The sequence below is a fragment of the Nocardia tenerifensis NBRC 101015 genome (assembly GCF_000308715.1).
GTDB lineage: Bacteria > Actinomycetota > Actinomycetes > Mycobacteriales > Mycobacteriaceae > Nocardia > Nocardia tenerifensis.
Window position 1 is genome coordinate 1 of sequence record NZ_BAGH01000184.1, and the last position, 57671, is coordinate 57671.

The window sequence follows — 57671 nt, forward strand, 5'->3', positions numbered from 1 at the left end:
GCGCGCTCCGCCTGCGCGGTGATGGTGAGCGACGGGTTCACGCCGAGGTTGGCGGTGACCGCAGAGCCGTCCGCCACGTGCAGCCCCGGGTGGCCGAAGACCCGCTGATACGGGTCGACCACACCGGTCTCCGGAGTGTCGCCGATGACACACCCGCCGATGTAGTGCGCGGTCGCCGGAATGTTGAACACGTCCATCACCAGCCCGTGCGTATCGCCCCGCACCTTCTCGCCGAAGCGCCTGCCGATGTCGTGCGCCATCGGGATCCAGGTCGGATTCGGCTCCCCGGTGCCCTGCCTCGTCTTGAGCAGCCCGCGCCTGCGGAACGAGGTCAGCGAGTTGTCCAGCGACTGCATGACCAGCAGGATCACCGACCGCTCCGAGGCGTGCCTGGCATTGAGGCTGCGCAGGAACACCAGCGGGTGCAGCACGATCGCCAGCAGGAAGCGCAGGAACCGGAACGCGCCGCCGTCGACGATCGGCACCGACATCGGGAACAGCGCGTTCTGCCCCTTGCCGTAGTGGCACACCTCGATATGGGTGTCCTCGGCCGGGTGGATCGAGGAGGTGATCGCGATGCCCTCGGCGAAGTCGCGGCGCGAGCGGCTCACCACATTGAGGATCGCCTCGGAGTTGCTGCGGGTCAGCTCACCGAGGCGCGGCGAGAGGTTCGGCAGCACCGCGTCGTCGCGCATCTTGTGCAGCAGCTTCTGGGTGCCGAGCGCGGCGCCGGCGAACACGACCTGCTCGGCGGTGAAGGTCTTGCGCTCCTTGCGGATCCAGCGGTCCGAGCGCTCGGTCTCCACCGCGTAGCCGCCGTCGGGCAGCGGGCGCACCGCGGTGGCGGTGGTCAGCGGATGCACCTCGGCGCCCGCCTGTTCGGCGAGGTAGAGGTAGTTCGTGGTGGTGGTGTTCTTGGCGTTGTGCGGGCAGCCGGTGAAACATTGCGCGCAGTGCACGCAGCCGCGCCTGCGCGGCCCGGCGCCGCCGAAGTAGGGGTCCTCGACCTCGGCGCCGGGATCGCTCTCGTTGAAGAACACCCCGACGTCGGTCGGGTGGAAGGTGTCGCCGACGCCGAGGTCCTCGGCGATCTCGCGGATCACCTCGTCGGCCGGGGTCATCCGCGGATTCGGCGCGACGCCGAGCATGCGCTGGGCCTGGTCGTAGTACGGCGCGAGCTCGGCGCGCCAGTCGGTGATGTGCGCCCACTGCCGGTCGGTGTAGAAGTTCGCCAGCGGCTCGTAGAGCGTGTTGCCGTAGATGAGCGAGCCGCCGCCGACGCCCGCGCCGGAGAACACCGCGCACTTGCCGAGCAGGCTGATCCGCTGCGGCCCGGTCAGGCCCAGTCGCGGCGCCCAAATCGACTTGCGCACATTCCAATTGGTGCGCGGGAGGTTCTCGGCGTCCCACCGCCTGCCCGCCTCGAGCACGCCGACCCGATACCCCTTCTCGGTCAGCCGCAGCGCGCTGACGCTGCCGCCGAAACCGGAACCGATCACCACCACGTCGTAGTCGAATGCGGGCATGACTTCCTCTCGCTGACCGGCCATCGAGGCCGATCGCTCACCGTACCGGCCGATGAGATGATTTCATACTCATTCTTTCACCGCCGGGCTGTGGCGGAAACCATCGCGACGGCGGATATATCGAGGAAACCGGCGTGCCCGGATGGCGTCGAGCGGGGTCGGTGCGGTAAGCACGGGGCGTGACAACCGAATCGGGCACAACGGAACCGGAGGAGCGCGCCGACCCCGGCGGCGTCTTCGACGACCGCATCCTCACGGTCCCGAATGTGCTGAGCGTCGTGCGCCTGCTCGGCGTGCCGCTGTTCCTGTGGCTGATGCTGGTCGAGCACGCCGACGGGTGGGCGTTCGCCCTGTTGATCGCCAGCGGCGTCACCGATTTCCTGGACGGCAAGCTGGCCCGCCTGCTCGACCAGTCCTCGCGCCTGGGCGCGCTGCTCGACCCGTTCGTGGATCGGCTGTACCTGGTGACGACCCTGCTGGCGTTCGTCCTGCGCGGACTGATCCCGTGGTGGGTCGCGGTGATCCTGGTCGGCCGCGATCTGGTCCTCACCGGCACGCTGACGGTGTACAAACGCCGCGACCTGCCCCCGCCCGACGTCATCTATCTGGGCAAGGCCGCCACCTTCGCGCTGATGTCCGCGCTGCCGTGGTTGCTGGCGGGGGAGATGGATTGGGCGATCGACGGTTTCGGACGCGCCTTCGGTGGGGCATTACTGGTCTGGGGCACGGCGGTGTATGTATGGACCGGCTTGCTCTACACCGGTAAGGCGATCGCCGTCGCTCGCTCGATACCGGCTGTGCCACACCGTCCGACCTGACGGGTCGAACATTCGACGTCGAGTCGTACATCGCCTCGACCCTCGCATAGAGTTGCGCCCACACGATCACAACGGAAAGGACGGACGGCCTGTGACCCAGACCCCCGAAGATCTGCGCTACACCGAGGAGCACGAGTGGGTGCAGCGGATCGGACCGACCCGGGTTCGGGTGGGCATCACCGATTACGCCCAGTCTCAACTCGGTGACGTTGTGTTCGTGCAGCTGCCCGAGACGGACAAAGAGGTGGCCGTCGGGGAGAGCATCGCCGAGGTCGAGTCGACCAAGAGCGTGTCCGACATCTACGCGCCGATCGCGGCGAAAGTTGTTGCGGTGAACGAGGATTTGACGCCGCAGCCGGAGACGCTGAACACCGATCCGTACGGTGACGGATGGTTGTTCGAACTCGAGGTCGCGGACGCCGCCGGCCTCGACGCGACCCTTGATGAACTGTTGGATGCGGCAGGTTATCAAGGAGTTATCGGGGGCTGAATCAGCCTTCCCGGTTCTACCTGCACGGGCACGCCCTGGCAGGGTACGGTCAATGCCAACAGATGCGCCGACAGCCACTGTCGCGAATCTAGGGACTCGACGGCAGGTCGTGGTGCCACAGGTATCACCTGCTTGCATGAATAATCAGGTTCGAGGAGGAGAGAAACGGTGAGCGAGAACAAAGACCCGGGTTACGGGGAGACCGCGGCCGAGACGACGTCGGTCTTCCGCGCGGATTTCCTGAACGAGGTCGACGCGTCGCGCTCCGGAGAGCCGACCGGCGAGCAGCCGGTGCAAGGGGTCGAGGGTCTGCCCGTTGGCGCGGCCCTCCTGGTCGTCAAGCGCGGTCCGAACGCGGGCTCGCGGTTCCTGCTGGACCAGCCGACCACGTCGGCCGGCCGCCACCCCGACAGTGACATCTTTCTCGACGACGTCACGGTCAGCCGCAGGCATGCCGAGTTCCGTCAGGACGACGATTCGTTCCAGGTTGTCGATGTCGGCAGCCTGAACGGCACCTATGTGAATCGGGAGCCGGTGGACTCCTCGGAACTCCAGAACGGCGACGAGGTCCAGATCGGCAAGTTCCGCCTGGTGTTCCTCACCGGGCCGCGCGCCCAGGTCAACGAGCCGTCCGCGGGTGCAGGGAGCCTGTGAGCATCTCTGTTCGCCATGAAGGGCTAGGGGTCATGAGGGACCTGGCGCTGTGACGGGAGCGGCGCAGTGGGCGCGCGGAGGCATGTCGATCGGCTCCGTGCTCGACCTGCTGCGTCCGGACTTTCCGGACGTCACCATCTCGAAGATCCGCTTCCTCGAGGCGGAGGGCCTCATTCGGCCGGAGCGCACGCCCTCGGGCTACCGCAGATTCTCCGTCGCCGACTGTGAACGGCTCCGGTTCGTGCTGACCGCGCAACGCGATCAGTACCTGCCGCTGAAGGTGATCAAGGAACAACTCGAGGCGATCGACAGCGGTGCGGCGACGCTCGGCGTGCGGGAAGCGCGCGCCAGAGCGCACTCCGGCCGTGCGGGCGCGTCGGAGTCGGTCTCCCCGGTGACCGACTCCGAGCACCCGGCCACACCCGGCGGGAACAGGAACGGCGCCGCCGCGCCGAGGAGGCTCGGCGTGGTGCCCAGCGAGATTTCCCCCGACGATCTCCGCTTCGATCACGAAATACGGCTCACCCGCGCGGATCTGCTCGCGCAAGCCGCGATCGACGAGACCTTTCTCAACGACCTCATCCGGGCGAACCTGATCACCCCCGGCGCCGCGGGCTTCTTCGACGGCGACGCGGTGACACTGGCCAGGACCGCCCGGGCGATGGCCGAATTCGGTTTGGAGGCAAGGCATCTGCGCGCCTTCAAGCTCGCCGCCGATCGCGAGGCCGCGCTGGTCGCGCAGATCGCCGCTCCGATCGCGAAGAGCCGCGACGCCGGCGCGCGGGCGCGGGCCGAGGAAACGGTGCGCGAACTCGCCGCGCTGTCGCTGACGCTGCACACCTGTCTGGTGAAGTCGTCGGTGCGGACGTCGCTGGGCGGCTGAACATCCCGTCGACGCGCCGACACGAAATCCGTGTCGTGTTTCGGTCATCCAACACGCCGATTTCGGCTGTGCACACCGATCACTGCACCGCTTGCGTTCGCCTAGACTCGTGGTACGGCGAACTGGGCGGTGGTCGTGCCCAGGGCGGCCGCGAGTAATGGGAGGCAGTGCGATGAGTGAGCGAAGCGAACGAGTCATGTCACAGCGTGCGTCGCGCGTGCCGGGGCTGAGGGTCAGCGAGGTGGAGGCCATGAGCGAGCAGGGCGCTTCGCTCATGCTGAAGCCGAATGCGAGTGAGGTGCAGGCATGAGCGAGATGCGCGTGATCGGCATTCGGGTCGAGCAGCCACAGAATCAGCCCGTGCTGTTGCTCCGCGAGGTGTCGGGGGATCGGTACCTACCCATCTGGATCGGGCAGGCCGAGGCGACCGCGATCGTGCTGGAGCAGGAGGGGGTGACCCCGATCCGCCCGCTGACCCACGATCTGATCAAGATCCTGATCACCGAACTCGGGCGCACCCTCAAGGAGGTGCGCATCGTCGATCTGCAGGAGGGCACCTTCTACGCCGACCTCGTGTTCGACAACGAGGTGCGCATCTCGGCGCGGCCGTCGGACTCGGTAGCGATCGCCTTGCGGGTGGGTTGCCCGATCTACGCCGAGGAGCCGGTGCTCGAGGAGGCCGGGCTGGTCATGCCGGACGAGCGCGAGGACGAGGTGGAGAAGTTCAAGGAGTTCCTCGAATCGGTCTCGCCCGACGACTTCAAGGCCACCGACAGCTGAGTTCACGCATTCGCCGCCCAGGCGGCGCCACGCCGACGACGCGCGGGGCTGAACCAGAGGTCGAGACTTCAACCGCGCGTCGCGTTTGGTCCGACGATGGTGCTCCCTGGACAATCAGGGAGAGTAATCTCGATAGTTGGGCCACGTCCGTTTCGGCCAGGTCGTCAGTACAGCGGTGTGATCAGAACAGCGGTGTGATCGAACAGCGTGTCGTCAGCACGGCGGTGGCCGAAACGGAGCCGGGTCATCGATGAGGCTAGCCGTCGGCGAAGCAAGGGAGTGGTCAGTGGCAGAGCAATCGCAGGATGTGGTACAGCCAGGCCTGTTCCCGGACGACTCGGTTCCCGACGATCTGGTCGGCTATCGGGTGCCCAGCGCGTGTCAGGTGGCCGGGATCACCTACCGGCAACTCGATTATTGGGCGCGCACCGGATTGGTCGTGCCGTCCATTCGCAGCGCCGCGGGGTCGGGAAGCCAGCGCCTGTACTCGTTCAAGGACATCCTCGTCCTCAAGATCGTGAAGCGACTGCTCGACGCGGGCATCTCGCTACAGAACATCAGGATCGCGGTCGACCATCTACGCAGCAGGGGAGTGCAGGATCTCGCCGGGATCACCCTGTTCTCCGACGGCACCTCGGTGTACGAGTGCACCTCGGCCGAGGAGGTAGTCGATTTACTGCAGGGCGGGCAGGGCGTCTTCGGCATCGCGATCAGCGGCGCCATGCACGAACTCACCGGTGCCATCGCGAATTTCCCCGCGGAGCGCGCGTCCGCGGTGACCGAGCGGCCGGAGGACGAGCTGTCCTATCGGCGCAAGGCGCGGATGAACCGCAAGACCGGTTAGAAATAGCTCTCTGAAACAACACCCCGCCTCCCCGACAACGGAAGGGTAGCGGGGTGTTGTGCTGTCCGGCATCTGATTTTCTACAGGCACATCGACATGCTGTTAGGTAGATATGCGCATCTGGCTATGGAGTCGCCCAAGTCCCCGGCGTAGCGGCGTGACCAGCACGACACCGCCGAGGAAGGACCAGTGCCGCGTCGCGGCGTGTCGTCGGCTTAAACTGGTGGCGCGCCAACGCCGTGCGGGAGAGTCCCGGGTTCGCCAGAGTCCGGGCGCCGAAGGAGCAGCACCTCCCCGTCAATCTCTCAGGCACCAGGGACCGTGCGGGCTTGGGCGCCTCTGGAAAGCGGTGGCTTCGGGCCGCCCGCCCATGGGGAAAGGGGCTCGGCCTTCATTGCGGTCGCGCGTCCGAATCTCTCAGGCAACACGACAGAGGGGGAGGGCTGGTACCCGTCGACCAAGTCGACCCGCCCGAACCCATGGGAGCTGCCGTGACTCGCTCATTCGCCGATCGCCACATCGGACCCGATCGGGGCGAACTCGCCCGGATCCTGGACGTCGTCGGCGTCGACTCGCTCGACGAGCTGGCCACCAAGGCTGTGCCCGCCACCATCCTCGACGGCTGTGTCTACCCACCCCCGGTCGGCTCCGCCTCCCTTCCGTCCCCCGGTGGCCTGGCCGGATTGCCGCCCGCCGCAACCGAACACGAGGTGCTCGCCGAACTCGCCGGCCTCGCGCACGTCAACACCGTGGCGACCTCCATGATCGGCCTCGGCTACTACGACACGCTCACCCCGCCGGTGCTGGTGCGCAATCTGCTCGAGAACCCGGCCTGGTACACGGCGTACACGCCGTACCAGCCGGAGATCAGCCAGGGCAGGCTCGAGGCGCTGCTGAACTTCCAGACCATGGTGTCCGAGCTGACCGGCATGGACGTGGCCAACGCGTCCATGCTCGACGAGGCCACCGCGGCCGCCGAGGCGATGACGCTGCTGCACCGGGCGAGCCGGTCCAAGTCGGCGCGCCTGGTGATCGACACCGACCTGTTCCCGCAGACCAAGACCGTGCTGACCACGCGGGCCCAGCCGCTGGGCATCGAGCTGGTCGCCGCGGATCTGGCCGGCGGCGAGCTGCCCGAGGGCGAGTTCTTCGGCGTGCTGGCCCAGTCGCCCGGCGCGTCCGGCCGCGTAGTGGACTGGACGTCGATGATCAGCGCGGCGCACGAGCGCGGCGCGCTGGTCGCGGTCGGCGCGGACCTGCTCGCGATGACGCTGATCGCCGCGCCGGGCGACCAGGGCGCGGACGTCTGCTTCGGCACCACACAGCGTTTCGGCGTTCCGCTCGGCTTCGGCGGCCCGCACGCCGGGTATCTGGCGGTGCGCACCGCGTATGCCAGGCAGCTGCCGGGCAGGCTCGTCGGCGTCTCGGTGGACGCGGACGGCGACGTGGCCTACCGGCTGGCGCTGCAGACCCGCGAGCAGCACATCCGGCGCGAGAAGGCGACGTCCAACATCTGTACCGCGCAGGTGCTGCTGGCGATCGTCGCGGCCATGTACGCGAGTTACCACGGGGCCGAAGGCCTTCGGGAGATCGCGCGGCGAGTGCACCGGCACGCGGCGACCATCGCCGCGGGCCTGGACGGCGCCGTCGTGCACGACACGTTCTTCGACACCGTGCTGGCGCACGTGCCCGGCGGCGCGGAAGCCGTTGTGGCGAAGGCGAAGTCGCGCGGGATCAACCTGCGCCTGGTCGACGCCGATCACGTCGGCATCGCCTGCGACGAGGCGACGACCGAGGCACACGTCGCGGCGGTGCTCGAATCCTTCGGCACCACACTGTCGTCCGACCGGCCCGAGCCCGCCCCGGTGGCCGCGATCGAGAACCGCACGTCGGGTTTCCTCGACCACCCCGCGTTCACCAAGTACCACACCGAGACCGCCATGCTGCGGTACCTGCGGTCGCTGTCCGACAAGGACATCGCGTTGGACCGCAGCATGATTCCGCTCGGCTCCTGCACCATGAAGCTCAACGCGACCGCCGAGATGGAGGCCATCACCTGGCCCGGCTTCGCCCGGGTGCACCCGTACGCGCCCGTGGAGGACGCGCCCGGTCTGTTGCAGGTGATTCACGATCTGGAGCGGTGGCTGTGCGACATCACCGGGTACGACTCGGTGAGCCTGCAGCCCAACGCCGGCAGCCAGGGCGAGTACGCGGGTCTGCTCGCGATTCGGCGCTACCACCTGGATCGTGGTGACACGCACCGCGATACCTGCCTGATCCCGTCCAGCGCGCACGGCACCAACGCGGCCTCGGCGGCGATGGCGGGGCTGCGTGTCGAGGTGGTCAAGTGCCGCGAGAACGGCGACGTCGACCTGGACGACCTGCGAGCCAAGATCGCCGATCACGCCGAACGGCTGGCCTGCATCATGATCACCTACCCGTCCACGCACGGCGTGTACGAGCACGAGGTCGCCGAGCTGTGCGCGCTGGTGCACGACGCGGGCGGTCAGGTGTACGTCGACGGCGCGAACCTGAATGCCCTTGTCGGACTTGCCCGTCCGGGTCGGTTCGGCGGCGACGTCAGCCACCTGAACCTGCACAAGACCTTCTGCATCCCGCACGGCGGCGGCGGGCCGGGCGTCGGCCCGGTCGCGGTCCGGTCGCACCTCGCGCCTTACCTGCCCGGCGATCCGCTGGTGACCGACTCGCACGCGGTGTCGGCGGCCAACTACGGTTCCGCCTCGATCCTGCCGATCACCTGGGCCTACATCCGGATGATGGGCGCGGACGGGCTGCGCGACGCCACGCTGACGGCCATCGCCTCGGCCAACTACATCGCGCGCAGGCTCGACGAGTACTTCCCGGTGCTCTACACCGGCGAGCACGGCATGGTGGCGCACGAGTGCATCCTGGATCTGCGGGAGATCACCAAGCGCACCGGCGTGACCGTCGACGACGTCGCGAAGCGGCTGGCGGACTACGGTTTCCACGCGCCCACGATGAGCTTCCCGGTCGCGGGGACGCTCATGGTCGAGCCGACGGAGAGCGAGAACCTGGCCGAGCTCGACGATTTCATCGAGGCGATGATCGCGATCCGCAAGGAGATCGATCAGGTCGCCGCGGGCGTCTGGCCGGTCACCGACAACCCGCTGCGCGGCGCCCCGCACACCGCGGCCAGCCTGGTCGGCGAGTGGGAGCACCCGTACAGTCGCGAAACCGCCGTGTATCCGCGGGGTCTCGGCCACGCGCGGGCGAAGGTGTGGCCGCCGGTGCGCCGCATCGACGGCGCGTACGGCGACCGCAACCTGGTCTGCTCCTGCCCGCCGCTGGAGGCCTACGCCGACTGAGGTTCCCGCGCCGGTCGACGGCGTGTGGTGATCGAAAGTCCTTCCGCCCTTTGATTTCCCGCACAATGGAACCCGGTGCGGGAAATCGGGGCGTCAGGGGTTGGTCAGGGAGTGGACCACTGCCGAGGCGAAGGTCAGGTCGTCCGAGGTGGGGAGGCGGGTGTAGGTGCCGCCGGTCTGGTCGGAGATGCTCTTCAACGTCTGCGTGCCCTGGCCGCCGATCACGATGATGTCGACGCGCACGGGGTGGGTGTGGTCGATGGCGGCGGCCAGGTCGGCGGCGAGTTTCGCGCCGGTGACGGTGGAGTCGTCCTCGGGTCCGTCGGTGATGAGCAGCACCGAGTTCGTGCGGCCTGCCGCGTAGCCGCTGACGGCATTCTTGTAGGCGGCGATGAGGGTCGGGTAGGCCTGGTCGGCGCGCACGTCGCTGGTCTTCACGGCGCCGAGCGCGGTGGTGAGTTCGGTGCGCTGGTCGTCGCCGAGCGGCGCGGTGGGCACCTGGATCTTGTAAGGTGTTGTGCCGTCGAGGTTCTTGCCGTAGGTCCACAGGCCGAGGCCGAAGTCCGGCGGCATCACCGTCATCGTGGAGTTCAGTGCGGCAATGACATTCGCGAGTCTGGTCATCGAGCCGTCGGTGCTCGACATGGACGACGAGACGTCGACGAGCACCGTGGACTGCACGCCGAGCACCGGATTGGCCAGGGTGGCACGGACTTTGTCGAGCGCGGCCCGCGGCGGGGCGGGGGCGGCGGCGGGGGCGGTGGTGAAGCCCGCCGCGGTGAACGCCTGCGCCTGCTCGGGGGCGCGGAGGTAGTCGGCGAAGAGACCGCCGATGAGGTTCTGCGTCTTGTCCACCCACGGCCCCGACATCAGCGCGGCCGGGTGGTCGGCCACGGGCGCGGCCCCGGACGGACGGAAGACGGCAAGCCCCGCTTGGGTTTTCGCCTGCTGCTCGGTGGTGGCGACGGCGTGCACGGTGGCGGATTGCGGCGCGCCCGCGATGATGCCGAGCGCGGCGGCGGTGTCGGGGGCCTCGGGCGCCTCGGCGGCTAGGCCGGAGATGGCCGCGACGGCTTGGCCGGATTGCGCGGCCTGCTCGCTGAGCGGCTCCGCGCCGGATACGGCGGATCCCACGGCCACCGCGGCGGCGAGTGAGGCGTCACCGGGCGGCAAGGCCATGCGCAGGCCGCCCCAGCCGGACAGGCCTACCTCGTTGAGCGAACCCTGTTGCAGCCGTGGGAGATCCGCCCACGTGGCCTTGGCTTGTTCGAGCGCGCCGCGCAATTGGTCGGGCACGGCGAGCACGATCGGGCTGACGGCGATCGGGGCGGGGGCGCCCTCGATCAGTCCCGGCACGCGCATGGACTCGATCGAGCGCGTCGAGTCGGGGATCCACAGCACCGGCTGCGGACCGAGCTTCTGGTCCCACGGCTTGCCGTTGGTGAAGGCGGCGACGACGGCCGCGGACGGCTGCGCGGTGACCACGACCTGTGCGCAGTGATCGCGCACCTTCGGTTTTGTCGCGTTGTACCGGTCCGCAGCGGCCTGGACGTGCGGGGCGATGTCGGGCTCGGCGGTCACGTAGAGGGTCGAGGGGCCGGAGACGCACTCCGCCGCGGCCGCGCTGTCCTCGTCGGCCGCCCGGTCGCGCAGTTGGAACCACGCGAAGACGATCGCGACGATCGCCACGATGGCCACCACCCCGATAACCGGACCTTTGCTGACGCCCCTGGATCTGGTTCGGCTGCGATGAGTGCCCACGGTGCACAGTGTATGTTCACCTGCTGTTTGCGGGCTCGCCGCGTCGGCGAGCCGTGACGAAACGCCCGCCGCCGTGGCCGGCGGGACACGGCGGCGGTGCTCACGGGCGGATCAGCCGCCCTCGATCGAACTCGTGGCCGCCCCACACGCCGGACTGGCCGGTGCGGGCGGCGAATTCGCCGCAGGCGGCGCGGATGGGGCAGTCCCCGCAGACTCCGCGCGCGTAGTCGAAGTCCTGCGACGGGTACGGGAACCACGCCTCGTGATGCGGATCACCCCGGCAGGCCGCCCGGTGCCAGTCCCCGGAGTCCGAGAGCGGAAGCAGCTCGGCCAGGGTCGGCTCCACGACCGCGGTGGTCTCGGCGCGAACGGTCATCGCGATCCTCTCCTTTCTCGGAGGGTCAGGTTGCGGCGAGTTGCTTCCAGATCCGCCGCTGTTGCTTGATTCGGTCATTCGGTGCCTTGGGCTGCCACAACAACCGCATTCCGGCCTCCTCCGGGGTGCGGTCGGCCTTGGTCGTATTGCACGGACCGCAACAGGCAACGAGGTTGCTCCAGGTGTTCGGGCCGCCCCGGCTGCGCGGCCGGATGTGGTCGACGGTGCGGGCCCAGTCGGCGCAGTAACCGCAGCGGTGGCCGTCGCGGCGCAGCACGCCGGCGAGGGTGGCGCGGCTCTCGTCGTGCACCCGCGTGCTGTGCTCGAGGTAGACGTAGCGCAGCAGCCGGATGGTTTCGGGCAGCAGCAGCTCGGCGTGCTGGGACCGGATGGGGAAGTGCGGCGTGCGGTCGGCGATCGACTCGGCGGCCCCGGCCATCAGCAGCACGACGGCGCGGTCGGCGCCGATCTCGGTGAGCGCCTCGTAGGAGGCGTTGAGCACCAGGACTCCGGTGTGTATCCAGTTGTCGGCGGTGGGCGCCGCCGGGGCGGCATGGCGGAATGTCATGGGAATCACCATGTTTCGGAAGGAGTCGAGCGATCGGGCGCGAAAGGGGGGGCGGTCAGCTACCGGCCAGGAGGTGGCCGTCTGCACTATGCCGCCGCGGATCGAACACGGGTTTGCCGGTCGACAACCGATGTGCCGCATCGTCGTTCGCCTGGATCGGACTCTTCGAGACCATCGCCACCTCCTCCTTTCCACAAGCTCGTGGACCACCGTTGCGCGGTGATCATCGTCGAATTCCATGGTGACATAACGGACCTGCCCTTGTCGGGTCATTTATTTCGGCCCGCTTCGCCTCGAGGACGGACGTCGAAGGCCCCCGCGAACGGGGGCCTTCGGGATCGGATTCGCTAGTCGACGAAGGCGACCACGCGCGCGGGCGCGGCGCTGGTGCCGATCAGCTTGAGCGGGAAGAACCCGACCGTGAAGCCGGTCGGCGGCAGGGCGGCGAGATTATCGAGCTGCTGCACGATGAAGGCCTCTCTGTCGCGGATGGCGTAGTGGCCGTCCCAGATCTCCGCGCGGTCACCGGTTTTCCGGAACGCCTCCACCATCACCGGGATGGGCCGATCCCAGCCGATGGCGTCGGTGCCGAGGATCTTCGCACCCTGATCGGCCAGGAAACGCGTTCCCGCGCCGGACATTCCGGGGTAGGTGAAGTAGGCCGGATCGCTGATCGGGAACCGTTCCTGCCCGGTGCGGATCAGGACGGCGTCGCCGGGCTCGATGGCGCGTCCGGTCGCCGCGATCGCCGACTCGAGCGCGTGCACCGGGATGGCCTCGCCCGGGCGCGCCCATTCGCGCACGTCGAGCACCATGCCGGGGACGAACAGCTCCGACAGCTCGATATCGCTGATGGTGCGGGCCGGCCTGCCCTCGCTGGTGGTGCCGGAGTGCCAGGGTGCGTCGACGTGGGTGCCGCAGTGCGTGCCGAAGTCGTCGAGCACCTCACCGGCCATGCCCTCGCCGTCGGGCAGGTCGTCCTCGGTGCACCCGAAGAGCTCGAGCATCATGTCGCGTCCGGTGTCCTTGTGCGCGTACCACTTCACTGTCGGGCCGACGATCGCGGCCAGGGCGGGCAGCGGCACGGTCTCGCGGAACGCGGGGTCCATGGGGTAGGTGAGGTCGATCAAGCGCGTCATCGCGGGCCTTCCTGTGGTGAAATGCGTGTTCTGAGTTCGGTTTTGCGGACTTTGCCGTAGCCGTTGCGGGGGAGTGCGGAGACGAAGTGGTAGTCGCGCGGCCGTTTGTATCTGGCGAGCAGGTTCAGGCAGTGCGCGTCGAGTTCGTCGGGGGTCACCTCGGTCGTCGTGACGAGGAAAGCGACCGGGAGCTCGCCCCATTCGGCGTCGGGCCGTCCGACCACCGCCGCCTCGGCGACCGCCGGGTGCGACAGCAGCGACTCCTCGATCTCGCGCGGGTAGATGTTCGACCCGCCGGAGATGATGAGATCCTTCGCGCGGTCGACCAGCGTGAGGCGGCCCCGGCTGTCCAGTCGGCCGAGGTCGCCGGTGTGCAGTCGGCCTCGGCGCAGTGTGGCCTCGGTCGCCTCGGGGTCGCGCCAGTATCCGGCCATCACGGTGTCGCCGCGGACCACCACCTCACCCACCTCGCCGTGCGGCAGCGGCTCGCCGTCCGGGCCGACGACCTCCACCTGGACGCCGGTGCGGGCGTGGCCGACGGTCATCAGGTCGCCGTCGCCGGGCAGGTCGAGGTGTTCCTCGGGCGTGAGATGGGTGATGGTGCAGGGTGATTCGCCCTGACCGAAGGCCTGCCACAGGCGCTGCGCGCCGAAACGCGCGACCACGCGGCGCAAGTCGTCGACGTAGGTCGGTGCGCCGCCGTAGTAGATCCGTCGCACCCGCGCGATGAGCTCGTCCGGCAACAGCTTCGGGTCGAGCAGGCGGCGCAGGATGGTCGGTACCGCGAAGAAGGTGACCGGGCCGAAGGCGGTGAGCGCCTCGGCCAGGGTGGCCGCGTCGACCACCCCGTCGCGCGGCAGCACGTTGGTGCGCGCCCGCGCGACGCACACGATCCCGAACAGCCCGCCCGCGTGCGACATCGGGGTCAGATGCAGCAGCGAGGCGTCGGCGGCGTCGCCGAGATCGGCCAGGGCGCTGAGGGTCGCCGCCATGAGGTTGCGGTGGGTCAGTGTCGCGCCTTTGGATCTGCCGGTCGTCCCGCTGGTGTAGAACAGCCAGGCGGGGTCTTCGGGCGCGACGACGGCGGGCGGCGGAGTGTCCTCGGCTTCGCCTGCGGCGCCGCACAACTCCACCACGTCCAGGCAAGGCACGGTCTCCGGCGCGGAGAGGTCGGCCGTGGTCACGCAGAGCGCCGCGCCGCTGTCGGCGACGAGCTGCTCGAACTCGCGCCGGTGCAGGCGTGGGTTCATGGGCACCACGATCAGCCCCGTCCACCATGCGGCGAACAGCACGGCCAGGTAGTGCGGAGTGTTGTTCATTGCCAACGCGATTCGATCGCCCGGCCGCAGATCGTGTTCGCGCTCGAGGTAGCGCCCGACCGCGCTCGCCGTTCCCGCGAGTTCGGCATAGGTGTAGGCGATCTCATCGCCGTGACCGATGGCGGGAGCGTCCGGTCGGCGCATCGCGGACTGGTACAGCAGGGTTGCGATGTTCACGCTGCCTCCGATGTCGTGGGGTATGTGTTCACATCGCCTCCAGGATGGTGATCGCGGCGGCGGCCTCCTCGACCCCGAGAAAGCCGCCGCCGTTCTCGGCGAGGCCGATGCGGGGCCGGGCGACCTGTCGCGCGCCCGCCTCGCCGCGCAATTGGGTGACCAGTTCATGGATTTGGCCCAGGCCGGTGGCGCCGATCGGGTGGCCGTTGCACTCCAGCCCGCCGGAGGTGTTGACGGGTATCCGGCCGCCGAGGGCGGTGTCACCGCGCGCGGCGGCGTCGCCGTCGGCCAGGCCGAGAAAGCGGGTTTGGAGGATCTCCCCGACGGCGGTCGCGTCGTGCACCTCCGCGAGCGAGATCTCGTCGGGGCTGAGACCCGCCTGCTCGTAGGCCATTCGGGCCAGTCTGCCGCTGATGTGGCCGGCCTCGTCGTCGAGGTCGCGGTCGGTGGCCGAGGCCAGTGCGGTGGCCCGAACCCTGACCGCGCGTCCGGAGGCGAACCGAGATCGCGTGCCGCACAGCAGGATCGCGGCCGCGCCGTCGCCGATGGGCGCGCACATCGGTTTGGTGAGCGGCGGGGCGATGACCCGTGCGGCGCAGATCTCCTCGACGGTCAGGGGAGTGCGGTAGGTCGCGTATGGGTTGCGGGCGGCGTGCCCGCGGTTCTTCGCGGTGACCGCGGCGAGCTGTCGCTGGTCCAGGCCGTACCGCTCGGCCAACGCCGCGTAGATGCCCATGAACACCGTGCCGTCGCCGGGCCGGACGCCGAGGCGAGCCAGATCCTCGTCGCGCCGGACGATGTCGATGCCGCCGTCGAAAAGATTTGTGGCGGTGGTCCGGTCGGCCACGGACAGTTGTTCGGCGCCGAGCGCGAGCGCGACGTCGACCTGGCCGGAGCGGATGGCGGACACCGCCAGATGCAACGCGGAAGCCCCACTGGCGCAGGCATTCTCGACATTGACGATCGGCACTCCGGGCAATCCCGCGCCGCGCAGCGCGACCTGACCGCGAATGGTGTGCTGCCCCGTCGTCGCGCCCTGGCCCGCGTTGGCGAAGAACACGGCCTCGATGTCACCGATCTGCGCACCGGCGTCACCGACACAGGCATCCAGTGCGGCCCTGGCCAATTGGCCGACCGTGCGCTCGGGGAAGCGTCCGTACGCCGTGCGCGCGGCGCCGACGATGTAGACCTCGTTCATGCCGTGGCCTCGCCTCGGCCCCGGCCCGTCACAGCGCGACCCGGTTGCGCAGCGTGCCGATCCGGTCGATCTCGAGTTCGACGACGTCGCCGGGCTTCAGGTGCCGCCCGGCGTCGAAGCCCGTGCCGGAGGCGACGGTGCCCGAGACGATCACCTCACCGGCGTACACGCCGCCGACCCGGCTGAACTGGGCGATCGCCTCGGCGAAGGTGTGCGTCATGGACGCGGTGCTGCCGAGCGAGAGCTGCTCGCCGTTGACACGGGCGCGCATGGTCAGCGCATAGGGGTCGGGCACCTCGTCCGCGGTGACCAGGCAGGGGCCGAGCGTGGTCGAAAAGTCTTTGCTCACACCGGCTCCCACGCCGGTCTGCATGAGCTTCAGCTGGAGATCCCTGGCGCTCCAGTCGTTGCAGATCGTGTATCCGAAGATGTATCCGCCGGCGTCGCCGGGTGCGATGTCGCTCCCGTTTCGGCCCACCACCGCGGCGATCTCGAGTTCGTAGTCCAGCTCGGCGGCGTCCTCGGGCGGCGCGATGGTGTCGTCCGGTCCGCTGATGGCGAGTGGATCGACGGTGTAGTACAAGACCCGCTCGGCGAACAGCGGGTGCAGGGTGAATCGGCCGCCGGCCATCAGCTGGTCGAAGGCGGCGTCGGGATCGTCGGCCGCGGCGGCCTGCCTGCGGGCCATTTCGCGCAGGGCGGCGCTCAGATGCTCGGTGAACAGGGCGCAGTCGCGGACCCGTGGCGGGCGAGGCAGGGGCGCGCACCATCGGATCGCCTTCGCATCGATCAGCGCGGTGGACGGCCGGTCTGCCACCAGCTCGGCGGCTCGAGCCGAACCGGCTGGTCCGGACTCGATCAGGGCGAGCATCGAACGGAATTCGGGGCGATCGGGCGCGGCGGCGGTCAGGTCGAGAACGGTGGTGTCCTCGTCGAGCAGGGCGCCGACCCGGTGACGGCCGTCGGCAAGGAACGTGATGAGGCGCATGAGACTCTCCGATGAGTTGAATGGACCGCAAGCATAAGATTGGACGCTCGACATAGGCAAGGATGAACAGCATAGGATTTTCGGCATGAGAGAATTCCCGGCATGGTCGGTCGCCGTGAGGAGTCATCCGCAGAGAGCCGTCGTCGCCTGCTCGAGGCGGCGACCGAATTGGTCGCCGAAGTGGGTCCGCGCGGCACCTCGGTGCAGGCGGTGGCGGAGCGGGCCGGCATCAGCCGCGGCTCCATCGCCTGGCATTTCGGGTCCAAGGACGGGCTGATCGTGGAGGTGGTCCGGCACGCCTTCGCGACGGCCGAGCAGGAGTACCGCGCACGCATCGCCGCGGCGGGCACGGTGACCCTCGGTGTCCTGATCGACGCGCACCTGGCCGTCGTCGACGCGCCGTGCGGGCGCACCTTCGCGACGGTGCTGCCCGAGGTCATGTTGGCGCCCGGGCCGATTCGCGACGCGTACGTCGCCGGCTACCTGAACAGCAGGCGGTTCTGGGTCGACGCGGTCCAGGAGGTCATCGCGGACGCGCCCGGCATGCCCGACCCCGCGACGCTCGCGGATGTGTTGTTCGGCAGCGCGATCGGCGTCAACGTGATGCACCGGCTCGAGGCCGGCGTGGACCCGGGCACCGGGCTCGGCTCACTACAGCAGGTCTTCCAGCTCGCGCTGGATCGGTCGCGCGAGGATGCTTCGTAAAGGCTTGCGCGTCAGGCGTTCTCGAGCTGAGCGGCGCCGAAGGAGACGTGGAAGCGCTGGCACCAGATCGTCACGCTGGTCAATGCCGTCAGGTCGGTATCGGCCGGGATCGCGTAGTTCTGGCTGCCGCGGTTTCCTTTGAGGCTGCCGAGGTCGACGTGCGCGCCGTCGTCGAAGACGAACCAGCCGGACTTGCCCGCCACCACGTCGGCGTCGGTCAGCCAGACGTGCAGGTCGGGGCCGTCGGAGGTGTCGAGGTCTTCGAGGCGGAGCACGCGGCCGCCGTCGGGAAGTCGCAGGAGGACCACGGTGCCCGCGGTGTCGTGCTCGTGGGAGATGAGGCTGCCGCGGGCGAGCACGCGCGGCTGCGTGGGTGCGTCGGGGGCGGTGGCTGCGGGCGGAGCCTCATCGACCGTGGTGTTGGTGAACAGTCGCCAGGGTTGCGCCAGAGCGAGTCCGGCGCCGAGCCCCAGCACGAGGAGAACGGCCAGCGTCCAGGTGATGGGCGAGCGCGCGATTCTGCGTGCTGAAACCATGGGGGCCTCCTCGGGAGTGAATGACGTTGTGTCCATTCAACACTGACGAGTGGCCGTTTCCAGGCCTCGATTCGTGACGAAAGGCTGACGGATAGCTCGGCCCGTCGAGGCGACGACTCGCCTCGACGGGCCGGTCCTCCGCAGCCCGGCGCGCGCATCGAGCGCGGCCTCGAATTCCTACAGATTGCCGACGATGTGTTCCAGTCGCTCGGCCACCAATTCACGCGCCTTCTCCCGCAACGCGGGGCGATACCCGCTGGGGTACACGGGATCCCCCGGCGCGTAGTCCTTCAGAACCTCCTTGGCCAGCGTGATCTTGTGGACCTCGGTCGGCCCGTCGGCGATGGCCATCACCTCGGCATAGTTCATCATGTCGACGAAGGGCAGGTCGGTGCTGACGCCGATGGCGCCGTGCAGGTGCAGGGCGCGCTGGGCGATGTCGTGCATGACCTTGGGCATGGCGACCTTGATGGCGGCGATGTCCTTGCGCACCTTCAGATAGTTCTGCTCCTTGTCGATGCGCCAGGCGGTGCGCAGGACGAGCAGGCGGAACTGCTCCATCTCGATCCAGCTGTCCGCGATGCGTTCCTGGGTCATCTGCAAACCGGCCAGCGGGCCCTTGCGCATCGGACGCGAGACCGCGCGCTCGGCCATCATGTCGAAGGCCTTGCGCACCAAGGCGACCGTGCGCATGGCGTGGTGGACGCGGCCGCCGCCGAGGCGGGTCTGGGCGACGATGAAGCCCTGACCCTCCTCGCCGAGCAGGTGATCGGCGGGGACCCGGACGTCGGTGAAGCGCAGGTGCCCTTCGTGTTCGCTGAACCCGTGCACGTGGAAGTTCTTGACGATCTCCAGGCCGGGGGTGTCGGCGGGCACGATGAACATCGACATGCCCTGGTACGGGCTGACATCGGGGTTGGTGACCACCATGACGATGTGGAAGCTGGCGAACTGCGCGTTGGAGTTGAACCACTTCTCGCCGTTGATCACCCAGTGGTCGCCGTCGCGCACCGCGCGCGTCCGGAACGTCGTGGGGTCCGAGCCGCCGGTCGGCTCGGTCATCACGTAACAGGAGCCGATCTCGCCGGCCAGCAGCGGCTCGAGGTACTTCGCCTTCTGCTCCTCGGTGCCGTAGTGCGCCAGGATCTCGGCGTTGCCGGAATCCGGTGCCTGGCAACCGAATACCGACGGCGCCCAGAACGACGTGCCCAGCACCTCGTTCAGCAGCGCCAGCTTCATCTGCCCGTAGCCCTGGCCGCCGAGCTCGGGGCCGAGGTGGCAGGCCCACAGCCCCTGCTCCTTGACCCGCTCCTTGAGCGGGCGCATGAGCGCCATGGCCTCTTTGTCGGTGCGATCGTAGGGGTTCGGGTACAGCACATCGAGGGGCTCCACCTCGGTGCGCACGAACTCCGCCGCCCAGTCCAGCTTGCGCTGGAACTCCGGGTCGGTCTCGAAATCCCAAGCCATGGTCAGCCTTTCGTGTGGTGAGTGACCACGCCGTCGAGGAGCGTGGTCGCGAGTAGGTCGGCGATCTCGGCGGGAGTACGCCCGCCGTGCGGTCGGTACCAGAAGGTCACCATGTTCAGCATGCCGAGCACGCTGTTGGTGATCACGTGATCATCGGTGCGCAGCGACCCGTCGGCGTGGCCCGCGTCGATCACCCGCTGCCAGCAGTGTTGTACGCGATCGCGCAGCTCCTGCAGCTGCGCGCCGCGTTCGCCGGTGAGCGCGGTGACGTCGCGCAGCTGGATCGCGACCTCACGGCGATGGTCGATGATCAGCCCGACGTGACTGTGAATCAGCTTGCGCAGCTTGGTGACCGGGTCGTCGGCGCTCGCCGCGATGCGTTCGGCGTCGACCAGCATCAGCTGAATGTAGTCGTGCAGGATCTGCCAGAGCAGTTCTTCCTTGGAACCGATGTGGTAGTAGAGCGCGCCGCGCTGCACATCGGCGCGGTCGCCGATCTCCGCGACGCCGGTGCCGTGGAATCCCTTCTCCGCGAACAGCTCCACCGCCGCCCGCATGATGCGCCCTCGGGTGTCGCCCGCCGTCGACTCGGCGGCGGGCGGGCGGCCGCGCCTGCGCGCGGGGGCGACGCCGGTGTCGCCCCCGAGGCCGCGCGACGCGGTGCTCATCGGCTCGGGTCCAGCACAACCTTGCTCACGCCGTCCGCGCGCTCGGCGAACAGCCGGTAGGCGTTCGCGCCGTCGGACATCGGGAGGGGATGGGTGACAACGACTTCCGGTCGCAGCCTGCCTGCCGCGGTCAGCTTCAGCAGGGTCGGCAGCTCGTACTGGATCGAGCACAGGCCGATGTGGAACTCGAGCTCCTTGACCTGCGCCAGCGGCATGTGGAACGGGAACGCGCGATTCTGGTTGACCCCGATCACGCTCACCCGGCCCCGGTGCCCGACCGCGCCGACGGCCAGTTTGATGGTGGCGTCGGCGCCGACCGCCTCGATCGCGACATCCGCGCCGCCGCCGAGCATGTCGCGGATCGCGAGCTTGGGGTCGTCCGCGTCGACCGGTTCGGCGCCGAGCTCGGCGGCCTGCTTGCGGCGTTCGTCGATCAGGTCGACGCCGAGCACCCGGGCCGCGCCCATCGCGAACGCCGACTGGATCGCCATCAACCCGACCGGGCCGAGTCCGATCACCACCACGGTCTCACCCGGCGCGATGCGGGCGCGGCGGGCGCCGTACCAGGCGGTCGGGGCGTTGTCGGTCAGCACGACCGCGGCCTCGTCGCTCACGCCTTCGGGCAGCCGCACCAGGTTGCCCTCGGCGTGCGGCACGGCCAGCAACTGGGCCTGCCCGCCGGGCAGCGCGCCGCCGAGGCCGTAGCAGGCGTCTACCGGCAGGGGAGCGCGCTCGCACGCCGCGACGATGCCGGCCCGGCACTTCGCGCACCGGCCGCACCCCACGGACGCGGGCACCAGGACGCGGTCGCCGATCGCGAGGCCGCGCACGTCGGCGCCGAGCTCGACGATCTCGCCGACCGCCTCGTGCCCCACGCTGTAGCCGGTCGTGTCGGTGAACCCGTGGCCGGTGTAGATGTGCAGGTCGCTGCCGCAGATGCCGGTCGCGGTGACCCGGATGATCGCGCCGTCGGGCGCGCTGAGCACCGGGTCGGGCACGTCGGAGTACGAAATCTCGCGCGGGCCTTGGTACGTCAGTGCCTTCATCGCCAGCCACCGTCCAGTGCGAGGGTCGCGCCGGTGCAGAAGGCCGAGGCCTCGGTGGCGAAATACAGTGCCGCGCCGACGATCTCGCCCGGCTCGCCCACCCGGCCCTGCGCGTTCATGCTGCCGACCTGAGCACGCATCTCGTCGGTCCACGCCTTCGAGATGTCGGTGGCGAAGGCTCCGCACTGAATCGTGTTGACCCGCACCGTCGGTCCGAAGCTCTGCGCGAGACCCGCGGTGAGCGTGTTCAATCCGGCCTTCGCCGCCGCGTAGGGCAGCGCGAACGGCGCGGGGCGCACCGCCTCGATCGAGGAGATATTGATGATCGAGCCGCCGCCGTCGGCCGCCATCCTGGGGCCGATCAGCGACGAAAGCCGGAACGGGCCTTTGAGATTCACGCCGATCACCTTGTCGAACAGCGCCTCGGAGACCTGATCCAGGCTCGGGTACAGGGGCGAGAGGCCCGCGTTGTTCACCAGCACGTCGACCCGGCCGAACTCGGCGTACACGGTCTCGACGAGCGCGTCGCACTGCGCCCAGTCGCTGACATTGCAGGCCACCGGCAGCGCGCGGCGGCCGTGCGCGTTCGTCACCTCGTCCGCCAGCGCCACGCAACCCTCGAGCTTGCGGCTGGCGATGACGACGTCCGCGCCCGCCGCGGCGAACGCGAGCACCATCTCCCTGCCGAGACCCCGGCTGCCGCCGGTGACCACGACGACCTTGTCCGTGAGCGACACATACACTCCTGCCGAATCAAAAAAATGTTCCGATCAGTACATTAAATTGCCGCGCCTATACAATCAAGGGGCTCGGCCGACCGCCAGCATCGCGCCGCGCCGACCGCTCACCCCACTCCGATCGGCGCGCCGACATTTCCACGGCGAGACGCCGCGTTCGACCCGGTACGGGGTGTGATCACTACCCACGGGTAACATGAATGCGTCTTTCCCACCCGGCTTTCTCAGAAGTGAGGCAGTAGATGACAGAGCGGATTCAGGTCGGCGGGCTTCAGGTGGCCAGCGTTCTCCACGAGTTCATCGAGAACGAGGCGCTCCCCGGAACCGGCGTAGATTCCGCCGCGTTCTGGGCCGGCGCCGAGCAGGTCATCAACGATCTCGCGCCGCGCAACCGCGCGCTGCTCGCCGAGCGCGACGAGATCCAGGGCAAACTCGACGCCTGGCACGCCGAGCACCCGGGCGCCGACTACGACAAGGCCGCCTACAAGAGCTTCCTGAGCGAAATCGGCTACCTGCGCCCCGAACCCGCCGATTTCCAGATCGCCACCCAGAACGTGGACACCGAGATCGCCACCACCGCGGGCCCGCAGCTCGTGGTCCCGGTGATGAATGCCCGCTTCGCGATCAACGCCGCCAACGCGCGCTGGGGCTCGCTCTACGACGCGCTCTACGGCACCGACGCCATCTCCGAGGCCAACGGCGCGGAAAAGGGCAAGAGCTACAACAAGATTCGCGGTGACAAGGTCATCGAGTGGGCCCGCAACTTCCTCGACGACGCCGCGACGCTGATCACCGGCTCGCACATCGGCTCCACCTCCTACAAGATCGTCGACGGTGAACTCGAGGTCGGCCTCGAGGACGGCACCGAGATCGGCCTGGCCGACCCCTCGCAGCTCGTCGGCTACCTCGGCGATCCGGCGTCGCCGACCTCGGTGCTGTTGAAGCACAACGGTTTGCACATCGAGATCCAGATCGACCCGTCCTCGCCGATCGGCAGCACCGACACCGCAGGCGTCAAGGACCTGGTGCTCGAGTCCGCGATCACCACGATCATGGACTTCGAGGACTCGGTCGCCGCGGTGGACGCCGAGGACAAGGTGCTCTGCTACCACAACTGGCTCGGCCTGATGAAGGGCGACCTCAGCGAGCAGGTCAGCAAGGGCGACAAGACCTTCACCCGCACCATGAACCCCGACCGCGTCTACACCGCACCCGACGGCAGTGAGCTTGTGCTGCACGGCCGTTCGCTGCTGTTCGTGCGCAACGTCGGTCACCTGATGACCAGCGACGCGATCCTCGACGCCGAGGGCAACGAGGTCCCCGAGGGCATCCTCGACGGCCTGATCACCTCGCTCATCGCCACCCACTCCCTGCGCGGCGACACCGAGCTCGAGAACAGCCGCACCGGCTCGGTCTACATCGTGAAGCCGAAGATGCACGGACCCGACGAGGTCGCGTTCACCACCGAGCTGTTCGGCCGGGTCGAGGACGTGCTCGGCCTGCCGCGCAACACCCTCAAGGTCGGCATCATGGACGAGGAGCGGCGCACCACGGTGAACCTCAAGGCCTGTATCCAGGCCGCCGCCGACCGCGTCGTGTTCATCAACACCGGCTTCCTCGACCGCACCGGCGACGAGATCCACACCTCCATGGTGGCCGGGCCGATGGTCCGCAAGGCCGACATGAAGGCCCAGCAGTGGATCAAGTCCTACGAGGACTGGAACGTCGACACCGGGCTCGCCACCGGCCTGCCCGGCAAGGCGCAGATCGGCAAGGGCATGTGGGCCATGCCCGACCTCATGGCCGACATGCTCGAGCAGAAGATCGGTCACCCCAAGGCGGGCGCGAACACCGCGTGGGTGCCCTCGCCCACCGCCGCCACCCTGCACGCGACGCACTACCACCAGGTCAACGTACTGGAGCGGCAGCAGGAGATCGTCAAGGGCGGCCGTCGCGCGAGCGTCGACGAGATCCTCGAGATCCCCTTGGCCGCGGCGCCGAACTGGTCGGCCGAGGAGAAGCAGCAGGAACTCGACAACAACTCCCAGTCCATCCTCGGCTACGTCGTGCGCTGGATCGACCAGGGCGTCGGCTGCTCCAAGGTGCCCGACATCAAGGACGTCGCGCTCATGGAAGACCGTGCCACCCTGCGCATTTCGAGCCAGCTGATGGCCAACTGGCTGCGCCACGGCATCGTCACCGCCGACGAGGTGGTGGCCAGCCTGGAGCGGATGGCCCCCGTGGTCGACCGCCAGAACGCCGGCGACCCCAACTACCGCCCCCTCTCACCCGACTTCGCAGGCAGCATCGCCTTCCAAGCCGCCAAGGAGCTGATCCTCGAGGGCACCAAGCAGCCCAACGGGTACACCGAGCCGATCCTGCACCGGCGTCGTCGTGAGGCGAAGGCTGCCTGCAAGTGAGGGACGTGCAGTGATTGAAAAGTAGCTTTACGCAGCTCTTTTCGAGCTGAGGCCCCGCACCGGAGAATCCGGCGCGGGGCCTCAGCCATAAGTGGAGATCAGCTCGAATACTGGCTCATCACGCTCAAAACGGTCACAAAAACGGTCACATGCGGGGTGTGCAACCGTTTACGGAAAATCACGGCTTACCAGTGCATATACGCCATATTTGAGACTGCGGTGGTGGCGCTCGCATCGCGAATCCCGCAGTCAACCAGGAGGCCGCCCACCGACGTGATCGCGTTGGTGGTGGGGCCGCGGCCATAGTGGGTTGCGCCCAGCGGTCTGCGAGTTTTCCTAAGGCAGAACGCGATTGGCGGCGCAAGGGTCCTGGCCGGCGCTGCGATGTCGGGATCCTGATCGCCGTAACGGGCGGTTGTATGGGCGAATGAGCGGGTTCCACGGATACGGAAACGGCAGAGCAGCCCCCCGCAGGAACTTGCCGACCTGTGTGGGCAGCGGCATCGTTTGGAGTGCGGGGCCAGCGCTGCGGTCCGGCGGCATGCCGGTAGCCGACATTGAGGTGCGGCGGAGGCCTGCGGCGTGTCGCGGGACGGCACGCCGAATGGTTTTCCGGCCCAGCAACTGGGCGGCAAATCGATGGCAACTGGGGCATGCTCGCATTTGGCGTGGGGGATGACCAGCTGGCTGTGACCGGTTGGAGGGGCACTCCAGAGCGGCATTTGGTGAGTGCTACTCGTGAGGTGTGCTCATCCGACCGCTCCGACAGGCCGGTTCTGTCGGCGCTCGTAGCGATGGTTCTTGCAGAGCGCCCGCGCGGGCGGAGATGCCGGACTGCCGGTTCCTTCTTCATCGTCCAGTGGATGAGGTCGGACGGTCGGCGCGACTAGGTTGGGCGCTAGGGGTTTGGTCGAGGTTGATGACCGCGCCGTAGCTATCACGCCGAAACAGTCGTCTCGGTCAGCCTCCATATGTGCTGCATCAACGCCCGAACAGTGCTGTCCAACTCGGTCGAAGAGGGGTTGGCGCAGACATAGTGGTCAGGTCGGAGCACGACAAACGGCTGTCGCTTGAAGTACGGGCGAGCAACGTCATCGTGGTCTTCGAGGATCTGCTGTGTCGCATCGCAGTGGACGGGGCGTCGTCCTGGCGAGGTCAGTGTTACATAGGTTGCCTGCAGGACATCGTCGGCGATGGGGCGGCGGCCGTTTGCCGACAGCGCTTCGCGTGGATCGGTCTCCCAACCGATGATGCGCCAGCCAGAGCCTGCGATGTTGTCGAGCCGATGTTGTGTTCCGCTGAAGGCTGGACCGCGGTTCGGCGATGGAGCCGGCTGGCCTGCCAATACCAGGAGTCCCGGAGCACGGCTACGAGGGGATTCTGCTCTGGTACCGCGCAACTCGGCGGTGACCGCTGCCAGGCCGATCGGTTGGTGCGGGACCGCGCCGAAGCGACGGTCCCGCACCGTCTTAGGACGACGAACCAGTGGGAACGATCATGTCTGCCAGGTGGTCGTAGGCCACGTTCGCGTGCAGGCGCACACCGGTGACCAGCACGCCGTCGTCGGCGTAGAACTTCGGGTTGTGGTTCGCCGCCACGCCGCGGCCACCCTTGATCGGGACGGGCTTGTCATCGGCATTGAACTCCAGGTCCTGGCACCCGAGCGTGACGTACATGCCACCGTACTTATTGATGAACTCGGACACGTCGTCGTAGGCCATACCGCCGACGCCCTGGCGGACCTTGTCGGAACCGGCGACGCGGTTCAAGGTCGGCAGCACGGCATCGACCCAGGACTTTTGGTTGTGCACCGCCGGAACATCCTGCATGTACTCGACGGTGGCGGTGCAGTTGTAGGCAGCGGCCGTGTTCATCGCCAGGGTCTCGATCCGCTTCTTCACGTCGACCATGTCGGATTCGATGAGGCAGCGAATGGTGCCCCAGAGGGTCGTGGTCTCGCCGATGATGTTGAACCGGCCGACGTCCTCGACGTGACCGATACTGACAGAAATGGGGTCGAAGGCGCTGATCTGGCGGTAGATCTGCCCGATGCCGGTAAGTACGGCGCCGGCGGCGGGCATGGTGTCGATACCTTGCCACGGCGTCGACCCGTGGACCTGCTGACCCTTGATCTTTATCTTGATCAGCGTGGAGGTCGCGCCCTGGTTGCCGATCGCGTAGTTGAGGTAGTTCTTCGGGAATGGAATGACGTGAATGCCGAAGGCCATCGTCGGTTTCGGATCATCGCAGGCGCCTTCGGTGATCATCTGCTTGGCGCCGCCCTTCTCGTCGACCGGCGGCCCCTCCTCGGCGGGCTGGAAGACGAACAGTACCGTCCCGGGCAGGTCGTCGCGGGCCTCGGACAGTACTGTGGCCGCGCCCATCAGCATCGCGGTGTGACAGTCGTGGCCACACGCGTGCGACACGGGGTACGGGCCACCCGGGTAGTCCTTGTCCACGAACTTCGAGGCGAACGACACACCACACTCGTCGACTACCGGCAGTGCGTCGATGTCGGCACGCAGCGCGATCACCTTGTTGCCGGGCCTGCCACCTTTGAGGACGCCGACGACGCCGTACCCGGCGAATCCTGTCCGCACCTCGTCCAGGTTCAGGCTCTTCAGGTGATCAGTGATCAGCTTGGCGGTATTCACCTCCCGGTTCGACAGCTCGGGATTCTGGTGGATCCGGTGACGCCACGCGATCACCTGATCAGAGACTGCCTCTGCGGCCTTGTCGAACCGGGCGTAAATCGGATTGTCTGTCATGGAGAACTCCAACCTGGTCAGCCGCTTGGCGGCGGCATGGGGACATGGTGGCGAATCTCGGTCATGCAGCACTCGATGGGAAGCATCAGACGATGGACTATGCCTACCTCACGATATGTCACGCGGGAGACCACCGTGTCCGTCAGAGTGCCTGTGACCACATGACTCGGCATCGGGTGTTGATGATCATTAGTCCGGGCGGTCGACATTCGTCGGCGTTCTGGTCGGCGGATTCCTCGTCGATCGTTTCGGACTCTCCAGCCTTGCCGATCCGAACGGCGAGGTCGCCACGGTCGTTCGCGAGACCTTCGCGGCCGACGCACCACAGCGACGGGGAGGTGCCGCCAGCGGCGGCACCGCACACCGTGTGTCACGTCGGGCCGGAACCCGCGCGGCAGATCAGTGGTGACTGTCGAGCCACTCCTTGGCGTTGGTGAAGAAGTCCGGGTGGCAGATCAAGTCGGCCTGGGTGCGGGGCTCGATATCGAGCAGGGTGGTCTCGATATCGGCAGCACGTGCCCGCAACAGGATCGCCTTGATCGCGCGTGACGCATGGCCGGGGATGGCGGCCCAGCGCTCGGCGAGCTCGATGGCGGCTGCGAGTGCGTCGTCGGCTACCCGGCTGACCAGCCCGAGTTGCAAGGCCGCTTCGGGGCCAACGACCGAGCAGCTCAGCAGCAGATCTATCGCCGCAGCGTGACCGATCGCGGACGGAAGAGTGTGGGAGAGCCCGGCGTCCGGACCGGTCGCCATTCTGGCGAAGGTCGCCCCGAATCTCGCGCCGGGACCGGCGATACGGAGGTCGCAGCCCAACGCGATACCGAGGCCACCGCCGATGGCGGGCCCATTGACCGCGGCGATGGTTGGCTGAGGTAGCCGTGACAGCTCCACCGAGAAGCCGTGCAGGTCTTGCATCCAGGCGATGGTGGTGTCCAGCTCGCGCGGCGCCATCTCGTCCAGGCTGCTCAGATCCATGCCGGTGCAGAATCCGCGGCCGGCGCCGGTCAAGACGACCACTCGTGTCTCCGGATCGTCGGCGAGCGGCCGTATCGCCTGCGTCAGCAGTGGAACGCTCGACGGGTTCATGGCATTGAGCCGCACCGGCCGGTTGAAGACCACCACCGCGACCCCTGCTGCGGGCCGTTCGACTCGAACGATACTTTCCTGAGTTGAAATTGATTCGGACATGAAGGCTCCAACTGACTGTACGTGCGGTTGGTAATAGGTTTGCCACGTGACCGCCTTGAAGTCAAGGGAGCGGTCGGGCTGTTACGTAGTACGAGGGAGTGCGGCATACCGAAATTCAAGAAAGCGCCGCGCTTGATCCAGTCCGTCACATACAGGCCGGGTGCGACAATGCCAAGGCCTGGCCGACGGAATTCCGGGCGCAGTTCGCGGAAGCGATCGCGCTGGGTCGACCCGGAACATCTGATGAAATCATCGATGCCGCAATGTATATCGCTCCGATGCGTCTTCGTTCTGCGCCGCCTCGATTCTGCGCCTCGACAGCGGCATCCGCTGACCGCTCGACGACAAGGGGCGAATTCGGGCTTGTGACTCAACTCTTGACTGACCGCCCGTACGGTCATACCATGTGCCCATGGTTCAGCCCCTCGAAGAGCGACCCGCATACCTCCGCAAGGACGGTCACGTCGCGATCATCACGATGAACCGCCCGCATGCGATGAACGCGGTCAACGCCGCGATGTCGATCGCGCTGCAAGAGGCGGTGGACGAATTCGTCGCCGATCCGGAGTTGCGGGTCGGCATTCTCACCGGCGCCGGTAAGGCGTTCTGTGCGGGTGCCGACCTGAAAGAAGTAGCGGCGAAACGACCGCTGATCGGGCCGGGCCAGTTCGAGCGCGGGTTCGGCGGCATCATGAAGCAGCTGATCGATAAGCCATTGATCGCGGCGGTCAACGGTTACGCCCTCGGTGGCGGAACGGAATTCCTGCTCGCCTGCGACCTGGCTGTGATGAGCGACGCCGCCACGCTCGGTCTGCCCGAGGTGCGGCACGGCATCATCGCCGCCGGCGGCGGGCTGCTGCGCTTGGCGCGGCGCGTGCCGCTGTCGATCGCGCTGGAAAGCGTCATGACCGGTGCGCCGATCTCGCCGGAGGAAGCGTTGCGCTGGGGGCTGGTGAACCGTGTGGTGCCTGCCGACCAGGTGATGGACACGGCGATGGAATTGGCCGGAAAGATCGCCCGCAACGCGCCGTTGGCTGTGCAGGCGAGCAAGCGCGTGGTGTATCAGGCAGCGGCGCTGTCGGATTGGGAGGCCGAAGCCTGGACGCTGAGCGACGACGCTGCGCAGGTGATCATGCGCACCGCCGACGCCAAGGAGGGGCCGCGCTCGTTCGCCGAGAAGCGCAAGCCGAAGTGGGAGGGTCGATGATGGCGGCCACCGCGTCGATCGCCGGGCTCGGTCTCACCGACGTCGGCAAGGTCTATGGGCGCAGCGCAACCGATTTCGCGGCCGAAGCGGTTCGGCTCGCCGTGGCGGATGCCGGCCTGGCGACCACCGATTTGGACGGACTACTGGTCACCCCCGGAACCAAGGGCTCGCCGAAGCTGTCGCTGCAGAAGGTACTCGGTCTGCGGGATCTGCGGCTGCTCGCCGAGATCCACGCTCTCGGCGCCAGTCCCACGGCCATGATCGCCGCGGCGGCGCAGGCGATCAACAGCGGTGAGGCCACTGCGGTCGCGTGCGTCTTCGCAGATGCTCCGCTCCGCGAAAAGGGCTCCGCCCGTGATGCTTTCGGTACCCAGCGCACACTTCCCAGCGGGTTCGCCTCGTACCACACCGGAATCGGCGCGATCACGCCGAATCTGTTCTACGCCATGGCCGCTCGTCGTCATTTCGAGACCTATGGCACGACCAGCGAACAGCTCGCCGCGATCGCGGTCGGTCAGCGTAGCTGGGCGGCACACAATCCCGCCGCGCAGTTCACCAAGCCGATCACTGTTGCCGACCACCAGTCCTCGCCGCTGATCGCGGACCCGCTGCACCTGCTGGACTGCTGCCTGGTCTCCAACGGTGGCGCCGCGGTCATCGTGACCTCCGCCGAACGTGCCCGTGAACTGGCCCAACCACCCGTAGACATTCTCGGTTGGGGCCAAGCCCATCCAGGGCAGGTGATGCGGCAGGGTTCGAACTTCGGTCTGCGCACCGGTGCGGCCGTCGCGGGGCCCGCTGCGCTGCGCATGGCAGGCGTCTCGGTCGCCGATGTGGATCTGCTCGAGCTCTACGACAGCTACACCTTCACAGTGCTCGTCACCCTCGAAGACTACGGATTCTGCGCAAAGGGTGAGGGCGGCGCGTTCGTGTCCGACGGCAAGCTCGGCCCCGGCGGCGCCCTGCCCTGCAATACCGGCGGCGGTCAGCTGTCGAGCTACTACCTCACCGGATTCACGCCGATCGTGGAAGCGGTCATCCAAGGACGCGGTCAGGCCGGCGCACGACAGGTCGACAAGAAGGACGTGATCATGGTCAGCGGCAGCGGCGGTGTCCTCGAACACCATGCCACATTGGTATTGAGTGGAGCCGGGCGATGACCGACGCACCGATGTGGCCGTCCATGCGACGTGACGCCAAGAGCGCCGAGTTCTTCGACGCGGCGAGCCGGGAGGAATTGGCCATCAAGAAGTGCACCGGCTGCGGGCGCTCGCTGGCGCCCGAGGCGATGGTGTGCACCGACTGCGGCGAGAGTGATCCGGTGTGGGCCGGTGCCTCGAGCGCGGGCAGGCTCATCACGTGGACGACGGTGCCCAAGGCCCCCAACCCCGCCTTCGCCGACCTGGTTCCCTACACCGTCGGCGTCGTTGAGTTGGCCGAAGGGCCGTGGCTGTACGCGCGAATCACAGGCGAGCCCCGTGCGGGAGCCGCCCTGCGCGCGGAATACGTCCACCCGTCCGAGGGCGAGAGCTACCCGGTCTGGGTCATCGTGAGCGGAGAATGACAGTGCCCGAGTTCGACCTGGCGACCCTGCACGAGGCGATCGCTCATGCACTCGCCGAGGAACCGTGCGTGATCACCGCACAGCGGAGTCACAGCTGGCGAGAGACCACCGACCGGACACGGAGGTTTGCCGCGGTGCTGCGGGCCAGCGGGCTCGGCGGCCGCAAGCCCGTCGACAACGCCTGGGAGACCGGTCAGGATCACCTCGGCATCTATTTGCACAACGGTGCGGAATACCTGGAGGGCCTGCTCGGCGCGCACAAAGCCTCCGTCGCGCCCTTCAACGTCAACTACCGCTATACCTCCGCCGAGCTGGCGTACCTGCTGCGCGACGCGCAGGCCAAGGCGGTGCTGTTCGGCGGGCACTTCGCCGAAACCCTCGCGGCGGCGCTGGGCGAGCTGGAGCAGTCGCCGTTGCTGATTCAGGTCGACGACGGCAGCGGCGCGCCACTACTCGACGGCGCGCTGGACTACGAAACCGCATTGGCCGCAGCCGATCCCGCACAGGGCGTCCCCAGTTCCGGGCCGGAGGATCGGCACCTGCTCTACACAGGCGGCACCACCGGCATGCCCAAGGGCGTCATCTGGCGCGCCGGGGATCTGGTGGCCGGTCCACTGGGCGTCCGCAAGGCGGCGTCTGTGGACGAGGTCGTCGAGCGGGCACTGCGCATCCGCGGCCGCGTGCTCCCGGCGCCGCCGCTCATGCACGGCGCGGGGACCGGTCCCGCGCTCGGGGGGTGGATGTCCGGTGCGACCATCGTCTTCCCCTCGAGCCCGGAACGGTTCGACGCCGCCGCGCTGCTCGATACCTGCGTACAGCAGGAGGTCACCTCGACGGTCATCGTCGGCGACGCCTTCGGTGCGCCGTTGGTGGCAGAGCTCGAAGCACGTCCGCGCGCTCTGCCGGCGTTGAAGCTCATCCTCAACAGCGGTGCCGCGCTGCGTGATTCGCTGAAAGACCGCCTGCGCGAGCTCGTTCCCGGTGTGCGGATCAGCGACATGCTCGGATCCTCCGAGACCGGTCTGCACGCCAAACGCGGTTCGGGCTCGAGCACGTTCGCGGCGCGCGGTAACACCGTGCTGATCGACGAAACCCGCACCCGCATCATCGAACCCGGTAGCGACGAGGTGGGCTGGCTGGCCCAGGGCGGGGCCATTCCCGTGGGTTACCTAGGTGATCCGGACAAGACCTCGGCCACCTTCGTCACTGTGGACGGCCGCCGCTTCTCGATCCCCGGCGATCGTGCCCGCCTCACCGAGGCCGGTGAGTTCGAATTCCTCGGACGTGAGGCGACCACCATCAACACCGGTGGCGAGAAGGTCTTCGCAGAAGAGGTCGAACACGTGGTGCGCGCGCTGCACGGCGTCGCCGACGCCGTGGTTGTCGGCCGGCCCAGCGAACGCTGGGGCCAGGAGGTCGTCGCGCTATATCAGCCTGTAGACGACACCGTCACCACCGAGCAGCTGCGCGACGGCTGCCGCGACGTGCTGGCGGGCTACAAGATCCCCAAGGTATTCCTTCGCGTCGACCGGGTCCGCAGGCACGCCAACGGCAAAACCGACTACGCCTGGGCCAAGGCCGCAGCCGTTTCCGCCCTACAGGAGCGAGCATGATTACCACCATCCCCGATCTCGGAAACCCCGACACCTACCTGAACGGTTTCCCGTATGACGAGGTCGCCGCGTTGCGCCGCGAGTCGCCGGTCGTGTGGGTGCCCGAACCGGCCTCCGGTGGCTTCCCCGGCGGTCCGGGCTTTTGGTACCTCACCAAACACGCCGATGTGATGGCCGCTGGGAAGCACCCCGAGGTGTTCAGCTCCTATGAGCGCGGGACCTGGGTACGCGATGTGTCCTCGGCAGAACTCGCGATCCAGCGCCAGGCCATGCTGAACATCGATCCGCCGATGCACACCCAGATGCGCAAGATCATCAGTAAGGCGTTCACGCCGCGCGTCGTCAACGGCATGGTGGAATCCATCGGCGCACACGCCGACGCGATCGTTGACCAGCTCGGTGACGGTGGCGACATCGATTGGGTCCAGCGGGTCTCCTCGGAGCTGCCGCTGCTGGTGCTGGCCGACATTCTCGGTGTCCCCAGTCACGAACGGCACCTGCTGTTCGACTGGACCAATCGCATGGTCGGCTTCGACGATCCGGAGGCCGTGGACAAGAAATCCTATGCTTCGGCGTTCCTCGAACTGTTCGCCTATGCCCGTGCCCAGACCGCGGCAAAGCGTGCCGAGCCCACCGACGATGTGTGGAGCTTGATGGTCAACGCGGAAGTCGACGGCCGGCGTCTCACCGACGACGAGCTCGACCGGACCTTCCAGTTGCTGGTCATCGCTGGCAACGAGACCACGCGCAACATGCTCAACGGCGCGATCCTGCTGCTGTCGGAACACCCGGACCAGTTCCAGCTGTTGCGTGACGACCCGAGTCTGATGCCGCGTGCGGTCGAAGAAATCCTGCGAATGTTCCCGCCGATCCTCCAATTCCGGCGCACATGCGTCCAGGACACCGAGGTCAGTGGACAGCAGATCAAGGCGGGCGACAAGGTCGTTCTCTCCTATGCCGCCGCCAACCGCGACGAGACGGTCTTCGAGAACCCGGACACCTTCGACATCACCCGCAAGAACAACCCCCATGTCTCCTTCGGGTTCGGCACTCACTTCTGCCTCGGCAGCGGAGTGGCCCGTATGGAGGGCCGAGTCCTGCTGACCAAGCTGTTCGAACGCTTCAGCACCGTCGAGGTCACCGGCGCGCCGGTGCGCTTGCGGTCCAACTTCGTCAACGGCATCACCGAACTTCCCGTGCGGCTGGCACGGTAGAAAGGACCGCAAATGAGCAATCCCTGGACCACAACCGAACGGCAGGACCTGCGAAAGCTGGCGGCCGACTTCACGATTCGGGAGGTCGCCCCGAACATGGACCAGTGGGAGCGCGACGGGCAGGTGCCCATCTCCCTGCACAAGAAGGCCGCATCGCTGGGCCTGCTCGGACTGACGTTTCCCGAATCCGTCGGTGGTGCAGGCGATTACATCGACCTTTGTATTCTGATCGAGGAACTGATCGGGAACGGTGGCAGTCCGGGTCTGGTCGCAGCGCTGCTGACCCATACCATTGCCGCACCCCATATCGCCGCCGCGGGTGATCCCGCCCAGATAGACAAGTATGTACGTCCGACCTTGGCGGGCGAGAAAATCGGTGCTCTCGGTATGACCGAGCCGGGCGGCGGCTCCGACGTGGCATCCGTGCGCACCACGGCAGTGCGTGACGGCGACGATTACATCGTCAACGGAGCCAAGACCTTCATCTCCTCGGGGATCCGTGCCGACTACGTGACCACCGTGGTTCGCACCAGTGGTGCCGGCCATCGTGGATTGTCCCTACTGATCGTCGACACCGACACCCCGGGATTCTCTGTCGGTCGCAAGCTCGAGAAGATGGGGTGTCTGTGTTCGGACACCGCCGAAATTCATTTCGACAACGTGCGTGTGCCCGCAGCGAATCTGGTCGGCGCGGAAGGAACCGGGTTCGCGCAGTTGATGACTCGTCTCGACGGCGAGCGGCTCAACCTGTCGGTACAGGGGTATGCGGTCTCCCAGCGAGCCTTCGACCTCACGCTGCCGTGGGTGCGCGACCGAGTGACGTTCGGTGAGCCACTGGCGAATCGGCAGGTGATCCAGCACAAGCTTGCCGAGATGGCGCGACAGATCACCACCACCCGCGTCTACGTGCGTGACGTGGTGTCTCGGTACGTGGCGGGCGAAGCCCTCGGTGCCGAGGTGGCCATGGCCAAGAACACCGGTGTGCGCGCCTGCGAGTACGTCGTCAACGAGGCGGTGCAGATCTTCGGCGGCATGGGCTACATCCGCGAGAACGAAGTCGAGCGGCTGTATCGCGACATCCGTGTGCTCGGTATTGGTGGCGGAGCCACAGAAATCATGAACGAGATCATCGCCAGATCCCTGCCCCTCGGCGTCCGCTGATGGGCCGGGTCGGTCGTCGACGTTGACTGCCGATTTCGATCCCACCGCGCAGAGGCGAGCATCCCGGAACCATTCGAGCCGTCGCCGCGTGCCTGGCACACGCCGAATGGTTCCGGGGCAGGCTGTGGCCTGCGCATCGAGGCCTGAATCGTAGTTGACATCGATATTGACTGTACGAGCGGTCAGTGACAGCATTGTTGCTCAGCTCATAGTTGTCCTGCACTGAAGGGGATTTACTTTTAATGACCGGGAATGCGAGTGATTTCGACTACGACGTCATGGTCATCGGCTCAGGATTCGGGGGGAGCGTCAGTGCGCTGCGACTGACCGAGAAAGGCTATCGCGTCGCCGTTCTGGAGGCCGGCCGCCGATTCGAGGATGACGAGTTCGCCAAGACCTCGTGGCGCGTGCGGAAATACCTGTGGGCCCCCTATCTCGGTTGTTACGGGATTATGCGGATGAGCTTGCTCAAGAACACCTTCCTGACCGCTGGCGCGGGTGTCGGTGGTGGTTCGCTGGTATACGCGAATACCCTCTACCGCCCGCAAGACGCCTTTTACCGCGACCCGCAGTGGAGTCACATCACCGACTGGAAGGCCGAACTCTCGCCGTATTTCGACCAGGCCGAGCGGATGCTCGGCGTCGTCGAGGTCCCACGCAATACCGAATCCGACGATCTGCTGCGTGAAGTCGCGGAGGAAATGGGGCGAGGTGACACTTTTCACCGCACGCGCGTCGGGGTGTATTTCGGGGCAGATGGAACTGCTCCGGGTACCTCCGTACCGGACCCTTTCTTCGGCGGACTCGGCCCGGATCGCAGCACCTGCCTGAACTGCGGTGAATGTATGGTGGGCTGTCGGCACAACGCCAAGAACACCACGGTCAAGAACTATCTGTATCTAGCCGAGAAGGCAGGCGCCACGGTTCACCCCTTGACCACCGTCATCGGGGTGCGCGCATTGCCCGACGGTGGGTTCGCGATCGACACTGTTAGAACCGGGCGTTGGGTACGCAAGTCTCGTCGTACCTTCACCGCTGGGCAGGTCGTATTCTCCGCCGCGGCGCTCGGTACCCAACGGCTGTTGCATCGCTTGAAGGACACCGGCATGATGCCGGAGATCTCCCCGGTCCTCGGGACCTTGACGCGCACGAACTCCGAAGCTGTGCTCTATCCGCGATCCTTGCGCAAAGACGCCGACTACAGCCGGGGAGTGTCGCTCACTTCCTCTTTCCAGCCTGACGACGAAACCCACGTCGAGGTGGGCCGCCTCGGCGGCAAAGGCAGCAACTTCCTCGGTCTCACCACCACGGCGCTGGTCGACCCGCAGCCGGGACGGCCCCGCATCGTCTCGGCGTTCGGCGTGGCGCTGCGCAACTGGCGCCACCTCGGGGCGATGCACAACCCGCGCCGCTGGTCGCAGCAGACCGTGGGCGTGCTGGTCATGCAGACCGCCGGCAACTCGCTGGTCACCTACACCAAACGGGGCCTGTTCGGCCGCCGCATGACAACCCGTCCCGGCGAGGGAGCAGCGCCGCCGGTGTGGATCCCCATCGGGCATGAGGTCGATCGGCGGCTTGCCGACAAGATCGACGGACTTCCTAAGGGGGCGATCTTCGACCTGTTCAACATCCCCAGCACCGGTCACTTCCTCGGTGGCTGTCCGATCGGTGATTCGGCTGCCACCGGTGTGATCGACCCCTATCAGCGGCTGTACGGCTATCCGGGTGCGCACGTGATCGACGGCTCGGCCATCACCGCAAACCTCGGAGTCAATCCGTCGCTCACCATCACCGCCCAGGCCGAACGGGCGATCGCCCTGTGGCCGAACAAGGGTGACGCCGACCAGCGGCCGCCGCTGGGGGCCGAATACCGGCAGATGTCCCCGATCCCCCCACGAGCGCCGGTGGTGCCGTTCGAAGCCCCGGCGGCTCTGCGACTGTCGATCATTCCGCTCGACCGGTCGCGCGACTCGGACCCTGTTCCTGATGACTACCGGCGATAGCGCTCACAGCCGTCCAACTTATGTGGGACCGCAGGAAAGCTCGCCAACCTGCGCCCGCGCGCACTACCGGCGGCCCGTAAGAATATCCCGATCTACGTGGCTCATGCCACTGCGCGACGGAAGGAGTCTCGATGCTGAGCACCATGCAGGACGACCAGCTGTCACTGGCCAAGCTGCTCAAATACGCCGCCACCTTCCAGGGTGATTCGACCGTATCCACCTGGACCGGTGACGGGGTGCGCACCATGACCTTCCGTGCGCTCGGCGCCGACGCCGCGCGGCTGGCCCACGCACTGCGTGGGCTCGGCGTCGAAGAGGGCGACCGGGTCGGCACGTTCATGTGGAACAACAACGAGCACATGGTCGCCTACATTGCGGTGCCCGCGATGGGCTCGGTGTTGCACGCGCTCAATATCCGCCTGTTCCCTAAGCAAGTGTCGTTCGTCGCGAACCATGCAGAGGACAAGGTCGTGCTCGTCGACGGCACTCTGGTGCCGCTCTTCGAGCAGTTACTGCCGAACCTGAAGACTGTGAAGCATGTGATCGTCGTCAACGGTGAGGCGTCCACGCTTACCGCGCCGGAAGCTGTCACCGTGCACTCCTACCGTGAATTGCTCGACGCACAACCCGCCGATTTCGACTTCCCCGTCGTCGACGAGCGTGCGGCCGCCGCGATGTGCTACACCTCCGGCACCACCGGCGACCCGAAGGGCGTCGTCTACTCGCACCGGTCCAACTGGCTGCACGCCATGCACTTGACCTCGCCCAACGGTATGGGCTTCCACGGCGGCGACTACGTGCTCGCGATCGTGCCGCTGTTCCACGCCAATGGATGGGGCCTGGCGTACGGGGCGCTGATGTCGGGCGCCAACGTACTGATGCCGGACCGCTTCCTACAGCCGGGCCCGCTGCTGGAGATGATGGACGCCGAGAAGCCCACCTTCGCCGCGGCGGTGCCGACCATCTGGGGTGGCGTGCTGGCCGGACTGGCCGCGCAGCCGCAGGACATCTCGCACCTGCGTACCGCCGTCGTCGGTGGTTCGGCGGTGCCACCGTCGATGATGCGCGCGTTCGAGGAGAAGCACGGCGTGCGCATCCTGCACGCGTGGGGCATGACCGAGACCTCGCCGCTGGGCTGCGTGGCGCACGAGCCCCCGGGCGTGGAGGGCGAGGAGGCCTGGGCCTACCGCTACACGCAGGGCCGTTTCCCCGCCAATGTCGAGGCGCGGCTGGTCGGTGACGCCGGCACTGTCGTCCCCAACGACGGTGAATCGCTCGGCGAGCTCGAGGTCCGCGGCGCGTGGATCACCGGTTCCTATTACTCGCCGACCGGCGCGGAGATCGACCCGGACAGTTTCGACGACGGCTGGCTGCGCACCGGTGACGTCGGCATGATCAGCCCCAACGGCTACTTGACCCTGGTGGACCGCTCCAAGGATGTCATCAAGTCCGGTGGTGAGTGGATCTCCTCGGTTGCTCTGGAGAATGCGCTGATGGGCCACGCGGCCGTTGCCGAGGCCGTCGTGATCGGTGTGCCGGACGAGAAGTGGGACGAGCGTCCGCTGGCGGCCATCGTGCTGGCCGAGGGCGCCGCCGTCGAGGCTGCTGAGCTGAAGGGCTTCCTGGCTGGCCAGTTCGCCAAGTGGCAGCTGCCCGAGCGCTGGACATTCATCAGCGAAGTCCCCAAGACCAGCGTCGGCAAGTTCGACAAGAAGCGGCTGCGCGCGCAGTACGCCGCGGGCGAACTGGATGTGACGGCGGTGGCCTGATTACGCGCAGTGGGCGTTCACGGACGTTCCGACGTGATCACCGTCGGGAACCGATCGTTCGCCGACGCCGAGAATCCGGAGTGTGAACTCTTGGTAGCGCCGGACGAGCGTCTCCCTGTCCACGCGCCCAGCGGCGTTGTACCACTCCCGGACTCCATTGATCATGTCCAGCAATGCCATGGTGGCAAGCCCGGGATCTGCCACTGAGAAGATTCCACGTTGCTGCCCCTCATCGATGACGGCGCGGACCGCCGCGTGGTATTCAGCCTCCTGCTTCAGGACGCGATCACGTTGCGAGACGTCGAGTGCATAGAGAACAGGGTTGCCGACCAGCAATTCCGGGCGCCGATCGTCGCTCATCTCGATATGGGTGGCGAGAACCTGCAGTAATCGCTCGGTCGGCGTTCGGGTGCGGTCCTCGAGTACGGGGATGGTCGCATTGTTGAAGTCGGTCATGAAGCGGGTGACGATGGCGCTGAGCACTTCCTGCTTATTGGCGAAGTGGTGATATAGCGTCGACGACGAAATTCCGACCGCGTCAGCGATGTCGCGAATCGACGTCGCCGCGAAACCTCGCTCGTAGAACAAGCGGCTGGCCTCGTCGAGAATCTGCGGCCGCAGCATGTGCTGGTCGAGAGACTTCTTGCGGGCCATCGCGCCCCCTTCGTCGACGGGATGTCCATTTCCGAAATCCTAGCGTGCCGATCCCGCGTGTAGATCGTTCGATCGACAGTACCGGCGCCCGGGTGTCGGCGGTGATGAGCAGGGCGCGGCCGGCGTCGCGGAAGTCGCCACCCTCGTGCGGTTTCCAACAACGCCAGAAAGCTTCCGGTAGTCCGGCGTCGGTGGCGGTCAACGGTTTTCGGCCAACGCCCGGCTCCCGGCAGACTCTTAGGACGAGAGACAGGTGTAGAGGGTGTCGACGTAATCGATACTGCGGTCGGACCCGATGACACCCGGGGACATCCTGTTCATCGTGTAGGCGAAGGTCATCCGTGCCGATGGATCGATTACCGCGATCGAACCTCCCCAGCCACCCCAGAACAACCGCCGTCCGGCGGGCACCCGAGCGGGGTTGCCCTCGTCGGCCAGGGCGAGACCCAAGCCCCACCGCAGGGGCAGTCCGAGCACCTGATCGACGCCGGACGAATGAGCACGGTATGCCTCGGCGGCGGTGTCGGCGCTGAACAACCGATGCCCTCGGGTAGTGCCGTCCTGTGCCAAGGCGCTGAGCATCGTGGCCAGTGCACGCGCATTGCTGTGACCGTTCACGGCACCGAGTTCGGCTGCTCGCCACTGCGAGGTCATGGCGTCCGGCGCGGTGACGGCCGGGGCGGTGAAGGTGTCGACCATCGGCGATCTGTCGAGGTCTTCGGGAAAGGGCATCCTTCGCCGTGCGGGCGGATCGAGCTCGGCGATGCGGGGATAGTCCGCTTCGGTGGCACCGAGCCGAAAATCTGCCCCCAGCGGCTCGGCAACGGTTTCCCGCATGACCGAATTCAGGCTCTTGCCGGTGCTCCGCCGAACAACCTCACCGATGAGGTGACCGTAGTTCTGAGCATGGTAGGCACCCACTGATCCGGCAGGCCACCTCGGCTGCTGTGCGGCTAGCAGCTGACATGCTCGGTCGCGGTCGTAAAAATCGGTGAGGCTCAGCGGTGGTCGCCAACCCGGCAACCCGGAGGTGTGGGAGAGCAGATGCCGCACGGTTACGCCCTCTTTGCCGTGCCTGGCGAATTCGGGCCAGTAAGCACCGACGGGGCGGTCGAGGTCGAGCTGCCCCGAATCGGCTAATACCAGCGCGGTCAAGGCGACGACGGTTTTGGTCAACGACCACACATTGACGATGGTGTCGCACGCCCACGGACTCGACCGTGCCTGATCCTGGTGGCCGGCCCAGAGATCGACCACCAGCTCGTCGTCGATCACGACTGCCAGAGCCGCACCGAGTTCGCCCTCGGCGGCAATATTGCGGTGCAATGCATCGCGCAGTGGCATGAACCGTGGTGCTGAGGTTCCATGTACGGGATGCGGACAAGTCGTCATCGGTTCGGGCGAATCGAATCGGTGGCGAAGTCGCCGAGGTCAACCCGCCTGGTCCGCTTCCAGAAGGCGATGCTCGTGTCCGGCCACAGCACGGTGTTACGGCCGGAGCGAGCGTCCTGGTAGTAGCTGCGGCAACCGCCTCGTTGCCACACGGTGTGCGACATACGCCCGTCGAGCCAGGAATTGAACCGGCGTTGGACGTCGGTGCGAACCTCCACTGTGTCCACGCCGCGGCGGTGCATGCGCTTGAGCAGGCTTACGATGTAGCGTGCCTGAGACTCGATCATGAACACTTGCGAATTGTGTCCGAGGGCCGAATTGGGTCCCACCATGGTGAACATGTTGGGAAATCCCGCCACTGCCGTCCCGAGAAACGCTTCGTTGCCATTTTTCCAGGCATCCTCGAGGCGTACGCCGTCGCGGCCGACGATGTCGATGCGCACCGAATTCTGAATATCGAAACCTGTTCCGTAGATGATGATGTCGGTGTCTCGCTCGATCCCGTCGCTGCCCGTGACGGTCGTCGCGGTTACCTTGCGGACGCTGCCGTTGACGACCGAAATGTTCTCGCGTTGTAGCGTGCGGTACCAGTGACTGGAGATCAGCAGCCGTTTGCATCCGATTTCATAGTCGGGAGTCAATTGCGCACGCAGCACTGGGTCCGGTACCTGCCGTTCGAGATACGATCGAGCCAGCGCGGCAGTTTTCTCCATCGCGACCGGGTCGTGTACGAAACCGGGCGCACGCTTCTCATGAATCCAGAACAACCGCGCGCGCTGATACCAACGGTAGGCCGGCACCCACCGTGAAAGGAATTTGTACCGCGGCTCCAACTCGCGGTCGGCCTTCGGCAGGATCCACGGAGCCGTTCGCTGATAGACGGTCATCTCGGCCACGTCTCCGGCGATGGCGGGCACGAATTGTATTGCGCTAGCGCCTGTTCCGATGACCGCGACCTTCTTACCGTGCAGGTCGACATCATGACGCCACTGCGCGGAGTGGAAGACCGGACCGCGGAAGTCCTCCAGCCCGGGCATCGGAGGCATCAGTGGATGGTGCAACGCCCCTACTGCGACGATCAGAAATCGAGAGAGATAGATGTGTCCGGCGCGTGTGGTCGTGACCCACAGTCGGCGGTCCTCGTGCCAGACTGCCGAGTCGACCCGCTCGTTGAATCGGATTCGGTCGGTCAGTCGCCTGCTCGCCGCAAAATCTTGCAGGTATTCAAGGATTTCCGGCTGGCTGGCGAACAAGCGGTTCCAGTCGGGCTTCTGCGCGAATGAGTAGGAATAGAGCGGTGAGGGGATGTCGCATCCACACCCGGGGTAGTTATTATCCCGCCAGGTACCGCCGAGTTCGTCGTGCGACTCCAGAATCCTGAACGACGTGTATCCCGCACGGTCGAGCAACGCCGCTATGCCAAGCCCGCTGAATCCGGAGCCGACAATGATCGCCTCGACTTCGGCAGTTTTGCAAGTTTGGTCCTCGACCAAAATGCTCGAATCGGCCTTCGCCATGTGTAGTAGTACTCCTTCCGCGATCGTGTCGATCGCTTGATCGACACGTTAGGGAGCATGGCCCGCCGCTGTCAATGGTGTCGATCGGATGATCGACATGGCCATTGACACGTGCTGTCCACATCGTTACGGTGTCGATCAAGTGATCGACACCGAGCTCGGCCGGCGAGCGCTTCGGCTACCTCCCGAGGTGGATAGGACAACCCAATGACCGCAGATTCGAATCCGGGCGCGAACCACGCGGCAACCCTGACCACCCCGCGGCGCGGCGCACGAGTACTGGTCACCGGCGCAGCGGGTGGGCTCGGCCGGCGCCTCATCGACCTGCTCGTCGCGTGCGGCTGCCGCACGGCGGGAGTCGACATGGTCGACGCACCGGACACCCGAGCCGATCTGCACCTGCAAGCTGACATCACCGACCCCGGTGCGGCCGCCGCGGCAGTGAACGAGGCCGTCGAAACGCTCGGCGGACTGGACTCGGTGATCGGTGCGGCGGGCATCGTCGACACGATCCATCGCGCAGCGACATTTCCAGCAGCAGACTTCCGGCGCGACGTGGAATCGAACCTGATGTCGCAAGTCTTCATTTCCCAAGCTGCGTATCCGGCTCTGCGCGAATCGAACACGGCGTCGATACTCTTCGTGTCCTCTGTCGCAGCCCAGGACGGCCTGCGCGGTCAGCTGTCGTATTCCGCCTCGAAAGCCGCGGTGCTGGGTCTGACGAAATCGCTCGCTACGGAGTGGTCCGATGACGGAATCCGGGTCAACGCAATCGCCCCCGGCCTGATCGCAACCCCCAAAGTGGTGGCCATGCCGGAGTCGGCGCGAACGCGGCTGCTGAGCACAGTCCCACTAGGGCGCGTAGCGACTCTAGACGAAGTATGTGGCTGCATGCTCTTCCTGCTTTCGCCAGCGGCAGGTTACATAACCGGGCAGATATTGCGGATAGACGGCGGGCAATCGCTCAATAGAGCCGGCCTGTACAAATGAACCACAGAACGACGCCCGCTACCTGCTGAGCCGTACGCGCGGTTCGGAAGTGCCGCGTGCGTCCACTGAACCGGTCGGCGCCGATCCCGGAGTGATCTCGACAGTGGCCTGCATCGTCGCGCGCGGTCAGCGGCGCGACCGCCTGGGAGCCACTGCGTTATGCGGTACGACGGGATACGACCCTTCGGTGCGTTCGTTGGGGCAAGCGACTTTTCGGAGAACGCTCTCGAACCCTGAACGTCCCGCATCTAGTTGACTGTACGGACGGTTGATAGCCTCGCGGCTGCTCCGCTCTGGTTGGTAACGGTGCAGTTCGGGGGGATGCTGGGCAACGTCGACAAAGCGACGTTCTTTGAACTAGCCAACCGTACGGTCAGTGTGGTCTACTATTGGCCATCGGCTCACAATGAGTCGCTCGTCACAGTGATGTGCGGACCGCATGGCAGAACTGGACGGCGGAGTCCTCGCGCATCATGAGCCGGATAGCAGGACCGAATGTTGACAATCCGCCATTCTTCGCTCGCCTTGGTGGCAGTCGGGGTGCTGTTGACCGCGATGGCGAGGGTTCGCCTTTTCGGGGCGGTGCGCATGACGACTGTGCTACCGAGAGGCACCTATGTTGCCGATGCAGCGGCACGATATGGGATTTCCTCTGTTTCGCCCCTGCCCCGCACTCAACTAGCGATCAACCGAAATTCCTGCGGCGCCTTTGCACGGCTGAAGGGGGCGGATCCAGGTCATTCGTCGGATCGGAGAATCAGGCATATGAATGTTTGTGGGATAGGAGATTCTCTTGAGATTTCATGAAATCCGATCAGATGCTTGCTGGTCTGCGCCTACATTCGGTCGAACCGAATGCGATGGAGAAACCTCCGGAGCCCACTTTCGGTCATTGAGAAAAGGAACAACACGATGGCGCGAGCATTTCTACGGGCCGGTATCGCCGCACTGATCACCTCTGTTCTAGCCCTGAGCGGGAACAGCACGGCCACGGCGGACAACCAATATCAGATCATCTCGACCTTCACGGCCGGTGTCCTCGCCGCCGTCTCGAACCCGGCGGCGCCGCCGGCGGGGGTGAACAACAACGATTGCAAGCTCACCGCGGCCCATCCGCGACCGGTCGTCCTCATTCAAGGCACGTTCGGCGCGATGAAGGACAACTGGGGTGCGCTCGGCCCGATCCTCGCGAACAACGGATACTGCGTGTTCTCCGTCGCGCTGACCAGCAACCCGAGCAACCTCGTGCAGACGGTGCAACCGCTACCGACGTCGGCGAATCAGGTCAAGGCATTGGTCGATCAGTTGATCACCAAGTACGGTCCAGAAACCAAGGTCGATCTCGTCGGACACTCCCAGGGCGGACTGATCGCGCTCTATGTGACGAAGGTGCTGAACTACGCATCGAAGGTGGGCACGGTCGTCGGGATGGGCGCTACCACCCACGGCAGCACCATCAGCGGCTTGGCCACTCTAGCCGCGTTGATCCCCGGTGCCGGCGAGCTCTTGGAAGCCGCCTGCCCGGCGTGCGCCGACCAGACGACGGACTCGACAGTGGTCAAAGTCGTGAACAACGGGCCGGTCACCAAGCCCGGCGTGTCCTACACCATGATCGGCACCAAGTACGACCTGCTGTCGACGCCGGCCTCGGCCACGTTCATCAACGAAGCCGGGGTCAACAACAAGTGGGTCCAGGACGCCTGCGGTCTCGATCTGGTGGACCACGGCCGCCTGCCGTACAACAACACAACCATCAGGCTGGTGCTCAATGCGTTGTCGCCGTCGACGGCGAAGAATGCCAACTGTGGGCTGGCGTGGCTGCCCGCAGTGCAGCAATCGTCCTAGAGAATCCTGATGCAGCGAATTCGCTCCGAGTCCGCTCGGGGCGAATTCCCCAAACTTCCAATACAGCTTCCTGTGAGATGTAGACGATGCCGGTGCTCGACCCCACGCACCGTTTGGTGATCGATGAGCCATTCTTGGCCCGATTGCTATTGCGGATAAGCGACCTGAAATCGAAACTCGTGACGACTGTCCTGCGATCCTTTCCTGCCTTGGATCAATTGCCTGATCGTCGTGTCGCCGACTGCTTCGCATCGGTGGCAGTCGAATTGTTCCTGTCGGCCATCAGGGCCATCGACGACGGGCGTGAGTTCACCGACGAGGAGATGGCCGGAGCAATCGCTCCTCTCGCCGAGTTGTGTGCCGAGGAACGGCTATCGGTGCGCACCTTGATAAGCGGCGGATTCGCGGTGACGATCGCAGTGTGGAACGAGGCGGCCAGTGTCGCACGGCCGGTCGACATGACCGACATGTTCGCGCTGAATCGATTGCTACTCGACTGTCTGGGCAGAGCCATGGCAATCCTGCTGGAGTCCCGGTCCCATTCCGAACGCCCTGGCGACGGCCTCGAACGTCAGGCCCGGCGGGCCCTGTGCGACGCGCTCGTCAGCGGCGCCCCGACCACGACGCTCGCCGTACAGGCCGACATGGTGGTGTCCGAGCGCTACGCGCTGATAGCGCTGCACGTGCGTCTCACCGAAGGGGTGGACCCGCAATATGTGAATTTCGAGCAGCGCAGGCGAATCGATCTTGTCCAGAATGAACTCGACCGGTTCGCGGGAACCGCTGCCCTGCATACCTTCGACGGTCGCGCCGGTGTGGTGCTGCTGCCGGCCGACGAGGTTGCGCCAGACCCCGCACGGCTTCTAGGCCTGGCCAGCTGCCTCACGGAGTGGCTCGGCGAACCGGTGATCATGATCGACTTCGGTGCGGTGTCGCTGGCCGGTCTTCCTGCTGCGGCGACGCAGGCTCTGGAGTTCGGTCAGCTGGCGGCAGGTCTGGAGCGTCCGCCCGGTGTCTACGGGACCGATGACCTGCTGCTGGAATACCAGTTGGTCCGGCCAGGAGTGGCACGCGATCGGCTCGCGGCGCGGATACGCCCGTTGATCGGCCAGAAACATCTGCTGGAAGCGCTCGAGGCCCACGTCCGGCACGGCTGGGATCGCCAGCGAGCCGCCGAGGAGATTCACTTGCATCCGAACAGCCTCACCTACCGGTTGCGCCGGATCGGCGACATCACCGGCCTCAATCCCTTGCATCCACACGAATCGCGAATGCTGGCCGCGGCGTTGATCATCCACCGCCTCTATCCGGCCGAGCGCCCGGCATGAAATAGCACGCGATACCTCCGGCTCGGCGATTGCCGGTGTCTGCCCCATCGGCCGACTCGCACGCCCCTGTTACCGGCAAGCTCGCAATCTTCCAGCGACACAAGACAGAACAAAGGATCTCAGGTGCAATCCAACGACCACAAGAACTCCGATCAGGACCAACCGGATATGGCGGCGTTCATTGTCGAACCCGGATTCCGTATGGGGCGGCGACTTCCGCGCATCCTGGCGGTCGCGGTGCTGTTGCCGCTCACCGTCGCCGTGGTGGTCGCGCTCGAATCCCGGGACGACGGCAGAGTGGCCGATGTCGAGGCGTCGTCGTCCACGACCGGAGAGTCCACCACGCAGCTTGTTTCGGCCTGGGCGCTCGATGGCGCGAACAATGGTGCGGCCCAGCCATATTCGGAAACACCGGCCGATGTTCCGGTTCCCGGTGACGGGTCCGAGCCGATATCGGATCCGTATCCCGATGGCGACGAGCCAATGGTCGACACCTCCACCGAGCTGACCACCAGCGACACCCCGGTCACCACGACCGAAATCCCCGTCACGATCACGGATACGCCGATTGTCACCACTACCGACGCGCCGAGCCTCTCGGTCAGTCTGAGCGCGAGCGCAAGCCTGAGCATCGGCCCGCTGGTACCGGCAACCGTGTACCCGTCGGTGGTTTCGACCACCAACTCCGGCACCACACCGTCCACCGTCACGGTCGTGCTCACTCCGAGCGTGACCACCGTGGTGATGACGCCCACGGTCACCACGACGCCGGTTGTCGCGACCACCTCCGCGGTCACCACGACTCGGGTCGTGCCTACCAGGCCGAGCGTTACGCTGACACCCACTGCCCCAACGACATTGACCGTGACGACCGCGAAGCCTGGAACACCCAGCAGGACGACAACTGCCACGCTCTCGGTCACCACGACCCGCTGCGCACCGCCCGCCGGGACGGCCGTGTCGACACCGCGTTCCGGCCGCCCCTGCGGCTAGGTGAGGAATGCGAAAGATTCTCGGCACCAGCGAATTCCGGCTCGCCCGTGTGGCGATGCTGGTCTCGGCGGTCGCTGTGACCGTCACGGGCTGTGGCCTGGCCTCCGATCACACCTCGGCCCCGCCCGGTTCCGGCGGCCCGGTCCCGGGCATACGGTTGGAGGCGGTCGAACACAAACTCGACCAGCTGCAGAATTGGGCCCGCCCCCGCGCGGACAGGTTCGCCATCCCCCTGCGCGCCTTGCAGGCGTACGGCTACGCCACCGTTGTGCTGGCGAAGGCGCAGCCGAACTGCCACCTCGGCTGGACCACCCTGGCCGGGATCGCGCGTGTGGAAAGCAATCACGCTCGTTTCGGCGGCGCGTCCATCGCCGCCGACGGGTCGGTGCGCCCGGTGATCCGCGGCGTCGCCCTCGACGGCACCGGAGGCAATGCCGTCATCGTCGACCCCTCGGCCACCGCCCGCACCGGCAAAACGGTCTCCGCCCGAGCGATGGGTCCGTTCCAGTTCATCCCGGACACCTGGGCCCGCTGGGGTATTCGCGCCGATGCCGACTACAGCATCATCGCCGCGGCGCTCGAATCCGGCAAACCTGTTCCGGCGAAGTCCCTTTCGGGAAGCCCCGACAATATCGACGACGCCGCCGTAGCTGCCGGCCGCTACCTGTGCGCGGCGGGCGGCGACCTCGCCACGGCCACCGGCTGGCGGCAGGCCATCCTGGCCTACAACCAGTCGAGCGTCTACGTCGATCAGGTCCGCGCCGCCGCCAGCCGCTACGACGCCTGACCCGGCACACGCTGCTCGTCGCTGTCACCACAGAGTGTGCGGAGCTGGAGCGCGCCATGACCGAGGCCGAGCCGTACCCCGGAGTGGAAGCCAGAGCACGGCTCGGTCTCTGCTGTCAGTCGCGAAGCGACGTCGGCACCTGGAATCGGTCACCGTACTTCGCGGCGAGCTCGTCGGCACGCCGGACGAACGCGGCCTTGCCCTCGCCGGCGTAGCCGACGATGAACTGGTGCACACCGCCGGTCCATGCTGGATAGCCGATCCCGAACAGCGAGCCGATATTGGCGTCGGCCGACGTGGTGAGCACGCCCTCATCGAAGCATTTCTGGGTTTCGATGGCCTCGATGAACAGCATGCGGTCGATGAGATCGCGGATCGGCACGGTCTCGCCCGCGATCGTGTTGTAATGCGTGCGCAGGCCGGGCCACAACCTCACCCGCTTGCCGCTGTCGTCGTACTCGTAGAAGCCCGCTTTCTCGAGCCGGCCGGGCCGGCCCTGCTCCAGCATGAATTCCATGACGCGATGGGCGGGATGATCCGACGGCAACGTCGTGCCGCCGCGTTCCGCGGCCGCGCGGGCCTCGAGCGTGACCTTGTGCATGAGTTTCAAGTTGAGCTCGTCGGCGAGTTGCAGTGGGGGAGCCGGATAGCCGGCTTGTGCACCCGCCTGGTCGATGGTCGCCGGCTCGATACCTTCGGCCAGCATTGCGATCGCCTCCTGGATGAAGGTGATGATGACACGTGAGGTGAAGAATCCATGGCTGTCGTTGACGACGATCGGCGTCTTGCGGATCGACAGGGTGTAGTCGATCACGCGGGCCAGTGCTTCGTCGGACGTCTTCTCGCCCTTGATGATTTCGATCAGCGGCATCTTGTCGACCGGGGAGAAGAAGTGGACGCCGATGAAGTCCTGCTGGCGCTTCACTCCGGTCGCGAGGCTGGTGATCGGCAGGGTGGAGGTGTTGGAACCAAGGAGCGCGTCTGGCTCGACGATGTCCTCGATCTCCTGGAACACCCGGTGCTTGAGCTCAGAGTTCTCGAAGACCGCCTCGATGACGAAGTCGACGCCGGCGAAGTCGGTTGCCGATGCTGTCGGAGTGATGCGGTCCAGCAGCGCTTTCGACTTCTCCTCGGTGGTCGTGCCCCGGGCGAGGGCCTTGGTTTCAAGCTTCTCGCTGTAGGCCTTACCGCGTTCGGCGGCTTCGACCGTGACGTCCTTGAGGACGACGTCGTAGCCGGCCTGTGCGGAGACGTAGGCGATGCCCGCACCCATCATGCCCGCGCCGAGCACGCCGATCTTCCGGATCTCGCGCTTGGCGATGCCCTTGGGGCGGGAGCCGCCATTGTTGATCGACTGTAGGTCGAGGAAGAACGCCTGCATCATGTTCTTCGCGACCGGACCTGTCACCAGGGAGACGAAGTAGCGTGACTCGATCAGCGACGCGTCCTCGAAACCGACCTGTGCACCCTCGACCGCGGCCGCCATGATGGCGCGCGGTGCGGGCATGTTGGTGCCTTTGAGCTGCTTGCGCAGGTTAGCCGGGTACGCGGGCAGGCTCGCCGCGAGCGCTGGCGATGACGGATCGCCGCCCGGGAGCTGAAAGCGCTTGGCATCCCAGGGCTGCACGCATTTGTCCGGGTTCGCCTTGATCCAGGCCTTGGCGGCGGGCACGAGCTCCTCGACCGAGCCGACCAGTTCGTCGACGAGGCCGATTTCCTTCGCCTTGGCCGGGCTGTTGCGCTGTCCCTGCAGCAGCACACCCATCAGTGCGTTCTGGATGCCCAGCATCCGAACGGTGCGGGTGATACCACCGCCCGCCGGCAGCAGCCCGAGCGTGACCTCGGGCAGACCTATCTGGCTGCCCTTCACTTCGGCCGCGATGCGATGGTGACAGGCGAGTGCGATCTCGAGGCCGCCGCCGAGGGCCGCGCCGTTGATTGCCGCGACGACGGGCTTGCCGAGCAGTTCGAGCCGCCGCACCGTGCCCTTGATCTCATCGAGCTCATCCATCACGGCCTGCGCTTGGTCCGGGGTTGTCCGGATCATGTCCTTGATATCTCCGCCGGCGAAGAAGGTCTTCTTCGCCGAGGTGAGCACGACGCCGGTGATGTCGTCTTTTTCCACTTCGAGCCGATCGACAGTGGCGGTCATCGACGCCTTGTACAAGGCGTTCATAGTGTTGGCGCTCTGGTTCGGGTCGTCCATGGTCAGCACTACGATGCCGTCGGCGTCCCGGTCCCAACCGATCATGTTCTCTGTCATGGCGAATCAAACCCTCTCGATGATCGTCGCGACGCCCATGCCGCCCGCGACGCACAGCGTGATCAGTGCGTATCTGCCGTTTCGCCGTTCGAGCTCGTCGATCATGGTGCCGGTGATCATCGCGCCGGTGGCGCCGAGCGGGTGGCCCATCGCGATCGCGCCACCGTTGACGTTGAGCTTCTCGTCCGGGATGTTCAGATCCTTTTGATACTTGAGGACGACGGCGGCGAACGCCTCGTTGATCTCGAACAGGTCGATGTCGTCGACAGTCAGTCCCGCGAGGGCGAGCACCTTCTCGGTGGCCGGCGTCGGACCGGTCAGCATGATGGTCGCGTCGGCGCCGCTGGTCGCGGTCGCCACCACACGGGCACGCGGTGTCAGGCCCGAGGCCTGCCCGGCTTCCTCGGAACCGAGCAGAACCAGCGCGGCTCCGTCGACGATGCCTGAGCTGTTGCCGCCGTGGTGCACGTGGTCGATTCGCTCCACCCAGTGATATTTCTGCAGCGCCACCGCGTTGAAACCACCCGTCTCGGCGAGCGCGGCGAAGGACGGCTTCAGCTTCCCGAGATCCGCGACCGTCGTGCCGGAACGCATGTGCTCGTCGTGGTCGAGCACGACCAGACCGTTGACATCCTTGACCGGAACTACGCTCTTGTCGAAGTAGCCGCCGGTCCACGCCGCGCTGGCGAGCTCCTGCGAGCGCACCGCATAGGCATCGACGTCCTCGCGGCTGAAGCCTTCCATGGTGGCAACCAGATCGGCACTGATGCCCTGCGGCACGAAACCGATATCGTAGTTGGTCGCCGGGTCGGCCAAGATGGCCCCGCCGTCCGAGCCCATCGGGACCCGCGACATGGACTCGACACCACCGGCGAGCACGAGATCGTCGAAGCCCGAACGGACCTTCTGCGCGGCTAGGTTGACTGTCTCGAGGCCCGATCCGCAGAAACGGTTCAGCTGCACGCCGCCCACCGTGTTCGGCATCTTCGCCGCCAGTACCGCGGTGCGCGCGATATCCCCGCCCTGGTCTCCGATCGGGGAGACGACCCCGAGCAGGACGTCGGAGATGCGATCCTCGTCCAGGTCGGGGAATCGGTTCCGGAGTTCCTCGATCAGCCCGACGACAAGATCGACCGGCTTCACCGAATGCAGCGAACCCTTTTTGACCTTGCCGCGTGGCGTACGTAGCGCCTCGAATATGAATGCCTCGGTCGGCATGTCGTCGTTCCTTTCGTGATGCCTCTCTACCGAGCGCTCGTGGCGGCTCCGTGGGGGAGGGCGGAGCGACATCCTCCGCAGCGCTGCGGCAGCAAGGTAGGGGTCGGAGGCGATGCTAACAGAGTGACTGTACGGACGGTCAAGATTGCGAGGAGATGCATCGGCGCCTCGTGGGCTGCAAGGTCTGTTGCTTGCCTCGGTATGGAGCGTGCAGTCGTTCGGGTGGAGTTGCGGCGCCACTCTGCATCGACTGTGTACGAGCGGTCAGTAGTGGTGTGTCGCTCGGGGCGCATCGGGATGGTCTGAAGAAGGTGTGATGAACCAAGCGCAACCTCGTGTGCGGCATTTCAGCGCACTGTCGCCGGCGCTGCAGCTTGTCGAGCTTCCCGGTCGAACGGGTGCGGGGACGAGCCGTGCCCCCGGAAGAGTCCGGCAAGTGGCTATTGACTGTACGAGCGGTCAGTATCGTATGATGTGTGAGGTGCACACGAATCTCGAAAGGTGTGGCAACGTGGCCTCTTTCTCCAGCGCGCCCGCTCGTTCCGGTAGCGCGTCATGACATCGATTCGCACACGTGCGGCGGTATTGCGCACCGCCGACGGTCCCTTCCGGATCGAGGATGTCGAGCTCGACGCACCCGGGTACGGTCAGGTGCTCGTTCGTGTCGCCGGAACCGGCATGTGCCACAGCGACTTTCTGCCCCGCACTCCTATGTGCAAGCCGCCGATAATCACGGGGCACGAGGGTGCGGGCGAGGTCATCGCCCTGGGGCCCGGCGTCACCGGCCTCGCGGTGGGCGATCATGTGGTGCTGTCCTTCGACTTCTGCGGTACCTGCCGCAATTGCCTCGATGCCCAGCCTGCCTACTGCGAATCCTTCTGGCCTCGCAATATGTCCGGCTACCGCCCGGGTCGGCCGACCACGGTGCGGGATGCCGCCGGGGAGCCGGTCATGGGCAAATGGTTCGGCCAGTCGTCGTTCGCCGAACTCAGCGTGGTGCCGGCGCGCAACGCGATCAAGGTCGATCCGGCACTGCCGCTCGAGCTGCTGGGTCCATTGTCGTGCGGCATATTGACCGGCGCGGGTTCGGTTTTCACCTCGCTGGGGGTCGGCGCCGGAGATTCGCTGGCGGTATTCGGCACCGGCACGGTTGGCCTGTCTGCCGTCATGGCGGCCAAAGTAGCGGGGGCCACCACCATCGTCGCGGTCGACCGCAATCCGGATCGGCTGCGCCTGGCCGAAAAGCTCGGGGCCACACATACTTTCAGCGCCGATACCGACAAGCTGGCCGAGGCTGTCAAGGCGCTCGTCCCTGGCGGCCTGGACTTCTCCCTGGACACCACGGGAGTGCCGGAGGTGGTGTCGACCGCCATCGACGTTCTGCGCCTGCGCGGGGTGTGCGGATGCGTCGGCGTGCAGCTGAAGCCGCTGGTGGTCCGCCCGGACCAATTGGCGTTCGGCCGCACGGTCAAGGGCATCCTTGAAGGCGACAGCGTGCCGAAGTTGTTGATTCCCAAGCTGATCGAGTTATGGCGGCAGGATCGCTTTCCGTTCCACGAACTGATCGAACTCTTCCCGCTCGCGCGTATCGACGCCGCCGAGCAGGCCATGAAATCCGGTGCGGTGATCAAACCCGTGCTGGTCCCAGGAAAGGACACCCCATGACGGTGGATTACGGCTCGCTGTACATCGGAGGGGCGTGGACCCGACCGTCGTCGGGGGAGCGGATCGAGGCGTATTCGGCGAGCACCGAGGAACTGCTGGGCAGTGTGCCCGCCGCCGGCCCGGCCGATATCGACGCCGCGGTGGCTGCCGCGCGCCGGGCCTTCGACGATCCGCATGGCTGGGCCACCTGGGAACCGGCGTGGCGGGCGGACTACGTGGAGCGCTTCGCGGCCGAATTGCTCGCTCGCAGTGATGAAATGGTGCGTCGGGTCAGCATGCAGAACGGCATGCCGATCCGCTTCGGCAAGCCGGTCGAGGGCGCTGTTCCCGCGACGATGCTGCGCTACTACGCCGAGCTCGTTCGGCAGCTACCCGCCAGCGAGGTGCGTCGATCGCTGGTCGCCGGCACGACCGAGGTGCGTCGTGAACCGCTCGGCGTGGTCGGTGCGATCGTGCCGTGGAACTTCCCGCAGACCCTGGCCTTCTTCAAGATCGCGCCCGCGCTGGCCGCCGGATGCACTGTCGTGATGAAACCGTCGTCGGAGACCGTACTCGACGCCATGTTGGTCGCCGAGGCCGCCGCCGCGGCGGACTTGCCTGCGGGCGTGCTGAATATCGTTCCGGGCGCGGGACGCACGGCGGGTGCGCACCTGGTGGCCCACCCGGGCGTGGACAAGATCGCGTTCACCGGGTCCACCGATGCCGGGCGCGCGATCGCGGAAACCTGTGGGCGGCTGCTGAAGCCGGTCACTCTCGAACTCGGCGGCAAGTCGGCGGCACTTATCCTCGACGATGCCGACCTCTCGGCCGTGATCCCGAATCTGTTCGCGGCCAGCCTGATGAACCAGGGCCAGAGCTGCTACATCTGCACCCGCATTCTCGCGCCGCGCCGCCGCTACGGCGAGGTCGTGGACGCGCTGAGCGATATGGTGCGCGCACTGAGAATCGGTGACCCCCTGGACCGTTCGACGGTTATCGGGCCGGTGGCCAGCGCCGGACAGCGGGAAATCATCGAGGGCTACATCGCCAAGGGCAAGGCCGAAGGCGGACGAATCACAGTCGGCGGCGGACGTCCCGCCGGGTTCGACCGTGGCTGGTATGTCGAGCCGACCGTGTTCGCGGACGTGGACAACAGCGCCACCATCGGGCGCGAGGAAATCTTCGGTCCGGTGCTCGCGGTCATCCCGTTCGACAGCGACGCGGATGCGGTGCGCCTGGCCAATGACTCGCCCTACGGTCTCGGCGGCACGGTGTGGACCTCCGACGTGGAACGCGGTGCGGCACTTGCCCGCCGGGTGCAGACCGGCAGCATCGGTGTCAACGGCTACACCATGGACCACGGTGCGCCCTTCGGTGGTGTGAAGGACAGCGGTCTGGGCCGTGAGCTCGGCCCCGAGGGTCTTTCTGCCTATCAGCAGTACAAGTCGATCTATCTGCCCTGATGAGCCCGGCGACAGGTGAAGGACCAATCGTCATGACCGAAATCAGCGCCGAACCACGGGGTTCGGCTGAACTCGAGGTCGTCAACCCGGCGACGGGAGTCCGCATCGGCACCGCGCCGGTGCTGGACGCCGCCGAGGTGGCCGCCCTCGCCGAGCGTGGGCGAAAGGCTCAACTCGCCTGGCAGGCACTGGGTTTCGATGGCCGCGCGGTGGTGTTCCGCCGTATGCAGCAGTGGATGGCCGACCATGCCGATGAAATCCTGGAAGCGGTGCAGGCCGAGACCGGCCGGGTTTTCGAGGACAGCGTGCTCGAATTGGCGTATCCGCTGACCGCGCTGGGCCATTGGGCGGACAATTCCGGAAAGTACTTGCGTAGCAAGCGAATCGCACAGACATCGCCGTTCGTGCTGGGTAAGAAGATGCGCGCGCACTATGTGCCGCACGGCCTGGTGGGAATCATCGCGCCATGGAACTTTCCGATCACCATCGGATTCGGGGATTCCATTCCCGCGCTGGCCGCCGGGAATGCGGTGATCCTGAAACCCTCGGAAATCACCCCGCTGTCCATCGAGATCGTCCGGCGCGGTCTCATCGAATGCGGTATGCCGCGCGCGGTCTTCCAGGTCGCGACCGGTGCCGGCGCAACCGGTGCCGCCGTGGTCGATGTCGTGGACATGGTCATGTTCACCGGGTCGACGGCGACCGGTCGCAAGATCGGCGCACAGGCCGCGCAACGGCTGATCCCGGTCTCGCTGGAACTCGGCGGCAAGGATCCGATGATCGTGCTGGCGGACGCCAATATCGAACGTGCCGCCAATCTCGCGGTGTTCGGGGCGAACGTCAACAGTGGTCAGGTGTGTCTGTCCACCGAGCGCTTCTACGTCGAAGCGCCGGTGTACGACGAATTCGTCGCTCGCGTCGTGGCGAAGGTGAAAGCGCTGCGGCAGGGTGTGCCCGTCGCACCGGGCGCGGTCGATGTCGGCGCGATCATCACCGAGGCGCAGGTCGGGATCATCGATGCGCAGGTCCGTGATGCGCAGGCCAAGGGCGCGCGGGTGCTGGTGGGTGGAAAGCCCGTCACCGATGGTCCGGGCCGCTTCTATCAGCCGACCGTGCTGGTGGGCGTGGATCATTCGATGACCTGTATGACAGAGGAAACCTTCGGGCCGCTGATCCCCATCATGAAGGTCGCCGACGCGGAGGAAGCCGTGCGGCTGGCCAATGACTCGAAATACGGTCTCGCCGCGACGATCATGACCCGGGACCACAAGCGCGGAGAGCGGCTGGCCCGGCGGATCGAGGCCGGCTCGGTCTCGGTCAACGACATGCTGACCCACTGTTTCGCACTCGGCCTGCCGATGGGCGGGGTCAAGACCTCCGGCATCGGGACCCGCCACGGTGCGGACGGCATCCGCAAGTTCTGTAAGAAGCAAGCGGTGCTGGTCGCGCGCTCGTTCCCGAACCGGGACGTGCACTTCTATCCGACCGATGCGCGGATCTCACCCAAGCTGCTCAAAGCCGTCCAGTTGCTGTACGGCACGGCGGGCAAGGTCGCGAATTTGCGGCCCCGCGCACGGCTGGCCGCCCGCAAGGTGAGTCGAATCGACTGACCTACACCGTGATTGGTGAACATCTCGCGCCCTCGGCGCATGGAAACAGGCACTGTATACAAGGGAGTTACAGCATGCCCAGAAGCCTCTGCGGCCAGACTCTGCGGTTCGCGCCGGAGAATTACGCGTTCGGACCGTTCCGGCATCCCGTTCCCCGCAGCCGGTCGATCATTCTGTCGGCCGACGGCACCGCCCTGCACGTCCGCGAATACGGCGACCCCGCCGCGGAACCGATTGTGCTGGTGCACGGCTGGGCGGCGGCGATCGAATTCTGGAACGCGCAGATCAACGAGCTATCCGGGGCGTACCGGGTGATCGCCTTCGATCAACGCGGCCACGGTCGCAGCGAAGCCGGGTGGCGGGCCTACAGCGCCGATGTCCTGGCAGAGGACCTCGCCGCGGTGCTGGAGGCGACCGTGGACCCCGCGCTGCCCGCCACGCTGGTGGGTCACAGCATGGGTGGCGCCACCATTCTCGCCTGGGCGCAACGGTTTCCCGAGCTGGTGGGACGGTACGCGGTGTCGGCGCTGCTGGCCAATACCGCGACCGGTCTGTCCGAAGGGCGTGCGGGAATGTCGCGACGGCAGGATTTCGGCACCCGGCTGCTCACCTCGGCGGCGGTTGCGCCGCTGCCCGCCCCGCCTCGGTTTCTGACCCGGTCGCTGTACCGCAGGCTCGCGCTGACGTCCGCCGCATCGCCCGAGCTGGTGGAGTTCGGGCAGCGCATCAGTAACAGCTGCTCGCCGCGTGTCCGCAGCCGCTGGGCGAAAGTCCTGCAGAGCGTGGAGCTTTCCGCCGGCGTGCGGGCATTGCAGGTGCCGACCACGGTCCTCTACGGACTGCGGGACGGCCTGCTGCCGCCGAGCGAGTCTATGCGCACGGCGGAGCTGGTCCGGGCCGAGGGCCAGCTGGAGCGAGTCGTCGAACTGCCGGACAGCGGGCACGCCAGCAATATGCAGGCGATCGAGGAATTCAATGCCGAGATCATCCACCTGCGCGAAATGTGGAGCCGCCCAGTGGGTTTGACGGGATG

At 66.6% G+C, this 57671-nt stretch carries 47 protein-coding genes and 1 riboswitch (1 of these 48 running past the window's edge); of the genes, 26 read left to right on the forward strand and 21 right to left on the reverse strand.

Features of this window, described 5'->3' with window-relative positions; all coding sequences use genetic code 11:
* The coding region (locus ON39_RS14925; RefSeq protein WP_040734715.1) for a GMC oxidoreductase at positions 1-1526 on the reverse strand (1526 nt) is incomplete at its 3' end.
* A 179-nt stretch (positions 1527-1705) separates the two neighbouring features.
* On the opposite strand from ON39_RS14925, the gene ON39_RS14930 reads away from it, so the two are divergent.
* From ON39_RS14930 to gcvP, 7 genes are all read left to right on the forward strand, one after another.
* Entirely contained in the window at positions 1706-2344 is a 639-nt protein-coding gene (locus tag ON39_RS14930) for a CDP-alcohol phosphatidyltransferase family protein (RefSeq protein ID WP_040734651.1), read from the forward strand.
* A 91-nt stretch (positions 2345-2435) separates the two neighbouring features.
* The gene (gcvH, locus tag ON39_RS14935; protein ID WP_040734652.1) at positions 2436-2834 is read left to right on the forward strand and encodes a glycine cleavage system protein GcvH; all 399 of its coding nucleotides are present in this window, start codon (positions 2436-2438) and stop codon (positions 2832-2834) included.
* Positions 2835-3002: 168 nt separating this feature from the next.
* The gene (gene odhI, locus ON39_RS14940) at positions 3003-3488 is read left to right on the forward strand and encodes an oxoglutarate dehydrogenase inhibitor Odhl (protein WP_040734653.1); all 486 of its coding nucleotides are present in this window, start codon (positions 3003-3005) and stop codon (positions 3486-3488) included.
* An 82-nt stretch (positions 3489-3570) separates the two neighbouring features.
* Positions 3571-4371, forward strand: a complete 801-nt coding sequence (ftsR, locus tag ON39_RS14945) for a transcriptional regulator FtsR (RefSeq protein ID WP_051186652.1) — start codon at positions 3571-3573, stop codon at positions 4369-4371.
* A 306-nt stretch (positions 4372-4677) separates the two neighbouring features.
* Entirely contained in the window at positions 4678-5151 is a 474-nt protein-coding gene (locus ON39_RS14950; RefSeq protein ID WP_040734655.1) for a bifunctional nuclease family protein, read from the forward strand.
* Between the two features lie 250 nt (positions 5152-5401).
* Positions 5402-5995, forward strand: a complete 594-nt coding sequence (locus ON39_RS14955) for a MerR family transcriptional regulator (protein WP_040734656.1) — start codon at positions 5402-5404, stop codon at positions 5993-5995.
* Between the two features lie 232 nt (positions 5996-6227).
* A riboswitch (glycine riboswitch) is annotated at positions 6228-6327 on the forward strand.
* A gap of 147 nt (positions 6328-6474) precedes the next feature.
* A complete protein-coding gene (gcvP, locus tag ON39_RS14960; protein WP_040734657.1) occupies positions 6475-9342 on the forward strand; it encodes an aminomethyl-transferring glycine dehydrogenase in 2868 nt (955 codons plus the stop codon).
* A gap of 93 nt (positions 9343-9435) precedes the next feature.
* On the opposite strand, the gene ON39_RS14965 is transcribed toward gcvP, so the two are convergent.
* The 7 genes from ON39_RS14965 to ON39_RS14995 form a co-directional block, all read right to left on the reverse strand.
* On the reverse strand, positions 9436-11103 hold the full coding sequence (locus tag ON39_RS14965) for a VWA domain-containing protein (RefSeq protein WP_040734658.1): 1668 nt from the start codon (positions 11101-11103) through the stop codon (positions 9436-9438).
* 100 nt (positions 11104-11203) lie between these two features.
* Positions 11204-11479: a WhiB family transcriptional regulator gene (locus tag ON39_RS14970; protein WP_040734659.1), complete on the reverse strand. Its 276-nt coding sequence runs from the start codon at positions 11477-11479 to the stop codon at positions 11204-11206.
* A gap of 25 nt (positions 11480-11504) precedes the next feature.
* Positions 11505-12047, reverse strand: a complete 543-nt coding sequence (locus tag ON39_RS14975) for an HNH endonuclease (protein WP_040734716.1) — start codon at positions 12045-12047, stop codon at positions 11505-11507.
* A 347-nt stretch (positions 12048-12394) separates the two neighbouring features.
* Positions 12395-13186, reverse strand: a complete 792-nt coding sequence (locus ON39_RS14980; RefSeq protein WP_040734660.1) for a cyclase family protein — start codon at positions 13184-13186, stop codon at positions 12395-12397.
* A complete protein-coding gene (locus ON39_RS14985) occupies positions 13183-14682 on the reverse strand; it encodes an AMP-binding protein (protein WP_040734661.1) in 1500 nt (499 codons plus the stop codon). Before ON39_RS14985 ends, ON39_RS14980 begins: the two co-directional genes overlap by 4 nt.
* Before the next feature lie 28 nt (positions 14683-14710).
* The gene (locus ON39_RS14990; protein ID WP_040734662.1) at positions 14711-15880 is read right to left on the reverse strand and encodes a thiolase family protein; all 1170 of its coding nucleotides are present in this window, start codon (positions 15878-15880) and stop codon (positions 14711-14713) included.
* A gap of 28 nt (positions 15881-15908) precedes the next feature.
* Complete coding sequence (locus tag ON39_RS14995) at positions 15909-16868, reverse strand: fumarylacetoacetate hydrolase family protein (protein ID WP_040734663.1); 960 nt, start codon at positions 16866-16868, stop codon at positions 15909-15911.
* A 102-nt stretch (positions 16869-16970) separates the two neighbouring features.
* Here ON39_RS14995 and ON39_RS45905 point away from each other — a divergent pair, with 102 nt between their 5' ends.
* Complete coding sequence (locus ON39_RS45905; RefSeq protein WP_051186634.1) at positions 16971-17573, forward strand: TetR/AcrR family transcriptional regulator; 603 nt, start codon at positions 16971-16973, stop codon at positions 17571-17573.
* A gap of 11 nt (positions 17574-17584) precedes the next feature.
* Here the strand turns inward: ON39_RS45905 and ON39_RS15005 are convergent, their stop codons facing one another.
* The 5 genes from ON39_RS15005 to ON39_RS15025 all read right to left on the reverse strand — a co-directional run bounded on the left by ON39_RS15005 (position 17585) and on the right by ON39_RS15025 (position 22027).
* Positions 17585-18109 carry a DM13 domain-containing protein gene (locus ON39_RS15005; protein ID WP_040734718.1) on the reverse strand — a complete coding sequence of 175 codons (525 nt, stop codon included), beginning with the start codon at positions 18107-18109 and terminating at the stop codon, positions 17585-17587.
* A gap of 177 nt (positions 18110-18286) precedes the next feature.
* Positions 18287-19576 (reverse strand): acyl-CoA dehydrogenase family protein, encoded by a 1290-nt coding sequence (locus ON39_RS15010; RefSeq protein ID WP_040734664.1) that lies wholly within the window; start codon positions 19574-19576, stop codon positions 18287-18289.
* Between the two features lie 2 nt (positions 19577-19578).
* The gene (locus ON39_RS15015; RefSeq protein WP_051186635.1) at positions 19579-20244 is read right to left on the reverse strand and encodes a TetR/AcrR family transcriptional regulator; all 666 of its coding nucleotides are present in this window, start codon (positions 20242-20244) and stop codon (positions 19579-19581) included.
* Positions 20241-21290 carry an alcohol dehydrogenase catalytic domain-containing protein gene (locus ON39_RS15020; protein WP_040734665.1) on the reverse strand — a complete coding sequence of 350 codons (1050 nt, stop codon included), beginning with the start codon at positions 21288-21290 and terminating at the stop codon, positions 20241-20243. Before ON39_RS15020 ends, ON39_RS15015 begins: the two co-directional genes overlap by 4 nt.
* Positions 21287-22027 carry an SDR family NAD(P)-dependent oxidoreductase gene (locus ON39_RS15025; protein ID WP_040734720.1) on the reverse strand — a complete coding sequence of 247 codons (741 nt, stop codon included), beginning with the start codon at positions 22025-22027 and terminating at the stop codon, positions 21287-21289. Before ON39_RS15025 ends, ON39_RS15020 begins: the two co-directional genes overlap by 4 nt.
* A gap of 242 nt (positions 22028-22269) precedes the next feature.
* Here ON39_RS15025 and ON39_RS15030 point away from each other — a divergent pair, with 242 nt between their 5' ends.
* A complete protein-coding gene (locus tag ON39_RS15030; RefSeq protein ID WP_040734666.1) occupies positions 22270-24447 on the forward strand; it encodes a malate synthase G in 2178 nt (725 codons plus the stop codon).
* Between the two features lie 937 nt (positions 24448-25384).
* Here the strand turns inward: ON39_RS15030 and ON39_RS48790 are convergent.
* From ON39_RS48790 to ON39_RS15050, 3 genes are all read right to left on the reverse strand, one after another.
* Positions 25385-25912, reverse strand: a complete 528-nt coding sequence (locus ON39_RS48790; RefSeq protein WP_157195469.1) for a hypothetical protein — start codon at positions 25910-25912, stop codon at positions 25385-25387.
* Between the two features lie 4 nt (positions 25913-25916).
* Complete coding sequence (locus ON39_RS15040) at positions 25917-27215, reverse strand: M20 metallopeptidase family protein (protein ID WP_040734721.1); 1299 nt, start codon at positions 27213-27215, stop codon at positions 25917-25919.
* 399 nt (positions 27216-27614) lie between these two features.
* A complete protein-coding gene (locus ON39_RS15050; RefSeq protein ID WP_051186636.1) occupies positions 27615-28337 on the reverse strand; it encodes an enoyl-CoA hydratase/isomerase family protein in 723 nt (240 codons plus the stop codon).
* A gap of 478 nt (positions 28338-28815) precedes the next feature.
* Here ON39_RS15050 and ON39_RS15055 point away from each other — a divergent pair, with 478 nt between their 5' ends.
* The 8 genes from ON39_RS15055 to ON39_RS15090 all read left to right on the forward strand — a co-directional run bounded on the left by ON39_RS15055 (position 28816) and on the right by ON39_RS15090 (position 38934).
* Positions 28816-29610: a crotonase/enoyl-CoA hydratase family protein gene (locus ON39_RS15055; protein WP_040734669.1), complete on the forward strand. Its 795-nt coding sequence runs from the start codon at positions 28816-28818 to the stop codon at positions 29608-29610.
* Positions 29607-30770 (forward strand): thiolase family protein, encoded by a 1164-nt coding sequence (locus ON39_RS15060; RefSeq protein ID WP_211336441.1) that lies wholly within the window; start codon positions 29607-29609, stop codon positions 30768-30770. The genes ON39_RS15055 and ON39_RS15060 overlap by 4 nt, the downstream gene beginning before the upstream one ends.
* Complete coding sequence (locus tag ON39_RS15065; RefSeq protein WP_040734671.1) at positions 30767-31174, forward strand: Zn-ribbon domain-containing OB-fold protein; 408 nt, start codon at positions 30767-30769, stop codon at positions 31172-31174. Before ON39_RS15060 ends, ON39_RS15065 begins: the two co-directional genes overlap by 4 nt.
* The gene (locus tag ON39_RS15070) at positions 31171-32787 is read left to right on the forward strand and encodes an AMP-binding protein (protein WP_040734672.1); all 1617 of its coding nucleotides are present in this window, start codon (positions 31171-31173) and stop codon (positions 32785-32787) included. The genes ON39_RS15065 and ON39_RS15070 overlap by 4 nt, the downstream gene beginning before the upstream one ends.
* Positions 32784-34001, forward strand: a complete 1218-nt coding sequence (locus ON39_RS15075; RefSeq protein WP_040734673.1) for a cytochrome P450 — start codon at positions 32784-32786, stop codon at positions 33999-34001. The genes ON39_RS15070 and ON39_RS15075 overlap by 4 nt, the downstream gene beginning before the upstream one ends.
* Positions 34002-34013: 12 nt before the next feature.
* Positions 34014-35162: an acyl-CoA dehydrogenase family protein gene (locus ON39_RS15080; RefSeq protein WP_040734674.1), complete on the forward strand. Its 1149-nt coding sequence runs from the start codon at positions 34014-34016 to the stop codon at positions 35160-35162.
* Positions 35163-35404: 242 nt separating this feature from the next.
* Positions 35405-37165, forward strand: coding sequence for an FAD-dependent oxidoreductase (locus ON39_RS15085; protein ID WP_040734675.1), 1761 nt, complete (start codon positions 35405-35407; stop codon positions 37163-37165).
* A 131-nt stretch (positions 37166-37296) separates the two neighbouring features.
* The gene (locus tag ON39_RS15090; RefSeq protein WP_040734676.1) at positions 37297-38934 is read left to right on the forward strand and encodes a long-chain fatty acid--CoA ligase; all 1638 of its coding nucleotides are present in this window, start codon (positions 37297-37299) and stop codon (positions 38932-38934) included.
* Here ON39_RS15090 and ON39_RS15095 read toward each other — a convergent pair whose 3' ends face one another.
* From ON39_RS15095 to ON39_RS15105, 3 genes are all read right to left on the reverse strand, one after another.
* Positions 38935-39588: a TetR/AcrR family transcriptional regulator gene (locus tag ON39_RS15095; RefSeq protein ID WP_040734677.1), complete on the reverse strand. Its 654-nt coding sequence runs from the start codon at positions 39586-39588 to the stop codon at positions 38935-38937.
* A 237-nt stretch (positions 39589-39825) separates the two neighbouring features.
* A complete protein-coding gene (locus tag ON39_RS15100; protein ID WP_246003122.1) occupies positions 39826-40932 on the reverse strand; it encodes a serine hydrolase domain-containing protein in 1107 nt (368 codons plus the stop codon).
* Positions 40933-40976: 44 nt separating this feature from the next.
* On the reverse strand, positions 40977-42497 hold the full coding sequence (locus ON39_RS15105; protein ID WP_051186638.1) for a flavin-containing monooxygenase: 1521 nt from the start codon (positions 42495-42497) through the stop codon (positions 40977-40979).
* Between the two features lie 207 nt (positions 42498-42704).
* On the opposite strand from ON39_RS15105, the gene ON39_RS15110 reads away from it, so the two are divergent.
* The 5 genes from ON39_RS15110 (at position 42705) to ON39_RS15130 (ending at position 48440) form a co-directional block, all read left to right on the forward strand.
* Entirely contained in the window at positions 42705-43487 is a 783-nt protein-coding gene (locus ON39_RS15110; protein ID WP_051186639.1) for an SDR family NAD(P)-dependent oxidoreductase, read from the forward strand.
* An 822-nt stretch (positions 43488-44309) separates the two neighbouring features.
* Positions 44310-45332, forward strand: a complete 1023-nt coding sequence (locus ON39_RS15115; protein ID WP_146251309.1) for an esterase/lipase family protein — start codon at positions 44310-44312, stop codon at positions 45330-45332.
* Positions 45333-45418: 86 nt separating this feature from the next.
* Positions 45419-46660, forward strand: coding sequence for a PucR family transcriptional regulator (locus ON39_RS15120; RefSeq protein WP_040734679.1), 1242 nt, complete (start codon positions 45419-45421; stop codon positions 46658-46660).
* A gap of 123 nt (positions 46661-46783) precedes the next feature.
* Positions 46784-47653: a hypothetical protein gene (locus tag ON39_RS15125; protein WP_040734680.1), complete on the forward strand. Its 870-nt coding sequence runs from the start codon at positions 46784-46786 to the stop codon at positions 47651-47653.
* A 7-nt stretch (positions 47654-47660) separates the two neighbouring features.
* Positions 47661-48440, forward strand: a complete 780-nt coding sequence (locus tag ON39_RS15130) for a lysozyme family protein (RefSeq protein ID WP_040734681.1) — start codon at positions 47661-47663, stop codon at positions 48438-48440.
* A gap of 115 nt (positions 48441-48555) precedes the next feature.
* Here the strand turns inward: ON39_RS15130 and ON39_RS15135 are convergent, their stop codons facing one another.
* Positions 48556-50703 carry a 3-hydroxyacyl-CoA dehydrogenase NAD-binding domain-containing protein gene (locus ON39_RS15135; protein ID WP_040734682.1) on the reverse strand — a complete coding sequence of 716 codons (2148 nt, stop codon included), beginning with the start codon at positions 50701-50703 and terminating at the stop codon, positions 48556-48558.
* A gap of 6 nt (positions 50704-50709) precedes the next feature.
* The gene (locus ON39_RS15140) at positions 50710-51921 is read right to left on the reverse strand and encodes an acetyl-CoA C-acetyltransferase (protein ID WP_040734683.1); all 1212 of its coding nucleotides are present in this window, start codon (positions 51919-51921) and stop codon (positions 50710-50712) included.
* Positions 51922-52506: 585 nt separating this feature from the next.
* Here ON39_RS15140 and ON39_RS15145 point away from each other — a divergent pair.
* The 4 genes from ON39_RS15145 to ON39_RS15160 all read left to right on the forward strand — a co-directional run.
* Positions 52507-53586 (forward strand): NAD(P)-dependent alcohol dehydrogenase, encoded by a 1080-nt coding sequence (locus tag ON39_RS15145; protein WP_246003123.1) that lies wholly within the window; start codon positions 52507-52509, stop codon positions 53584-53586.
* Positions 53583-55028 carry an aldehyde dehydrogenase gene (locus tag ON39_RS15150; RefSeq protein ID WP_040734684.1) on the forward strand — a complete coding sequence of 482 codons (1446 nt, stop codon included), beginning with the start codon at positions 53583-53585 and terminating at the stop codon, positions 55026-55028. Before ON39_RS15145 ends, ON39_RS15150 begins: the two co-directional genes overlap by 4 nt.
* 32 nt (positions 55029-55060) lie before the next feature.
* A complete protein-coding gene (locus tag ON39_RS15155; protein ID WP_051186642.1) occupies positions 55061-56638 on the forward strand; it encodes an aldehyde dehydrogenase family protein in 1578 nt (525 codons plus the stop codon).
* 74 nt (positions 56639-56712) lie between these two features.
* On the forward strand, positions 56713-57671 hold the 5' portion of the coding sequence (locus tag ON39_RS15160) for an alpha/beta fold hydrolase (RefSeq protein WP_051186643.1). The gene runs 4 nt beyond the window's last position; the window shows 959 of its 963 coding nt (coding positions 1-959); its start codon is at positions 56713-56715; its stop codon lies off the right edge, out of view.

What these genes read in the sequence shown, in the direction of transcription:
- ON39_RS15030 (WP_040734666.1), top strand. Translation starts at nt 22,270, where the DNA reads ATGACAGAGCGGATTCAGGTCGGCGGGCTTCAGGTGGCCAGCGTTCTC.
- ON39_RS15095 (WP_040734677.1), bottom strand. Translation starts at nt 39,588, where the DNA reads ATGGCCCGCAAGAAGTCTCTCGACCAGCACATGCTGCGGCCGCAGATT.
- ON39_RS15070 (WP_040734672.1), top strand. Translation starts at nt 31,171, where the DNA reads ATGACAGTGCCCGAGTTCGACCTGGCGACCCTGCACGAGGCGATCGCT.
- ON39_RS15065 (WP_040734671.1), top strand. Translation starts at nt 30,767, where the DNA reads ATGACCGACGCACCGATGTGGCCGTCCATGCGACGTGACGCCAAGAGC.
- ON39_RS14975 (WP_040734716.1), bottom strand. Translation starts at nt 12,047, where the DNA reads ATGACATTCCGCCATGCCGCCCCGGCGGCGCCCACCGCCGACAACTGG.
- ON39_RS15130 (WP_040734681.1), top strand. Translation starts at nt 47,661, where the DNA reads ATGCGAAAGATTCTCGGCACCAGCGAATTCCGGCTCGCCCGTGTGGCG.
- ON39_RS15055 (WP_040734669.1), top strand. Translation starts at nt 28,816, where the DNA reads ATGGTTCAGCCCCTCGAAGAGCGACCCGCATACCTCCGCAAGGACGGT.
- ON39_RS15120 (WP_040734679.1), top strand. Translation starts at nt 45,419, where the DNA reads ATGCCGGTGCTCGACCCCACGCACCGTTTGGTGATCGATGAGCCATTC.
- ON39_RS15010 (WP_040734664.1), bottom strand. Translation starts at nt 19,576, where the DNA reads ATGGCTTGGGATTTCGAGACCGACCCGGAGTTCCAGCGCAAGCTGGAC.
- ON39_RS14955 (WP_040734656.1), top strand. Translation starts at nt 5,402, where the DNA reads ATGAGGCTAGCCGTCGGCGAAGCAAGGGAGTGGTCAGTGGCAGAGCAA.
- ON39_RS45905 (WP_051186634.1), top strand. Translation starts at nt 16,971, where the DNA reads ATGGTCGGTCGCCGTGAGGAGTCATCCGCAGAGAGCCGTCGTCGCCTG.
- ON39_RS14950 (WP_040734655.1), top strand. Translation starts at nt 4,678, where the DNA reads ATGAGCGAGATGCGCGTGATCGGCATTCGGGTCGAGCAGCCACAGAAT.
- ON39_RS15015 (WP_051186635.1), bottom strand. Translation starts at nt 20,244, where the DNA reads ATGAGCACCGCGTCGCGCGGCCTCGGGGGCGACACCGGCGTCGCCCCC.
- ON39_RS14980 (WP_040734660.1), bottom strand. Translation starts at nt 13,186, where the DNA reads ATGACGCGCTTGATCGACCTCACCTACCCCATGGACCCCGCGTTCCGC.
- ON39_RS15075 (WP_040734673.1), top strand. Translation starts at nt 32,784, where the DNA reads ATGATTACCACCATCCCCGATCTCGGAAACCCCGACACCTACCTGAAC.
- ftsR (WP_051186652.1), top strand. Translation starts at nt 3,571, where the DNA reads ATGTCGATCGGCTCCGTGCTCGACCTGCTGCGTCCGGACTTTCCGGAC.
- ON39_RS15005 (WP_040734718.1), bottom strand. Translation starts at nt 18,109, where the DNA reads ATGGTTTCAGCACGCAGAATCGCGCGCTCGCCCATCACCTGGACGCTG.
- ON39_RS15140 (WP_040734683.1), bottom strand. Translation starts at nt 51,921, where the DNA reads ATGCCGACCGAGGCATTCATATTCGAGGCGCTACGTACGCCACGCGGC.
- ON39_RS14995 (WP_040734663.1), bottom strand. Translation starts at nt 16,868, where the DNA reads ATGCGCCTCATCACGTTCCTTGCCGACGGCCGTCACCGGGTCGGCGCC.
- ON39_RS15060 (WP_211336441.1), top strand. Translation starts at nt 29,607, where the DNA reads ATGATGGCGGCCACCGCGTCGATCGCCGGGCTCGGTCTCACCGACGTC.
- ON39_RS15080 (WP_040734674.1), top strand. Translation starts at nt 34,014, where the DNA reads ATGAGCAATCCCTGGACCACAACCGAACGGCAGGACCTGCGAAAGCTG.
- ON39_RS15040 (WP_040734721.1), bottom strand. Translation starts at nt 27,215, where the DNA reads ATGACAGACAATCCGATTTACGCCCGGTTCGACAAGGCCGCAGAGGCA.
- ON39_RS15090 (WP_040734676.1), top strand. Translation starts at nt 37,297, where the DNA reads ATGCTGAGCACCATGCAGGACGACCAGCTGTCACTGGCCAAGCTGCTC.
- ON39_RS15135 (WP_040734682.1), bottom strand. Translation starts at nt 50,703, where the DNA reads ATGACAGAGAACATGATCGGTTGGGACCGGGACGCCGACGGCATCGTA.
- ON39_RS15100 (WP_246003122.1), bottom strand. Translation starts at nt 40,932, where the DNA reads ATGCCACTGCGCGATGCATTGCACCGCAATATTGCCGCCGAGGGCGAA.
- ON39_RS15110 (WP_051186639.1), top strand. Translation starts at nt 42,705, where the DNA reads ATGACCGCAGATTCGAATCCGGGCGCGAACCACGCGGCAACCCTGACC.
- ON39_RS14970 (WP_040734659.1), bottom strand. Translation starts at nt 11,479, where the DNA reads ATGACCGTTCGCGCCGAGACCACCGCGGTCGTGGAGCCGACCCTGGCC.
- ON39_RS15085 (WP_040734675.1), top strand. Translation starts at nt 35,405, where the DNA reads ATGACCGGGAATGCGAGTGATTTCGACTACGACGTCATGGTCATCGGC.
- ON39_RS14990 (WP_040734662.1), bottom strand. Translation starts at nt 15,880, where the DNA reads ATGAACGAGGTCTACATCGTCGGCGCCGCGCGCACGGCGTACGGACGC.
- ON39_RS15105 (WP_051186638.1), bottom strand. Translation starts at nt 42,497, where the DNA reads ATGGCGAAGGCCGATTCGAGCATTTTGGTCGAGGACCAAACTTGCAAA.
- ON39_RS15155 (WP_051186642.1), top strand. Translation starts at nt 55,061, where the DNA reads ATGACCGAAATCAGCGCCGAACCACGGGGTTCGGCTGAACTCGAGGTC.
- ON39_RS15150 (WP_040734684.1), top strand. Translation starts at nt 53,583, where the DNA reads ATGACGGTGGATTACGGCTCGCTGTACATCGGAGGGGCGTGGACCCGA.
- ON39_RS15020 (WP_040734665.1), bottom strand. Translation starts at nt 21,290, where the DNA reads ATGAAGGCACTGACGTACCAAGGCCCGCGCGAGATTTCGTACTCCGAC.
- gcvP (WP_040734657.1), top strand. Translation starts at nt 6,475, where the DNA reads ATGGGAGCTGCCGTGACTCGCTCATTCGCCGATCGCCACATCGGACCC.